This window comes from Pseudomonas sp. R151218B TE3479 (assembly GCF_053629195.1).
This window is the reverse complement of sequence record NZ_JBRJHV010000001.1, coordinates 2,341,556-2,398,208: the sequence shown is the minus strand read 5'-3', so window position 1 is coordinate 2,398,208 and position 56,653 is coordinate 2,341,556. Positions and strand designations below refer to the sequence as shown.

Sequence of the window (56,653 nt, the reverse complement as noted above, 5' to 3'; positions counted from 1 at the left end):
TCGCTGCTGATGTTCGTGCGCGTGCTGTTCAGCACGCAGATCAGCGCGGCGTGGAAGTCTTCGCCCGGCCTGCCGGTGATCCCGGCCAAGGCCAGCCACTTCCTGACCCTGCCGTCGACCCAGCGCTGGATCGTGCTGGCCCTGATCGTCGTGGCCCTGGTATGGCCGTTCTTCGGCTCTCGCGGCGCGGTGGACATCGCCACGCTGATCCTGATCTACGTGATGCTGGGCCTGGGCCTGAACATCGTCGTAGGCCTGGCCGGCCTGCTGGACCTGGGTTACGTCGGCTTCTACGCCGTCGGCGCCTACAGCTATGCGCTGCTGTCCCACTACTTCGGCCTGAGCTTCTGGATCTGCCTGCCCATCGCCGGGATGATGGCCGCCACCTTCGGTTTCCTGCTGGGTTTCCCGGTCCTGCGCTTGCGCGGCGACTACCTGGCGATCGTGACCCTGGGCTTTGGCGAGATCATCCGGCTGTTCCTGCGCAACCTGACCGACATCACCGGCGGCCCGAACGGCATCAGCAACATCGAGAAGCCGACGTTCTTCGGCCTGACCTTCGAACGTAAAGCCGCCGAAGGCCTGCAAACCTTCCACGAGTACTTCGGCCTGGAATACAACTCGATCAACAAGGTGATTTTCCTCTACCTGGTTGCCCTGTTGCTGGCCCTGGCCGCGCTGTTCGTCATCAACCGCTTGCTGCGCATGCCGATCGGTCGCGCCTGGGAGGCACTGCGTGAAGACGAAATCGCCTGCCGTGCCCTGGGTCTCAACCCAACCGTGATCAAACTGTCGGCCTTTACCCTCGGCGCTGCGTTCGCCGGTTTTGCCGGCAGCTTCTTCGCCGCTCGCCAAGGCCTGGTGACGCCGGAATCCTTCACCTTCATCGAGTCGGCAATCATCCTCGCCATCGTGGTGCTGGGCGGGATGGGCTCGCAGTTGGGCGTGATCCTGGCGGCGATCGTGATGATCCTGCTGCCGGAAATGATGCGTGAATTCAGCGAGTACCGCATGTTGATGTTCGGCGCCTTGATGGTGCTGATGATGATCTGGCGTCCTCAAGGTCTGCTGCCTATGCAACGCCCCCACATGGAGCTGCGCAAATGAGCCGCGAGATCCTGAAAGTCGAAAACTTGAGCATGCGCTTTGGCGGTTTGCTGGCGGTCAACGGCGTGGCCCTGACCGTGAAAGAGAAGCAAGTGGTTGCCCTGATCGGGCCGAACGGCGCGGGCAAGACCACCGTGTTCAACTGCCTGACCGGCTTCTACCAGCCCACCGGCGGCACCATCCTGCTGGACGGCGAGCCGATCCAGGGCCTGCCCGGCCACCACATCGCCCGCAAGGGTGTGGTGCGCACCTTCCAGAACGTGCGGCTGTTCAAGGACATGACGGCGGTCGAGAACCTGTTGATCGCCCAGCATCGTCACTTGAACACCAACTTCTTTGCCGGCCTGTTCAAGACCCCGGCGTTCCGCAAAAGCGAACGCGAGGCCATGGAGTACGCCGAGTACTGGCTGGACAAGGTCAACCTCACCGAGTTCGCCAACCGTACCGCCGGCACCCTGGCCTACGGTCAGCAACGGCGCCTGGAAATCGCACGCTGCATGATGACCCGTCCGCGGATCCTCATGCTCGACGAACCGGCCGCCGGCCTGAACCCGAAGGAAACCGAAGACCTCAAAGCGCTGATCGGCGTGCTGCGTGAAGAGCACAACGTCACCGTGCTGCTGATCGAGCACGACATGAAGCTGGTCATGAGCATTTCCGACCACATCGTCGTGATCAACCAGGGCACGCCCCTGGCCGACGGTACGCCGGAACAGATCCGCGACAATCCTGAAGTGATCAAAGCCTACCTGGGGGAAGCGTAAATGCTGCAGTTCGAAAACGTTTCCACCTTCTACGGCAAGATCCAGGCCCTGCACAGCGTCAACGTCGAAGTCCGCCAGGGCGAAATCGTCACGCTGATCGGTGCCAACGGTGCCGGCAAATCCACCCTGCTGATGACGCTCTGCGGTTCGCCCCAGGCCCACAGCGGCAGCATCCGCTACATGGGTGAGGAACTGGTGGGCCAGGAATCGGCGCAGATCATGCGCAAGAGCATCGCCGTGGTACCTGAGGGCCGTCGGGTATTTGCCCGGCTGACCGTGGAAGAAAACCTCGCCATGGGCGGATTTTTCACCGACAAGGGCGACTACCAGGAACAAATGGACAAGGTCCTGCACCTTTTCCCACGCCTGAAAGAACGCTTTACCCAGCGCGGCGGCACCATGTCCGGCGGCGAACAGCAAATGCTCGCCATCGGCCGTGCGCTGATGAGCAAACCCAAGCTGCTGCTGCTCGACGAGCCTTCCCTGGGCCTGGCACCGATCATCATCCAGCAGATCTTCGACATCATCGAGCAACTGCGCAAGGATGGCGTGACGGTGTTCCTGGTGGAGCAGAACGCCAACCAGGCACTGAAAATCGCCGACCGGGCGTACGTGCTGGAGAACGGCCGGGTGGTGATGCAAGGCACCGGTGAAGCGCTGCTGACCGACCCGAAAGTGCGCGAGGCGTATCTGGGCGGTTGAGTCCTGTAGCAGTAAAAGAAACGGCCTTCGGGCCGTTTTTTTGCCCGGGCCGCCCTCGCCACAGGGTTACGCGTATCTAAAAAATAATAAGGTCCCGCTGTAACACTTCCCCACCTCCCTTCTCTAGTTCAGCAGACCGGCGCTAACGCCGGTTCATTTCCCTGAAGACTGGAGAATCACCATGACTGCTTCGACCCGTACCCTGTCCGCCGCTGCCTTGGTCCTGGCCCTGGGTTCTGCCCTGAGCATGACTGCCGTCTCGACCGCTCACGCAGCCGACGACACCATGGAAAAATGCTTCGGCGTCGCCCTCAAAGGCAAGAACGACTGCGCCGCCGGCGCCGGCACCACCTGCGCCGGTACCGCAAAAATGGACTATCAGGCCAACGCCTGGAAATCGGTCCCGAAAGGCACTTGCACCACCATGGAAAGCAAAACCTCCCCCACCGGTTTCGGCCAGCTCGAAGCATTCAAAGCCAAGTCCTGATCGCATCCGCCTGAGGCCCGCCACCATGTTGAACACCCCGTCCCTCGCCACCGATAGCCGGCTGCCGCCAAGGGCAGGGCTGGGGCTCAAGAGTGCGCATTTTCGTGAGGTGCTCCAGACCCGACCGGATCTGGGCTTTTTCGAGGTGCACGCGGAAAACTACATGGTGGCTGGCGGGCCGCTTCATCACTTCCTGGGGCTGATACGCGAACAGTACCCGCTGTCGCTGCACGGCGTCGGCCTGTCGATCGGTGGGGAGGGGCCGCTGGATGTCGCGCATGTGCAGCGCCTGGCTGCCTTGATCGAACGCTATCAGCCCCAATCCTTTTCCGAACACCTGGCCTGGTCCAGCCACGGCCCGGTGTTCCTCAATGACTTGCTCCCCCTGGCCTATGACGCAGCAACCCTCGACCGGGTCTGCGAACACGTCGACCAGGTGCAGTCCAGCCTCAAGCGCACGCTGTTACTGGAAAACCCGGCCACCTACCTGGCCTTTGCAACCTCGACCTTCGACGAGCCACAGTTCATGAGCGAAGTGATCCGTCGCACCGGCTGCGGCCTGCTGCTGGATGTGAACAACGTCTACGTTTCGTGCGTCAACCACTGCCGCGATCCATTGGCCTACCTCGACGCCCTGCCTCTGCAAGCGACCGGCGAAATTCACCTGGCCGGCTTTGCCGAAGATTCCGACAGCCTCGGCGAGCGCCTGTTGATAGACGATCACGGCGCCCCCGTCGACCATGCGGTCTGGCAATTGTATCTCCAGGCTCTGGCGCGGACCGGGCCGGTCGCCACCTTGATCGAACGCGACAACCACGTTCCTGCATGGGAGGTGCTGCTGGCCGAAGCACGCCAGGCCGATCAACTGTTGAGCGCCGCTGGAGTCCGGCCATGAGCAACCAGCACGCATTTGCCGTCGCCCTGCTCGACCCGCGCAAGGCGTGTCCGCCCGGCCTGGTCAGCGACAATGGGGCGGCCCCGGAAAGCCGTTTCGCGGTGTACCGCAACAACGTGCTCAGCTCATTGATCAATGCCCTGGCCGACAACTATCCGGTGGTGGCGCAACTGGTGGGCGAGGCATTCTTCCGGGCCATGGCCGGAGTCTATGTCCAATCGACGCCGCCGCGCAGCCCGGTGATGAACGACTACGGGGGCGACTTTGCCGAGTTCGTCGAGCACTTTGAACCCGCCGCCAGCGTGCCTTACCTGGCGGACGTCGCTCGGCTGGAGCGACTGCATGTGCAAGCCTGGCATGCCGCCGACGCCGAGCCCATGGCGCAAGAACGAATCGTGGCGGCGCTGTCGTCGCCCACGCTGGCGGGGCACCTGAGGATCGGGCTTCACCCGTCACTGCGGCTGCTGCAATCCCCCTACGCCGTGGTGACGATCTGGGCCGCCCATCAGCACCAGGCACCCGTACCGTTCGAAACGTTTCCCGCGCAAAACGCCTTGGTGCTGCGCAACGGCCTGGACGTGGAGGTGTTTGCGATCAGTCGCGCTGCCCATGGGTTCATCGCAGCTCTGCAACAAGGGTTTTCCCTGAAGGCTGCCATCGAGGCCTCAATCGATCTTGACCTGGAACACACCCTGGCGGGGCTCATCCGCCACCAGGCCATCACCCATCTCCTAGCCGAACAGGTATCCCCATGAACGCCCTGATTGCCGGTTTCATTCAATGGCTGGAGAAAATCCCCCACAGCCTGATTGCCTTCGTCGCACGCTTCTCGATTGCCGCGGTGTTCTGGAAATCCGGCCAGACCAAAATCGAAGGACTGGCCATCGACCTGTTCGACGGCACCTTCCAGATCGGCCTGCCGCGGCTGGCGGACTCGACCATTCCACTGTTCAAAAGCGAATACGCCCTGCCGCTGCTGTCACCGGAACTGGCCGCGCACCTGGCGGCCTCTGCCGAGCATGTATTCCCGGTACTGCTTCTGTTTGGCCTGGCGACACGCTTTTCAGCGCTGGCCTTGCTGGGCATGACCGTGACCATCCAGGTGTTCGTCTACCCGGACGCCTACCCGACCCATGGCACCTGGGCGGCGGTCTTGCTCTACCTGATGGCCCGTGGACCTGGGGTGTTGTCGATCGATCACCTGATCGCCAAGCGTTACGCCCACGACTGAACACAGATCCCCTCACAGATCCTCTGTGGGAGCGAGCTTGCTCGCGATAGCGGTGGGTCAGCTTGCACAAATACCGGATGTACCACCGCCTTCGCGAGCAAGCCCGCTCCCACAAGGCGTAACAATGACCGGGTTATCGCTGTAGCCGATCCAACGCCTCGCCGCTGCGCTTGAACCAGTCGATCAAGTAGTCGGCCAGCACCTGGGTGCGCTTGGGCAGGCCGCCCTGGTACGGGTGCACCAGGTACATCGGCATGCGCCGGGTCTGGTAGTCGCGCAGCAGCCAATGCAGGCGTCCGTCAGCCAACTCTTCATGCAGCAGGTACGACGGCAGCCGGGCGATTCCGGCACCGGCCAGGGCGGCTTTTTTCAGCAGGCTGTAGTGATTGCTGGCGAACGGCCCCGACACTCGGACCCGCAACAGTTCGTGTTGTTGATGGTAAAGCCATTCTTCCCGGCCGCTGTAGTGGCTGTTGAGCAAACAGCGGTGCTCGGCCAGGGCCTGGGGCGTCTCAGGCTCGCCATAGTGTTCAAGGTAGGCCGGGCTGGCGCAGGTCATTTCGTGCCACGCCAACAACGGCCGGGCCACCAGCCGTTCATCGATGGCGGCGTCGGAACGGATCGCCAGGTCGAAACCATCGCGGCTCAAGTCACGGTAGCCGTTGTTGAGCTCCAGTTCGATCTGCACGTTGGGATACGTGCGAGCGAACTCCATCAGCAAGCCCTCGAAGAAGGTTTCACCCAACGAAACCGGAACCGTCATACGCACCGGCCCGGAAATGTCATCCTTCAACCGAGCCAATGCCTGACGCGCCCTTTCCACCTGCACCAACAGCGCCTGGGCCTGAGGCAACAACGCCGCCCCGGCCGCCGTGAGGCTCAAGCGCCGTGTAGTGCGTTGCAGCAACACCACCGAAAACCGGCTCTCCAACAGGCTGATGCGCTTGGACAACTGGCCCTTGCTGCACCCCAATTGCTGGGCCGCCAAGGTAAAACTACCGGCCTCCATCAACACGGCAAACGCCGCCAGGTCATCCATTTCGCTCATCGGACTGTTTCCAAATGAAAACCAAAGGTTGCCTATTAGCACGATTATCAGTGGAAAGAACCCCTCTAGACTGAAAACTCGTTCAACCCACTAAGGAACAGCTCATGAAAATCCTGTTGATCGGCGCCAACGGCACCATCGGTTCGGCCATTGCTAAAGAACTGTCGTCCCGCCACGAAATCGTTCGGATCGGCCGCCACAGTGGTGAATTGCAGGTGGATATCAGCGACAGCGCCTCGATTCGCGCCCTGTTCGAGAAGGCTGGCCGTTTTGACGCCCTGGTCTGCGCCGCCGGTAACGTCACCTTTGCGCCCCTGGCCGACATGACCGAAGACAGCTTTGCCCTGGGCTTGAAAGACAAGCTGATGGGCCAGGTCAACCTGCTGCTGATCGGACGCGAATTCGCCAATGACGGCGCCTCCTTCACCTTCACCACCGGCGTGCTCAGCCACGACCCGATCAAGAGCGGTGCTTCGGCGGCCCTGGTCAACGGCGCCCTGGACAGTTTCGTGCGCGCCGCGGCAATCGAGTTGCCACGGGGCATGCGGGTCAACTCGGTGAGCCCGAACGTGCTGCTGGAAGCCATGGACAAATACGCGCCCTATTTCCGCGGCTTCAAACCCGTCCCCGCAGTGGATGTAGCATTGGCCTACGCCAAGAGCGTCGAAGGTATGCAAACCGGTCAGACCTTTCACGTGGGCTAACACCCCTTGTGGTGCAGGATCAGTCTGAGTAACGTGGCGGCACTTGTCTGGAGACCCAATGATGCGTGCCGCCCGCTCCCTGCTGTTTGTCGCCCTCCTGCCGCTGTTCACCGGCTGCCAATTGCTCGACACCCCACGTCAGAGCGCCTCCCACGCCGGCCAGACACGCCTGCAGGGCGAACTCACGGCGGCCGATGGCAAACTGGTGTTCCAGCCGTGCCAGGAACAGCGCCGCTACATCGTCAACGACAGCGGTGGCACCAGTGTGCTGCAACAGGCCGCCAGCCTGGCCGACGACCAGGGCAAGCTGTTTGCCGATGTACGTGGCCGTATCGTTTCCAGCGCAGCGGCCGGCACCGACAGTCAGTTGGACGTTGAACAGCTGTATCGCCTGGAACGCTCGGGAACGGCTTGCGAAGACGTCGACTTCAAACGGGTGATCCTGCGCGCCGCGGGACACAGCCCGGAATGGACGCTCAAGGCCAGTGGCAAGGGCCTGGTGCTGGACCGTGAAGGCCAGCCGCCGCTGGCGGTGCCTTACGTCGAGGAACAATTGGGCGATGGCCGCTTCAACTTGGGCACCGAGGCCAACGGCCAGAAAGTCGAGCTGTGGGTCACACCTGCCCGTTGCGTCGACAGCGTCAGCGACAGCGTGCAACACATGAGCGCCGAGCTACGGGTCAATGGCCAGGTCCAACGCGGCTGCGCCTACTTCGGTGGCGCGCGCGACGACTGATTCACAGCTTTTGGCTTATAATCGCCGGTTCACGCCCTGGTGCAGTTGTGCATCCCGCGAACCGGACCCCGCCATGTTACGAATCACCGAACTCAAGCTGCCAATCGATCACCCCGAAGAAGACCTGCGCCCTGCCATCGTGCAGCGCCTGGGCATCGCCAGCGATGACCTGCTCGACTTCACCCTGTTCAAGCGCAGCTACGATGCGCGCAAGAAATCCTCCGAACTGTGCTTTATCTACACCATCGACCTGACGGTGCGCGATGAAGCCAGCCTGCTGCGCAAGTTCGCCGATGACCGTAACGTCAACGAAGCGCCGGATATCAGCTACAAAGTGGTGGGCCAGGCACCGGCCGACTTGAGCGAGCGGCCGATCGTGGTCGGCTTCGGCCCGTGCGGGATTTTCGCCGCCCTGTTGCTGGCACAGATGGGTTTCAAGCCGATCATTCTCGAACGTGGCCCCGAAGTGCGCCAGCGCACCAAGGACACCTGGGGCCTGTGGCGCAAAAGTGTGCTCAACCCCGAGTCCAATGTGCAGTTCGGTGAAGGCGGCGCAGGGACGTTTTCCGACGGCAAGCTCTACAGCCAGATCAAGGATCCGAAATTCCTTGGCCGCAAGGTCCTGCACGAATTCGTCAAGGCCGGGGCGCCGGAAGAAATCCTCTACGTCAGCAAGCCGCACATCGGCACGTTCCGCCTGACAGGCGTGGTGGAAACCATGCGTGAGCAGATTCGCGCCCTGGGCGGCGAAGTACGCTTCCAGCAGCGGGTCACCGATGTGCTGATCGAGGACGGCCAACTGGTCGGCGTCGAATTGGCCGGCGGTGAACGCATTCATTCGAAACACGTGATCCTGGCCCTTGGCCACAGCGCCCGGGACACGTTCCGTATGCTCCACAGCCGTGGCGTGTATATGGAAGCCAAGCCGTTCTCGGTGGGTTTCCGCATCGAACACCCGCAATCGCTGATCGACAGCGCGCGCCTGGGCAAGTACGCCGGCCATCCGAAACTTGGCGCCGCCGACTACAAACTGGTGCACCACGCCAAGAATGGTCGCTCGGTGTACAGCTTCTGCATGTGCCCGGGCGGCACCGTGGTAGCGGCGACGTCCGAGCCGAACCGCGTCGTCACCAACGGCATGAGCCAGTATTCGCGTAATGAGCGCAACGCCAACTCTGGCATCGTCGTCGGCATCACCCCGGAAGTGGATTATCCGGGTGGCCCGCTGGCCGGTATCGAGTTGCAGGAACGCCTGGAATCCCACGCGTTCGTGCTCGGCGGCAGCAACTACGAGGCCCCGGCGCAACTAGTGGGCGATTTCATCGCCGGCAAGCCGTCTACGGCACTGGGCAGCGTCGAACCTTCCTACAAGCCTGGGGTGTCCCTGGGTGATCTGGCCCTGGCCTTGCCGGACTTCGCCATCGAAGCCATCCGCGAAGCCTTGCCGGCGTTCGAGAAACAGATTCGCGGCTACTCGCTGCACGACGCCGTGCTGACCGGCATCGAAACCCGCACCTCGTCGCCCCTGCGCATCACCCGCAACGAATCGCTGCAGAGCCTGAACGTCAAGGGCCTGTTCCCGGCGGGTGAAGGCGCCGGTTATGCGGGCGGGATTCTGTCAGCGGGGGTGGACGGGATCCGGATTGCCGAGGCGGTGGCGCGGGATATCCTTGGCCTCGAGGCCTGAGGGGACACAGCTGTTCACTCAAGGCAGCCACAGGCCCAAGTAAACAGCTTTACCCTGTGGGAGCGAGCTTGCTCGCGATGGCGGCCTGGCATTCAACACAGATGTTGACTGATCCACCGCTATCGCGAGCAAGCTCGCTCCCACAGGGGATCTCAGGGTTCAAGATTCAGATATTGGCCCGCAACACACTCTCTGGCAGTGCCTCGCCCCGCTCCACACTCGCCGCCACGATGTCCATCAGCCCGCTCAGCTCATAGCCTTGGGCCTTGAGCCAGGCCGGATCGTAATAGGTCGTGGCATAGCGCTCGCCGCCGTCACACAAGATCGCCACGATCGACCCCGACTCCCCCGCATCTACCATCTGCCGGGCCGCCATGAGCGCGCCGATCAGGTTGGTGCCGCTGGACCCGCCGACCCGTCGTCCCAGGCGCTCGGCCAGATAATGCATGGCCGCCAGCGATAAAGCGTCCGGCACCTTGACCATCGCATCGATGACTTTCGGCAGGAACGACGCTTCGACTCGCGGCCGGCCGATACCCTCGATGCGTGAACCGCAATCCAGGCGCAGGCTGGCGTCGCCAGTGCGGTAGTAATCGAAGAACACCGAACGCTCGGCGTCGGCACACAGCACGCGGGTGCCGTGCTGGCGGTAACGGACATAGCGTCCCAGGGTGGCCGTGGTACCGCCGGTGCCGGGGCTGGAGATCAGCCATGAGGGCTCCGGATGCCGCTCGAAGCGCATCTGCTGGAAGATCGATTCGGCAATGTTGTTATTGGCCCGCCAGTCCGTGGCCCGCTCGGCATAGGTGAATTGGTCGATGAAATGCCCGTCATGCTCGCGGGCCAGGCGCTCGGATTCGGCGTAGATCTGCGTAGGATCAGCCACCAGGTGGCTTTGGCCGCCATAGAAAGCGATCTGTGCGATTTTTTCTCTGGAGGTGGTCGCCGGCATCACCGCAATGAACGGCAGGCCCAGCAACCTGGCGAAGTAAGCCTCGGAAATCGCCGTCGAGCCGCTGGAGGCCTCGATCACCGGCGCACCGGGCTTGAGCCAGCCATTACACAATGCATAGAGAAACAGCGAGCGGGCCAACCGATGCTTGAGGCTGCCGGTGGGATGACTGGACTCATCCTTGAAGTACAGCTCAATGCCCGGCAGGCCAGGCAGCGGCAGCGGAATCAGGTGGGTATCGGCGCTGCGCTGGAAGTCTGCTTCGATGATGCGGATCGCTTCACGGGCCCACTGGCGGTGGTCGTTCATGGTGTGTTTGCTCACTGATCGTGTTCGGCGTGGGGAGATCACGCGACCGTGCAGCCACGGCTGGAGTTCGGAAAAACCAGACGCCAGCTTAGGAAAAAACCGACATCACGCACAGGTACAGCTAAGGTCCAATATGACCCGTAACTGCCGACTACGCGGCGTAGGCCTTGTAACGACATATAACAAAAAAGAATATAACTTTTGTTTTAACAACTAACAGTACGGGTTAGGGTGTGCCATCTTTTTGATTCGATACATGGAGAGCGATCGTGGCTCTACGCAATTCTCTGACACGTTTTTTCCAACTGGAGGCTGCCAGCGGCCTGCTGCTGATCGCCGCCGCCGTACTGGCCCTGGTCATCAACAATTCACCGCTGTCCTGGTTGTATAACGGCCTGCTGGATACCCCGGTGGTCGCCCAGGTGGGCGCTCTGAAGATCGCCAAACCCCTGCTGCTGTGGATCAACGACGGCCTGATGGCGATGTTCTTCCTGCTCATCGGTCTCGAAGTCAAACGTGAAGTACTCGACGGGCAACTATCAAAGCCGTCGCAAATCGTCTTGCCGGGCGCGGCGGCGATTGGCGGCATGGTGGTGCCGGCGCTGATCTACTGGTTTCTCAACCGCGACAACCCGGCCGCCCTCGCCGGCTGGGCGATTCCGACGGCCACCGACATCGCGTTCGCCCTCGGCGTGCTGGCCTTGCTCGGCAAGCGGGTGCCGGTGTCGCTCAAACTGTTCCTGATGACCCTGGCGATCATCGATGACCTGGGCGCCATTATCATCATCGCCATCTTCTATTCCGGCGCCCTGTCGACCGTGTCGCTCATGCTGGCAGCCGCCTGCATCGCCACGCTGGTGGCGATGAACCGGATGGGCGTAGTCAAGCTCGGGCCCTACATGGTGGTGGGCCTGATCCTCTGGGTCTGCGTGCTCAAGAGCGGTGTCCATGCCACGTTGGCGGGGGTAACCCTGGCGTTCTGCATCCCGCTGCGCACGAAAAACGCCGAGACTTCGCCGCTGCTCACCTTGGAACATGCCCTGCATCCCTGGGTGGCCTATGGCATCCTGCCGCTGTTCGCCTTCGCCAACGCCGGCCTCTCCCTGAGCGGCGTCACCGTCGAGAGCTTCACCCATCACGTGCCGATGGGCATCGCCATCGGCCTGTTGCTGGGCAAGACCGTCGGCGTCTTCGGCCTGACCTGGCTGGCCGTGAAAATCGGCATCGCCAGCCTGCCCGCCGGCGCCAATTGGGGCCAGGTCCTGGGCGTGGCAATCCTGTGCGGGATTGGTTTCACCATGAGCCTGTTCGTTGGTTCCCTGGCGTTCGAGCCTGGCGTAAGTGACTACGCGGGCATGGACCGGATGGGGATCCTCACCGGCTCGATCCTGGCGGCGTTGCTCGGTTATGCGGTGACGGCGGCGGCCAGTCGCAAGCAGCCTGCATTGCCTGGCTGATCCTTGCTTCTGCGTTAGCGTCTTGAGAGCCATGGGAGGTTAAGGAATGGTGTATATATCCGTTTCTGCGGTAACGGCGGCTGGCGGTTCCGCTCTTACAGCGGCTCACTTTTGAAAAGCCTGCGCGGCCCGGCGAAAAGTAACCAAAACGCTTTATGCCCCACCACTCGGCACCTCGCCTAGGCTCGGTGTGCCTGAACGCAGGCATTGCTCCGGGGGCCGCCGCGAAGGGCCATCCATGGCCCAGCGCGGCGATCCCGGCATCCATGCCGGGATGCCCACTCCACAATGCCTGCGTTCGGCCAGCGTGGTTAACGGGGCGCCGAGATCAACGTCCACCACGAGGCGGCCTAACAGCCGACCTGGTTTTTGATGGGACCGCGTTTTTCCTGTGGGAGCGAGCTTGCTCGCGATGAGGCCAGCAGCCCAACATCCATGTAACTGACCCACCGTCATCGCGAGCAGGCTCGCTCCCACATTGGATCTTTCGCGGCGCCCTATTCATGTGCACCCGGAGTCCCTCTGTGGGAGCGGGCTTGCTCGCGAAGAGGCCGGTACATCCAACATCACCGCAAACTGACACACCGCCTTCGCGAGCAAGCCCGCTCCCACAGGAGAGACGCCCACCCAGAACCAGGTCGGCTACTAGGCCGCCTCGGTTCTGTTTTTGATCTGGGGCGCCCCGTTAACCACGATGGCTGAACGAAGGCCTTGCGCAGTGGGCCCACGGAGCAAGGCCTTCGTTCAGGCATGCCGAGCCTAGGCGAGGCACCGAGTGGTGGGGCAAGAGCGTTTTGGTTACTTTCGCCGGGCCGCGCAGGCTTTTCAAAAGTGACCCGCTGTAAGAGCGGAACCATAAGCCGCCGTTACGCAAAAAACGGATATACATCCGTCACCCGAAACGAAGCCATAAAAAACGGCGCTTTCCATTCCCGGAATAAGCGCCGTTTTCACTTACCGACTCAAGCTTAGTGCGATACGCGACTCGTACCATCCACAGTAGAAATACGAACCCGCTCACCCACACGGAACACTTCGTTTTCCTGAACCTGCTGCACATAGGCACGCATGCTGCCGTCATCTTCACGAACGGTAATTTCCACACCCTGGGTACGCGTCAGGCCTTCTTCAGTAGCGGAACCAATCAGGCCACCCGCCACGGCGCCGATCACGGCAGCGACGATGCTGCCACGGCCACCACCGATGGCGCTGCCGCCTACACCACCGACCACTGCACCGGCCGCACCGCCGATAGGGGTCTTGGTGCCTTCGATCTTGACCGGACGCAAGGCTTCGATCGTGCCCATGCGAATCGTCTGCACGCGACGCGCTTCGTCACGGGAGTAGGAGTCACCGGTCAGGCTCGACTGACAGCCAGTGAGCAACATCGCCATCGTGGAAAAGGAAGCAACCAGCAAAACAGACTTACGCATAGCATCAAACTCCAAAAGACAGGGATTCATTAAACTCCGCAGCTTGACGCCTGTCACGGCCTCGCCGGGATAAAATTGTTTTCATTCAGGTGGGATACAGGCGCGCCCGAAAAATTCACCAAACAGTAGCGCCAATTTCCGAAACCTGCGTCATCAACCCTGGAATTTTTCATGGATTATTTCATTATCGTCGCCACCACCGTGGCCGGTTTGTACTTCCACTGGTGGCTGTACGTGCGGATCAAACGCTGGATGGATCGCGATCTGGCGCTTTCACTGGCGGGGCCGGATGGGCAAAAGAAAACCTACATGTTGCAACAATTGGCCCGCGCCCAGGCACAAGGCATCAAGCGCCGTGACCTGCCGCTGTGGCTCCAGACCGCCGCGGCAGGTTATCCCGATGCTAAGGCGCCAGACGCTCGCGAGTCCACTGCGCCCCTTGCAGGCGATAGTTGAGGCGATCGTGCAGGCGGCTCGGGCGGCCCTGCCAGAATTCGATGCGCTCGGGCAGTAAACGATAACCGCCCCAATGCTCCGGGCAGTGGGGTTGGCTGTCACTGAAGCGCTGTTCGGTGGCCTTGAGCAGGTCTTCCAGTTCGCCGCGCCCGGCAATCACGCGGCTCTGGGGTGACGCCCAGGCGCCCAAGCGGCTGCCCAGCGGACGGACTTGGTAGTAGGCGTCCGATTCCTGCGCCGTGACCTTCACCACTTTGCCCTCGATGCGCACCTGGCGCTCAAGGGTCGGCCAGAAAAACGTCATGGCGGCAAACGGATTCGCGGCCAGTTGCTGGCCCTTGGCGCTGTCGTAGTTGGTGAAGAACGTGAAACCCTGGGCATCCAGGCCCTTGAGCAGCAGGATCCGGCAGTGCGGACGTCCCTGCTCATCCACCGTGGCCAGCGTCATGGCGTTGGCCTCCACCGGGGCCTGCTCGGTTTTCACCGCGTCGGCGAACCATTGGTGGAACAGTGCAAACGGCTCGGCCGGGGCTTGTGCCTCGGTCAAGCCGTCGCGGGTGTAGTCGCGGCGCATATCAGCCAGCGCTTGGGTCATGGCGCATTCCTTGTGTTAGCCCATCACTGCTTGGGGGTATCGGTGGCCGCGACTTTCTTGGTGTCGGTAGCGGCTTTGGCCGGTTGAGGCTTCTTCGCTGGGGTAGCGGGCTTGGCCGCGGCCTTCTTTGCAGGCGCCTTGGTCGCGGCCTTTTTGGCCGGTGCTTTCTTGGCCGAGGCTTTGCTGGTCGAGGCCACCGCTTTTTTAGCCGCAGGCGCAGGCGCCGGCGCAGCTGGCTTCACATCCTGGGCGGCAACCATCGTCACTGGGGCCGGGGCTGGCATGTTGTATTTGCTCAGCAGCGCGACCATGGTGTTGGCCGGCGTGACCAGCAATTCCACACGACGGTTCAAGGCGCGGCCCTCAACGCTGTCGTTGGCCGCACGTGGCGCCACTGCGCCCATGCCGCGCAGCATCAGGCGATCACGTTGCAGGCCGCTGAGGCGGAAAATCGCCGCCACGGACTGAGCACGCTCCTGGCTGAGCTTGAGGTTGGCCGGTGCGGCGCCCGAGGTGTCGGCGTGACCAAGGATCAGCACGGCAGTCTTCGGGTCGGCTTCAAGGATCTTCGCCACGCGGGTGAACGGGCCGAGAGTCACGGGCAGCAGCATGGCCGGACGGTCCGGGTTGAAAGAGCCATCCACGGGCGCGGTGACCACCAGCACGTCGTCGCGGCGCTCAAGTTCGAGCTTGCTGTCCTGGATCGCCGTGCGCAGCTTCGGCTCGTAATCGTCGAGCCAGGCCTGGGTGACTTTAGGATCGGGCATCGGCACCGCCTTGGCGGTTTCCTGATCCTTGCCACCGAACGGCCACCACCACTTGCCGTTGCTTTCAGCTTCGGCCTTGGCAACAGCTGTCGGCGCCTTGGCCTCAGGCTTGGCTTGGGCTTCTGCCTTTGCTTCGACTTTTCTGGCGGCGTCTGCGGCGGTTTCCTCGGAAGAGAACGGCCACCACCAGTGGCTGGCGCCCTCGGCCTTGGCTTGCGGTGCGACAGCGGCAGGCTTCAGGGGCGCCGCTGGCGCCGTTTCCTTGGCCGCCACCTTGTCGGAAGAGCCGAACGGCCACCAGCCGCTGCTGCCTTCGGCATCATTTTGTGGGGTTTGTGCGCAACCAGTGATAGCGAAGCACAGCGCCAGAGCGAGGGTTTTATTCGATGACATTGGATATCCACAAAATGATCTAAATGAAAAAAAAGGCCATGTTTTGGCCGCATAAACAGACGCTTTGAAACTGGAAAGGACACGAGGTTCCTGTGTCCATGGCCTTCAATGGCGCTTTATAGACAAGTGGCAAGCACCCGCGCAAGATTTTGTGCGCGCGGATCCATCAACACGTAAGGCCCGAGCGTATTGGTCACGAAACCGAACGCTACATCATGTTCGGGATCGGCAAATCCGATGGAGCCCCCGGCCCCCGGATGGCCGAACGCCCGTGGGCCGAGGCCAAAGGTCGCGTTCGGTACATCCGGCTGGTCGAGCATGCAACCCAGGCCAAAACGGGTCTGGGTCAATAAAGTCTTGTCCTCGCCAAAGCTGTGCTGGCGAGTCAGTTCGTCGAGCATTTCACCTTCCAGCAGGTTGCCGTCCAGCAGACCCGCATAGAAGCCCGCCAGGCTGCGGGCATTGCCGTGGCCGTTGGCCGCCGGTTGTTGCATGCGCCGCCATTCCGGCTTGTTGGTGCTGGTCATGATCGACGGTGGGTTGGTAAAGGCCCGGGTAGTCATGGCCGTGGGCTCACGCATCGTCACCTGCAGCAGGCGCTGGGCCGCTGCATCGCCAGCGTTGCCTTTGCCACGGGCGATGTGGGCCACGCGATGGAACTCGTCGTCGGCCAGGCCAACGTGGAAATCCAGGCTCAATGGCTTGGCGACCCGGGCGACGATGGACTCTCCCGGACCACGACCGTCGGCCCTGCGCAGCAACTCGCCCACCAGCCAACCATAGGTGATCGCGGCGTAGCCATGGCCTTCGCCAGGCGTCCACCAAGGCGTTTCGGCAGCCAGGGCATCGACCATGGCTTGCCAGTCATAAAGCGCTTCGGGCGGCAGCAGTTCATGCAGCGCCGGCAGCCCAGCCTGGTGGCAGAGCAGTTGGCGCAGGGTGATGGATTGCTTGCCGGCCGCAGCAAACTCTGGCCAGTAGCGGGCTACCGGGGCGTCCAACTGCAACTTGCCTTCGGCCACCAGTTGCAGGGCGGTAACGGCGGTGAATGTCTTGGTGCAGGAAAACAGATTGGCGATGGTGTCGCTGTGCCAGGCTTCATGGCCATCCTTGTCGGCGGTACCGGCCCACAGGTCGATCACCGTGCGGCCACCCACCTGGATGCACAACGCCGCGCCGCGCTCCTGGGGATCATCGAACAGCGCTGCGAACGCTTCACGCACCGCCTCGAACTGAAGTTCATAATGGCCTTGAATCTGCACCCGCAACTCCCTTGAAACAAAGACTTTTTAGAGTGGCTCGCATTGTTTCAGCCATTGGCGTTTTTGGGAACCGCCATGGGACGGCTGGTTAACCCGAAACCGGCCTCTGTGGCGAGGGAGCTTGCTCCCGCTGGGGTCTGTAGGAGCTGCCGAAGGCTGCGATCTTTTGATCTTTCGCTCGATACTCAAGTGTCTGGGGAAAGATCGCAGCCTCGTTGCACTCGACAGCTCCTACACAGCTCCTACAACGCAGCCCAGCGGGAGCAAGCTCCCTCGCCACGACAAGCGTTCATCGCCAGGCCGGCTCCGTCAGGAAATCTCCCGCCGAAACGGCGGCAATGCATTGAGGATTGCCTTGCCATAGCGCTGGGTTACCAGCCGTCGGTCAAGCAAGGTGATGGTGCCCCGGTCTTCTTCAGTACGTAGCAAGCGGCCACACGCCTGGACCAGCTTCAGCGAAGCGTCCGGCACGGAGATTTCCATGAACGGGTTGCCACCGCGGGCCTCGATCCACTCGGCCAGCGCCGCCTCCACGGGGTCGTCGGGAACCGAGAAAGGGATCTTGGCAATCACCACGTGCTCGCAATAGGCACCGGGCAAGTCCACGCCTTCGGCGAAGCTCGCCAGGCCGAACAGCACGCTGGAGTCCCCACCGTCGACCCGTGCCTTGTGCTTGTTCAGGGTTTCCTGCTTCGACAGGTTGCCCTGGATGAACACCTGCTTGCGCCAGTCACGATCAAGACCATCGAACACGTCCTGCATCTGTTTGCGCGAGGAAAACAGCACCAGCGTGCCCCGTGAGCCTTCCACCAGTTCCGGCAGATCGCGGATGATTGCCGCGGTGTGAGCTGCGGCATCCCGTGGGTCGGCCTTGAGGTCGGGCACCCGCAGCACGCCGGCGTCGGCGTGATGGAAGGGGCTCGGGACCACGGCGGTCACGGCTTTCTTGGGCAGGCCTGCGCGCATGCGGAAGCGGTCGAACGTGCCCAGGGCGGTCAGCGTGGCGGACGTCACCAGCGCGCCATAGGCCACGTTCCACAGGTTGCGCCGCAGCATTTCCGCCGCCAGGATCGGGCTGGCATTGACCTCGATGTCGAATAGCGAACCGCTTTCGGCCAGGGTCAGCCAGCGTGCCATCGGCGGGTTGTCCTCCGGGTCTTCGGCAGTGAATGCCGTCCACAGCTCCCAGTTGCCCTGGGATCGGGACAACAGGCTGCCGAACAGCGGGTACCACTCCTCGGCCTGGTTGCTGGCGATACCGATGTTGACCTCGCCGTCCATGCCTTCCTTGAGCAGGTCGGTCAGGCGCGTGAACAGGTCGGTCAGGCGCGCAAAACCTTTCTTGAGCTCGATGCCCATTTCGCGCATGTGTTCAGGAATCACTCCGCCGACGAAGCGATGGCGTGGCCGCTCCCGGCCCTCGACGTCTTCGCCGGGCTTGAAATCGGCCACTTGCTCGCACGCGGTGAACATGAACTGCTGGTTCGTCTTGATTTCCCGCGCCAGTTCCGGCACCTGTTCGATGAACTTGCCCAGGTCACCCGGCAACGGATGCTGGGCCAGCAGCTTGGTGAGGTTCTTGGCGGTGGTTTCCAGCCAGTCGGCGGTGGAACGCAGTCGGGTGTAATGGGCGAAATGGCCGATGGCCTTGTCCGGCAGGTGATGGCCTTCGTCGAACACGTAGATCGTGTCGCGCGGGTCCGGCAGCACCGCACCGCCGCCCAGGGCCAAGTCGGCCAGGACCATGTCGTGGTTGGTGACGATGACATCGACCTTGCCCATGCCTTCGCGAGCCTTGTAGAAGGCGCACTGGCCGAAGTTCGGGCAATGGCGGTTGGTGCACTGGCTATGGTCGGTCGTCAGGCGGGACCAGTCGGCATCTTCCAGGGCCGTGGACCAGCTGTCGCGGTCGCCGTCCCATTTATTGCCGGCCAGCTTCTCGATCATGCTGGTGAACAGCTTCTGGCTGGCTTCATCCACCTCGATCTTGAAGCCTTCTTCTTCGAACAACTGGGCCGTGGCGGTCTGCGCGTGGCCTTCCTGGAGCAACATGTCGAGCTTGGACAGGCACATGTAACGCCCGCGGCCCTTGGCCAGTGCGAACGTGAAGTTCAGCCCACTGTTGCGCATCAGGTCGGGCAGGTCCTTGTAGACGATCTGCTCCTGCAGGGCGACGGTGGCCGTGGCGATCACCAGGCGCTTGCCGGCGGCCTTGGCGGTGGGAATCGCCGCCAGGCTGTAGGCCACGGTCTTGCCAGTACCGGTGCCGGCCTCCACCGCCACGACGGCAGGCTCGCCGCTGCGCCGGCCTTCGTCGTCGGTGTCGATGTCACCCAGGACTTTTGCCACTTCGGCAATCATCAGGCGCTGGCCATATCGCGGCTTGAGGCTCTTGGCTTCGAGAAAACGCGAATAGGCGCCCTGGATCGTGGTTTTGAGTTCGGTGCTGATCATGAATGGTCGGGCGCAAAAAACGCTGGATAAATTTTCAGTGGTTCGGATCGGCGGCTATCATACCCCGCTAATGAATCCTGCGCAGAACGGAGTAACCCAATGACACCCTTTGCCCTCGTCTACACCCTGCATTTACTGGCGGCCCTGGTCTGGGTCGGCGGCATGTTCTTCGCCTGGATGATCCTGCGCCCCGCCGCAATGACGGCGCTTGAGGGCCCTGCCCGGCTCAAGTTGTGGGTAGAAGTGTTTCAGCGTTTTTTCGTCTGGGTCTGGATCGCGGTCGTACTTTTGCCGATCAGCGGCGTCGGCCTGATCCATCTGCGCTTCGCCGGTTTCGAAACCGCGCCGCGTTACGTGCAGGTGATGATGGGGTTGTATGTGGTGATGACGGCGCTGTTTATCCGCATCCAGGGCTTGCAGCTGCCCGCATTGCGCAACGCCGTGACGGCGCAGGACTGGCTGACGGGTGCGGCGGTGCTGGGGAAGATCCGGCGGTTGGTGGGGATCAATTTGTCGATCGGGTTGCTGGTGGTGGCGATTGGTGCGGCGCGGCCGATGTTCTGAAAATCACATAAAACCCTGTGGGAGCGAGCTTGCTCGCGATGGCGGCACGTCGGGCAATACTTGATCGACTGACACAACGCCATCGCGAGCAAGCTCGCTCCCACAGGTTCAGATCAGATTTTTCGTCAGAACCGCTGCACCGTCACCGTCCCCGCCGCTCCGGCAGGCCCTGGCTGGCCATCGGCGCCAGGACGGCCGCTTTTGCCGCCATCCGCGGTATAGACCAGGCACCCCTTGGCCTTGCCTCCCGCCCCGGGTTTGCCGCCGTGTCCCGCCGCGCCACCAGCACCGCCGTCCACCGTCACCTTGATCTGCTCGGCAGGGTAGGTCCGTGGCAGCTCGAGGCGTACCTGCGCGCCAGCGGCTCCCGGCTGACCATCACTGCCATTGCTGCCGTCGGCACCGCGACCGGCCGAACCCCAAGTGCAACCCGGCGCCTGGCCATTGGCACCGTCAAGACCGACGAAACCCGGTGCACCAGTGCCGCCACGGGCGTCCACCGACAACAATGGCGCATTCAACACCTTGAAATGCAGGTTGAGATCACGCCCCGGCCGCGCGGCCTTGGTGTAGGTCCCCGGTGCACCGCGCGAAGTGATCTGGCTGCCCTCGGCCAATTCAGCCTGGGCCACTTTCATTTCCAGTACCTGCTGCGCCGGCACGATGGCGATCCGTGCTTCACGCCCCAGGTGCAACTGGTCGATAGTCAATTCAGTGACATTGGAAGGCACCAGTAGCGTGCCGTAATCGGCCACGTCCAGCCGCTCCAGGGTCAGGGTGCTGGTGGTATTGGGCAGGCGCATCAACGAATGGCCTTCGACCTGGAGCACCTGGGCCGAAGCCCATGGGCATACGAGTGCGGCAAGCAGACACAATTTACGCATGGGAAGCCTCTGGCGCGGTCGGGAGGGTTTGCACGTGGAAGATGCCGAACAGCAGCACTCTGAGGCGATCACGGCCAGGCGCAGGGCGGCCACGGAAACTGGCCCGGAAAAACAGCAACTCCAGCAAATGGAGTACCAGCAAAAACGCGCCGGCGACATTGACCAGCAGATGCAGCGGATGGACGAACGGCACGACCAGATTGACCAGCACCACCAGCCAGAACAGCAGGGTCAGCAAGCGCCCCAGCCCCCAAAACACCTTCATACGCCCCCCTGATCGAGCATTATTCTTTGCCCGCACAGTAACGGCTTGCGCGCAGGATAAGCCAGAGGGTCCGGTAAATTTAATCTAACCCGGGCCCTGGCCAACCGGATCGTCCTCCCGACGACCCGGCAGCCCTGGGCCGCGCCTCAGCGTTGGATATGCAATTCAACCCGACGGTTCTGCGCCCGCCCTTCATCGGTCTCATTGTCGGCCACCGGCTCGCTTTCACCCTTACCTTCGCTGGTGATTTTGCCGGGGGCCAGCCCCTGGGTCAGCAAATACTCCACAACGCTGCTGGCCCGACGTTCGGACAGCCCTTGGTTATAAGCATCAGTGCCGACACTGTCAGTGTGGCCCACCACCCGGATGCTGGCGACATTGGCATGGCTGAGTTTGCCCATCAGCCCATCGAGCTGGCTTCGAGCGTCGGCGGTGAGATCCGATTTGTCGAAATCGAACAGCACCTTGCCCGCGTCGTTGAGGGTGATGACCTCGCTAGCCGGTGCTTGCGGTTCGACCGGTGGCGCACTGGCCGGGTATTGCGGCACCGGGCAACCGTGATGCTCGACCGGGGTATTGGCCGGGGTATCGGGACAACGGTCGCGGCGGTCGAACACACCGTCGTCGTCTTCATCGCCATCTTGGGCGTAGCAGATCAAGCCACCGCCCAGCAGCCCCAATGCGGCGCCGCCGGCGGCCCAACCACTGCTTTCAATGGCCCCCAACCCGCCGCCGACGAGGCCACCGATCAGGCTACAGATTGGCCAAGTGCGTTGATTGAGGGGTGCGCTGCCGTCGCTGTGAGTGGCGCAGCCGGACAACAGACTGCTTGCCAGCAGTACCGGTAAGGCGGCCCTGATTAGAACGTTCATGGTGAAGGCTCCTGTGTCACCGGCCCATACCGGTCACACAGGAGTAAAGACCCGCATCCGCAACTCAACAAGCCGCGGATTACAAGGGTTTCAGCGGTTTATCTTGATTTCCGTGCGGCGGTTCATCGCGCGGCCATCGGCGGTCTTGTTATCGGCCACCGGCTGGCTCTCACCGGCACCGGACACCGAGACGAAACTGGCGCGCGGTACGCCGTTCTCGACCAGGTATTGCACCACCGAGTTGGCCCGTTTCTCCGACAGTTTCTGGTTGTAGGCATCGCTGCCGACGCTGTCGGTGTGGCCGGTGACCCGCAGTTGCGCGGTGGACGTTTCCTGTTTCAGACGGGTGGCGACCGTGCTCAGTACATCTCTGTCGGCCGGGGTCAGCGTGGCTTTGTTGAATTCAAAGTGCACGTCGCGGATCACGATGGTTTCTTCCTTGACCACCACGGCTTCTTCAACAACCACCGGCGCCGGAGCAGGCGGCGGGCAGCCATCGGCATCGACCTGCACGCCCTTCGGTGTGCCCGGGCACTTGTCGCGGCTGTCCGGCACGCCATCACCGTCTTCGTCGCCATCGCCGTGCACCCAGCAATAAGCTGCCGCCATGCCGCCAACGTACAGCGCGCCGCCGCCAGCCCAGGAAGTGCTCTCTATGGCGCCCAATCCCGCACCGATCGCACCGCCGACGGCCGCACAGGTCGGCCAGTCGGTTTTCTGCAAACCTGCGCAACCAGTCAACACACTGGTTAGCAGAACCAGGGGTAACGCTGTCCGAACTATGCTCATCGGGTTTCTCCTTGAGGGATCGGCTTTGCGCCGATTCAGGGGAGTAAAGACCCGTCTTCGAGTCTGCGCCAGCTTGAGCAATCGCGGGTTTTCGCCCCGTGTTTGCGAAGATTCCGCACGTTCAGGGACAAACCGCTCTAGGCCATGCTGTCCGGGCAGGCTATCGTGGTGGTTCTGACTGAGGAACTTCGATGACCGTTGCCATTTCTTCGCGTACGCCCCAGCAAGCCCTGGCGGCCGTGCTTGACCGTTATGCCCCGCAAAAACTGCTGTTGATCGGTGCCAGCGGCTTTCCCGCACTCGAAGCATTCCAGCAGGCCCACCCCGACACCGAAGTGGTCCACGCCGGCCCCGGCGCGCTGCCGGCGGACGTGGCGGCGCGACGTTTTGACCTGGCCCTGGCGCTCGATTGCCTGGAGCATTTGCCCAAGCGCGAGGGTCTGAACCTGTTGGGCGGCATTCGCAATCTCAACGCCAGCCGCATCGCCGTACTCGCCGACCTCAACGCCTGCGGCTGGCAAGAGACGGACTTTTTTTCCCTGGCCTTGCAAGCCAGCGAGCGATTCCAGCGTGAAGATCAGGTGCTGACCCTGTTCACCTACGATCTGCTTGAATACAAACAGGTCCCCGACTGGCTCAACTCACGTTTCTGGGCCAACCCGGAAAACTTTGGAAAATATTGGTGGTAATTGTGAACACAAGCTCCCATTCGCCCATTTGTCCCTGCGGCAGTGGCAACTCGCTGGAGGCCTGCTGCGGCCACTACCACGACGGTCACCCGGCGCCCTGCGCCGAAGCCTTGATGCGCTCGCGCTATAGCGCCTATGTGCTGGGCCTGGTGGATTACCTGGTCGCCACTACCCTGCCCGCCCAGCAGCAAGGCCTCGATCGCCAGTCCATCAGCGAGTGGAGCGCCAACAGCACCTGGTTGGGGCTGGAGGTGGAAAGCAGCGAAGTGTTCGGCGGTCAACCGGAACATGCCTTCGTCACGTTCACGGCACGCTGGCATGACGGCCAGGGCGAGCATAGCCACCGTGAGCAATCCTCGTTCGTGCAGAACGACGGGCGCTGGTATTTCATCGATCCGACCGTGCCGGTCAAGACAGGGCGCAACGACAGCTGTCCGTGCGGCAGCGGGCACAAATTCAAGAAGTGCTGCGCCGGCTACTTCAATCGCTGAATTTAGGAAACGTCCGACGCTCGTCCATAGGCCCATAGGGCTAGACTGGGGATAAACCAGAGGCACGGACATGACCCCTCCATCATTCTTGCTGCGCATCACCTGCCTGCTGCTGTTCATTGGATTCAGCGGCTGTGCATCCTGGCGAGGTGAAGAAGCTCCGGAACCACAGGTACATCTGGTCAAAGTCGAGGTGGTGCGGGCCCGGCTGCTGGAACAGAAGTTCATGCTGCACTTTCGCGTCGACAACCCCGGCGACAGCGACCTCACCGTTCGCGGCCTGACCTACCGCATCCACCTGGGCGACCTGTTGCTGACCGAAGGCGAGCATGAGCACTGGTTCACGGTGCGTCCCAAGCACAGCGCCTACTTCAAGGTGCCGGTGCGCACCAACCTGTGGCCACAGGTGCGGGAAGTGGTGAAGCTGCTGGAGAAACCCCGGGAACAGATCCCCTATCGTCTGGAAGGTGAGCTGGAAACCGGATTATTCATCGCCCACTACGTGCACCTTGAGCGCAATGGCGTGATAATCGCCGCCGATTTAATTGCGGAGTAACCCCGATGACCCAGCAACCCCACGTCCACGGCCCTGATTGCAACCACGATCACGACCATCATCACGACCATGACCACGGCCACGTCCACGGCCCGAACTGCGGCCACGCCCACCAGGAACCGGTGCGCAATGCCCTGAAGGATGTCGGTCGCAACGACCCTTGCCCGTGCGGCAATGGCAAGAAATTCAAGAAGTGCCACGGGGCTTGAGGGGCTGGGCGGACAAGCTTTTCGCCTGTTAGACCGTCATCGCGAGCAAGCTCGCTCCCACAGGGAAATTGCGCAGAACCCGTGTGGGAGCCAGCTTGCTCGCGAATGCGGTGGGTCAGCGGGCATTGATTAACCTGACACGCCCTCTTCGCGAGCAAGCCCGCTCCCACAGGGAAATTGCGCAGAACCCGTGCGGGAGCGAGCTTGCTCGCGATGAGGCCAGCGCTTCAGTACCGATCTATCAGCCCGCCTGCAGAATCCGCTTCACATCGACCACCGTTGCGTACTCACCGTGCAAGTTCCCCAGGGACATGGCATGCACTTCGGCTGCCGAACGGCCGTTGCCGAAGTAATCGTTCTTGTCGAAGGTGAAGCAGGCATCCTCGGCCACCCAGGTGTCGAATCCCAGATTGCCGGCCGTACGCGCCGTGGACTCCACCGAGTTGTGCGTCGCCACACCGACGATCACCAATTGCCTGATTCCGGCTTTGCGCAGGTCTTGCTCCAGGTGGGTGCCACTGAACGCATCCGGCACCTGCTTTTGCACCAACCATTCCCCTGCCTTCGGCTCGAACCGTGGCTGGACCTGCACCCCCGACTGCCCCGGCCAGAACACCGAGTCCGGCGAGCGGGACAGGTGGTGGACGTGAATCACCGGTCGCGCCGTGTGCCGCCAGAAAGCCAGCAGTTCCAGCATGCGCAGCTCTGCCTCGGGGTTGTTGCGAGGGCCGAGCCGGGGGTGAAGGATGCCTTTTTGTTGATCGATGAGGATCAGCGCCGCGTCGTTCTGTAGCTCCATGCCGGTTTTCTCTTGCTCGGTCTTTGAATGTTCCACACTTGAGCATCACCTCTTCCAACAGGCAAGCCTTCGGGCAAAAGCGATGACCCGGTCCCGGGCTTTCATCGCCAAATCAACAAATAACCCTCGCCCCCGCTTGCGCGGCCCCCGCCTGCTCACTAACGTAGCGCCTTTATTGGTGCCACCCCCTCCCGCAGGAGCTTTGCCATGGCCTCGCCAGCCTTTATTTCCTTCATCCCCCGGCTCGGCGTTGCCGCCGCAGTGGCCAGTGTGCTCGGTTTGAGCGGATGCCAGACCTGGAATGCCCAGGACACGGTCCCGCCCACGTCCGGTGTGCAACCGCTCAAGGGGCTGGCGCAGAACGTCTCGGTCCGCCGCAACGCCACGGGCATGCCGCTGATCGAAAGCAACAGCTTCCATGACGCCTTGTTCACCCTCGGCTACGTCCATGCCAGCGACCGCATCACCCAGATGGTGACCCTGCGCCTGCTGGCCCAGGGGCGGTTGGCAGAGATGTCCGGCGCCGAACGGCTGGAGGTCGACCGCTACATGCGCGCCGTCAACCTGAAGAAAAACGCCGACGAGCTGTACAAAGCGTCTTCGCCGCGGCTCAAGCGTTTCTTCGAAGTCTATGCCCGTGGCGTAAATGCCTACCTGTTCCGCTACCGCGACAAGTTGCCGTCGGACCTGGCCGCCACCGGTTACAAACCGGAATACTGGAAACCGGAAGATTCGGCGCTGATGTTCTGCCTGCTGAACTTCAGCCAGTCAGCCAACCTGCCGGAAGAAATCGCCAACCTGGTGCTGGTCCAGACCGTCACCAACGACAAACTCGCCTGGCTGAGCCCGTCCTATCCGGACGAGCAACTGCCCGTGGCCGAGGCCGACAAGCTCCAGGGCCTGCGCCTCAATGGCCAGATCCCGGGCCTGAACGAAATCAGCAAGGCCACCCACCAGTTGGCCGGGCTGAACCTGTTGAGTGCTGCGTCTTCAAGCAACTGGGCCATCGCGCCACAACGCAGCCGCAGCGGCAAGAGCCTGCTGGCCAGCGACAGCCACGGGCCGCTGGGCATGCCAGGGCTGTGGAGCCCGGTACAGATCCGCGCGCCCAAGTACCAGGCGGCCGGGATTTCCGTGGCGGGCATCCCGATGATCCTGGCCGGGTTCAACGGCAAAGTGGCCTGGAGCATGACCAGCGTGCTGGGGGACAACCAGGACCTGTTCCTGGAAAAAATCCGCCGCCAGGGCAATGGCCTGTCCTACGAGGTCAACGGCAAATGGCAACCGGCGATCGTGCGCAACGAAACCTACTTCGTCAAAGGCCAGCGGCCGATTCGTGAAGCGGTGTTCGAAACCCGCCACGGCCCGTTGCTCAACAGCGCCCAAGGCCCGACCATGGCCAACGGCTTTGGCCTGGCCTTGCAGATGCCGAGCTTCCGCGACGACAAGACCCTGGACGCCTTCTTCGACCTGTCCCGGGCGCAGAACGTCGAGAAAGCTTCCGACGCCAGCCGGGAAATCCGCGCCATGGCCGTAAACCTGGTCTTTGCCGACGCCAGCCATATCGGTTGGCAAGTCACCGGTCGCTACCCGAACCGTCGTGAAGGCGAGGGTCTGTTGCCGTCGCCGGGCTGGGACGGTCGCTACGATTGGGACGGTTACGCCGACCCGATGCTGCACCCCTACGATCAAGACCCGGCCCAAGGCTGGCTCGGCACGGCCAACCAACGGGTCATTCCCCATGGCTACGGCATGCAACTGTCCAATTCCTGGGCTTCGCCGGAGCGTGGCGAACGCATGGCCGAGCTGGCCGGCGCAGGCAAGCACGACACCCGCAGCCTGACCGCCATGCAATACGACCAGAGCACGACGTTCGCGGCCAAGCTCAAGCGAGTCTTCGAAGCCCCAGGCATGGCCCAGCCGCTCAAACAGGCCATCGAAGCCCTGCCAGTGGCTGACCGGGCCAAGGCTCGCGAGGCCTATACCCGCTTGATGGCATTCGATGGCCGGCTCAGCCCGACCTCCGCCGACGCGGCGATCTATGAGCTGTTCCTGCAGGAAAGCATGAAGCAGATTTTCCTCGACGAGCTGGGCCCGGACAGCAGCCCAGCGTGGCAGGCGCTGGTCGCCAACGGCCAATTGTCCTACTCGGCCCAGGCCGATCATCTGCTGGGGCGTGAAGACAGCCCGTTCTGGGACGATGTGCGCACCCCTCAAAAAGAAGACAAGGCCGTTATCCTCGCCCGCAGCCTGGCCGCCACCATCAACGCCGGTGACAGCCAGTTGGGCGGTGACCACAAGGCCTGGCAATGGGGCCAATTGCATCGCTACGCCTGGAAGAACAGCACCGGCCAGATCGTACGCGGCCCACTGCCGGCCGGTGGCGACGCCACCACGCTCAACACGGCGGCGTTCGCCTGGGGTCAGGATTTCACCACCACCCTGGCGCCGGCCATGCGCTTTATCGTTGACTTCGGCCAGCCCGAACCGTTAATGATCCAGGACGGCGCCGGCCAGTCCGGCAACCCGGTCAGCCCGCACTATTCCAATGGCATCGATCCGTGGATCAAGGGGCAGTACCAGAGCCTGCCGTTGCAATCGCAGAACTTCGATCGGGCGTATGGCAAGACGCGGTTGACGTTGGTGCCTGGCAAGTAACTGCAGCCCTTTTTTGCGGGCGCTGCGCACCCGATCGCGAGCAAGCTCGCTCCCACAGGGGCCGGTGTTGAATCCGTATTGCGATTCGACACAAAGCCAATGTGGGAGCGAGCTTGCTCGCGATGGCGTCAGTCCATCCCCCACTAAATCCGATAGAACTTCCCCCCTCGCCTGCGCCTCTACCTGACAAGCCCATCGCTCCGGTGATTGCATGGATCTTGTCATTGCCCGCCCCGAAGGCCTGTACTGCCCGCCCGGGGATTTCTACATCGACCCGTGGCGGGCAGTGGAACGCTCGGTCATCACCCACGCCCACGGCGACCATGCCCGCAGCGGCAACCAACACTACCTGGCAGCGGCACCCGGCGAAGGCATCCTGCGGTCACGCCTGGGCCAGGATATCAACCTGCAAACCCTGCCCTACGGCGAACGCCTGTCGCACCATGGCGTGACCTTGAGCTTTCATCCCGCCGGCCATGTGCTGGGCTCGGCCCAGGTGCGGCTGGAATATCAAGGCGAGGTCTGGGTGGCGTCGGGGGATTACAAAGTCGAGCCTGACGGCACCTGCACCCCGTTCGAGCCGGTGAAATGCCATACCTTTATCACCGAATCGACCTTCGGCCTGCCGATCTACCGCTGGCAACCCCAGGTGCAGATTTTCGACGAGATCAATCAGTGGTGGCGCGGGAACATCGCCGTCGGCCGGGCCAGCGTGTTGTTCTGCTATTCCTTCGGCAAGGCCCAGCGGATTCTCCACGGCATCGATGAGAGCCTCGGCCCGATCCTGGCCCATGGGGCGGTGGAACCGCTAAATCGGGTCTACCGCGAGGCCGGGGTTCATCTCCCGCCAACGATCTATGCCGGCGATATCAAGAAGAACGACCCGATCATGGGCCAGGCCCTGGTCATCGCCCCACCCTCTGCCGGAGGCAGCAGCTGGATGCGCCGCTTCGGCGACTACAGCGACGCCTTCGCCAGCGGCTGGATGCGCCTGCGCGGTACGCGTCGGCGGCGCGGCGTGGACCGGGGTTTCGTGCTGTCCGACCACGCCGACTGGCCTGGCCTGCTCTGGGCCATTGAGCAGACCGGCGCCGAACGGGTGATGGTCACCCATGGGTCCGTCGCCGTACTGGTGCGCCACTTGTGCGAGCAAGGCCTCGATGCCCAGGGGTTCACTACCGAATACGGCGACGACGAAGAAGACCTCGCTACGGCCACCGACAGCGGTGAGGAAGCGCCATGAAAGCCTTCGCCGAGTTGTACGCCGAACTGGACGCCACCACCTCCAGCAATGCCAAGCTCACCGCCATGCAGGACTATTTCAGCAAAGCCCCGCCCCAGGACGCGGCCTGGGCCGTGTATTTCCTTTCCGGCGGGCGTCCACGGCAACTGGTGCCGGTAAAAATCCTGCGGGAGTTGGCGGTCCAGGTATCCGGGTTGTCGATCTGGCTGTTCGAAGAAAGTTATCAGGCCGTGGGCGACCTGGCCGAAACCATTTCGCTGGTATTACCCGAATCGCCCCACAGCTCCGATGAAGGCCTGGCGCTGTGGATCGAAGAGAAACTGCTGCCGTTGCGCGGTGAGTCGCCCGACGTCCTGGCTGAACGGCTTCCGGCGCTGTGGGCGCAGCTCGACCGGCCGAGCCTGATGCTTTGCATCAAACTCATCACCGGCAGTTTCCGGGTGGGCGTATCCAAACTGCTGGTGACCCGGGCCCTGGCGGCCATGGCCGGGCTGGACAGCAAACGGGTGGCCCAACGCCTGGTGGGCTACACCGACCTGTCCCATCGTCCCACGGCCGCCAGCTACCTCAAACTGATCGCGGCCGAGTCCGACGATGAACATGCCCAGCGCGGCGGCCAGCCTTATCCGTTTTTCCTGGCCCATGCGTTGTCTGCGCCAGTGGAGCAATTCGACGCGCTGCTGGGGCCGGCCAGCGACTGGCAGGTGGAATGGAAGTGGGACGGCATCCGGTCCCAGGTGATCAAGCGCGACGGCCATTTGTGGGTCTGGTCGCGAGGCGAGGAATTGGTCACTGAGCGATTTCCGGAATTGCATTCACTGGCCCAGGCGTTGCCTGACGGCACGGTGATCGACGGAGAAATTGTGGTCTGGAAAGCCCCTCAGTCGGTCACCGAAGACGCCTTCGACCCAGAGGCACCGTTGCAGCCGGCGGTACAACCCTTCGCCCTGTTGCAACAGCGCATCGGTCGCAAGACCCTGGGCAAGAAAATCCTCGACGACGCCCCCGTGGCGGTGATGGCCTACGACCTGTTGGAGTGGCAAGGCGAGGATTGGCGCAGCCGCCCCCAGGCCGAGCGCCGCGAACAATTGGAAGCACTGATCGCCCGTATCCACAGCCCGGTGCTGTTGCCCTCGCCGATCGTCACCGGGCAGGACTGGCTCGACCTCGCCCGGCAGCGCGAAGCCTCTCGCAGCCTCGGTGTCGAGGGCATGATGCTCAAGGCCCGCAACGCGCTGTACGGCGTCGGACGCCACCAAGGACATGGGCGTGTGGTGGAAATGGAAGATAGACCCGTTCAGCGTCGACGCGGTGCTGATCTACGCCCAGCGCGGCCACGGCCGACGCGCCAGCCTCTACAGCGACTACACCTTCGCCGTGTGGGACAACCCGCCAGACAGTCGCGAGCGCACCCTGGTGCCATTCGCCAAGGCCTATTCAGGGCTGACCGATGCAGAAATGCGTCAGGTCGACAGCATCGTGCGCAAGACCACCGTTGAGAAGTTCGGCCCGGTGAGCAGCGTCACCCCCACCCTGGTGTTTGAACTGGGCTTCGAAGGCATCGCCCTGTCCAAGCGCCACAAGAGCGGGATCGCCGTGCGGTTTCCACGGATGTTGCGCTGGCGCCAGGACAAGCGCGTCGATGAAGCCGACACGTTGGCGACGCTGCAGGATCTGTTGAAGTAGCACCCTCTGCATGTACGGGATCGTCAAGTTTGCCCAAACACATGTGGCGAGGGAGCTTGCTCCCGCTGGGCTGCGAAGCGGCCCCCCTGGTTCTGACTGACACACCGCAGGGGGCCGCTTCGCGCCCCGGCGGGAGCAAGCTCCCTCGCCACCGAAGAGCGCTCCATCCCGGTGCGCTTTTTGATGTACGCTCATCCTCGCGCACCATTGCGTTCCGTCTCCTGCCGCCCGTGCTTTTAAAACACTTGTTCGGCACTATGGTTCGGAAATTGCTACCTTTATGCCGTCATACCGTTCAGACCTTCACCGGTAACAATCTTACGCGCCACAAGCGCTCAAATTGGTTTTAGGGACTCAATAATGAAAAAAGCACTGCTGACCCTTTCTGCACTGGCGTTGTGCATGGCCGCTGGCGTCGCCACAGCCAAGGAATACAAGGAACTGCGTTTTGGTGTCGACCCTTCCTACGCCCCGTTCGAGTCCAAGGCCGCCGATGGCAGCCTGGTTGGTTTCGACATCGACCTGGGCAATGCGATCTGCGCAGAGCTGAAGGTCAAATGCAAATGGGTCGAAAGCGATTTCGACGGCATGATCCCGGGCCTCAAGGCCAATAAATTCGACGGTGTGATCTCCTCCATGACCGTGACCCCGGCGCGGGAAAAAGTCATCGACTTCTCCAGCGAGCTGTTCTCCGGCCCAACGGCCTATGTCTTCAAGAAGGGCTCGGGCCTGAGCGAAGACGTTGCCTCGCTCAAAGGCAAGACCGTCGGCTACGAACAAGGCACCATCCAGGAAGCCTACGCCAAGGCCGTGCTGGACAAGGCCGGCGTCAAGACCCAGGCCTACCAGAACCAGGACCAGGTTTATGCCGACCTGACCTCCGGCCGCCTCGACGCCGCGATCCAGGACATGCTCCAGGCGGAGCTGGGCTTCCTGAAGTCGCCAAAAGGCGAAGGCTATGAAATCAGCAAGCCGGTGGACAGCGAACTGCTGCCCTCTAAGACCGCCATCGGTATCAAGAAAGGTAACAGTGAGCTGAAGGCCCTTTTGGATAAAGGTATCAAAGCGTTACACGACGACGGCAAGTACGCCGAGATCCAGAAAAAACACTTTGGCGATCTGAATCTGTACAGCGGCAAATAATGCGCGGCGCCCATCCGGTCTCGGGTGGGCGCTTTTTTTCTGCCAAAGGCCTCTTTCATGTTCGAACAACTCCTACAAAATCTGGGGCTCTCCGCCTTCAGCCTGCAGGGCTTCGGCCCGCTGCTGATGCAAGGCACCTGGATGACCATCAAGCTGTCAGCCCTGTCCTTGTTGTTGAGCGTCTTGCTCGGCCTGCTGGGCGCCAGTGCCAAACTGTCCCGCGTCAAACTGCTGCGAATCCCTGCCCAGCTCTACACCACGCTGATCCGCGGTGTGCCAGACCTGGTGCTGATGCTGCTGATTTTCTACAGCCTGCAAACCTGGCTGACCTCGTTCACCGACTTCATGGAATGGGAATACATCGAGATCGACCCATTCGGCGCCGGGGTGATCACCCTGGGCTTCATCTATGGCGCGTACTTCACCGAAACCTTTCGCGGCGCGATCCTCGCGGTCCCCCGGGGCCAGGTCGAAGCCGCCACGGCCTATGGCCTCAAGCGTGGCCAACGCTTTCGCTTCGTGGTGTTCCCGCAAATGATGCGTTTCGCCCTGCCGGGTATCGGCAACAACTGGATGGTGATGCTCAAGGCCACCGCGCTGGTGTCGATCATCGGCCTGGCCGACCTGGTCAAGGCGGCCCAGGATGCGGGCAAGAGCACCTACCAGCTGTTCTACTTCCTGGTGCTGGCGGCGCTGATTTATCTGCTGATCACCAGCGCGTCCAATTTCATCCTGCGCTGGCTTGAACGCCGCTACGCCGCCGGAGCCCGGGAGGCGGTGCGATGATCGAACTCCTGCAAGAATACTGGCGGCCATTCCTCTACAGCGACGGTGTCAACATCACTGGCCTGGCCATGACCCTGTGGCTGCTCAGTGCCTCGTTGCTGATCGGCTTCGTGGTGTCGATCCCGCTGTCCATCGCCCGGGTTTCGCCCAAGTTCTACGTACGCTGGCCCGTGCAGTTCTACACCTACCTGTTCCGTGGCACGCCGCTCTATATCCAGTTGCTGATCTGCTACACCGGCATCTACAGCATCGAGGCGGTGCGCGCCCAGCCCATGCTCGACAGTTTCTTTCGCGACGCGATGAACTGCACGATCCTGGCCTTTGCCTTGAACACCTGCGCCTACACCACGGAAATTTTCGCCGGGGCGATTCGCAGCATGAACCATGGCGAAGTGGAAGCGGCCAAGGCCTACGGCCTGACCGGTTGGAAACTGTACGCCTACGTGATCATGCCGTCGGCACTGCGCCGCTCGCTACCGTACTACAGCAACGAAGTCATCTTGATGCTGCACTCGACGACCGTGGCGTTCACCGCTACCGTTCCAGACGTGCTGAAAGTCGCCCGGGATGCCAACTCGGCGACGTTCCTGACGTTCCAGTCGTTCGGGATCGCCGCGTTGATCTACTTGACCGTCACCTTTGCGCTGGTAGGCCTCTTCCGCCTCGCCGAACGCCGATGGCTGGCCTTCCTCGGGCCGACCCACTAGGGCTTTTGTTCCAGGACACACACGCACATGCGCCACCAGATCCATGACCTGCTGGCCCCGGTACCGGGGACTGCACGCAAGATCCACAGCTTCCACTTCGGCCCGGAAAAGGCCGTCGGAAAAATCTATATCCAGTCGTCCCTGCACGCCGATGAACTGCCGGGCATGCTGGTCGCCTGGCACCTCAAGCAACGCCTGGCCGAACTCGAGGCGTCGGGTCACCTGCGCCACGAGATCGTGCTGGTGCCCGTCGCCAACCCCATCGGCCTCGAACAAGTGCTGATGGACGTGCCCCTGGGTCGCTACGAAACCGAAAGCGGGCAGAACTTCAACCGCCGCTTCGTCGACCTGAGCGAAGAGATCGGCAACGAAATCCAGGACCTGCTCACCGACGATCCGCAGCACAACCTGATGCTGATCCGCACCAGCCTGCGCGATGCCCTCGCCCGGCAGACCCCAGGCACGCAATTGCAATCCCTGCGCCTGGCCCTGCAACGGCTGGCCTGCGACGCCGACATGGTGCTGGACCTGCATTGCGACTTCGAAGCCGTGGCTCACCTCTACACTACGCCCGAAGCCTGGCCGCAAGTCGAGCCGCTGGCCCGCTACATCGGTGCCGAAGCCAGCCTGCTGGCGACCGATTCGGGCGGCCAGTCGTTCGACGAATGCTTCACCCTGCTCTGGTGGCAACTCAAGGAACGCTTCGGCGAACGCTTCGAGATTCCCCTGGGCAGTTTTTCGGTGACCGTGGAGTTGCGTGGCCAGGGTGACGTCAACCATGGTCTGGCGAGCCTCGACTGCCAGGCCTTGATTGAATACCTGATCCGCTTCGGCGCCATCGACGGCGAACCGATGCCCATGCCCGAACTGCCCTACCCGGCCACGCCGCTGGCCGCGGTCGAGCCGGTGGCCACGCCCGTGGGCGGGTTGCTGGTCTACAGCGCCCTGCCCGGCGAATACCTGGAGGCGGGGCAACTGATCGCGGAAGTCATCGACCCGGTCAACGACACCGTCACCCCCGTTCATTGCCGTAACGCCGGGCTGCTGTACGCCCGTTCGCTGCGCCGCATGGCCACGGCCGGCATGGTGATCGCCCATGTCGCCGGCACCGAGGCCTACCGCAGCGGCTACCTACTTTCGCCTTGAGGATGCATGCTCCATGTACAAACTGACCATCGAAGGCCTGCATAAAAGCTATGGCGAACATGAAGTACTCAAGGGCGTTTCGCTCAAGGCCAAGACCGGCGACGTCATCAGCCTGATCGGCGCCAGCGGCTCGGGCAAAAGTACCTTTCTGCGCTGTATCAACTTCCTGGAACAACCCAATGACGGCGCCATGACCCTGGACGGCCAGCCGATCCAGATGATCAAGGACCGCCACGGCATGCACGTTGCCGACGCCGACGAACTGCAACGCATCCGCACGCGCCTGGCCATGGTGTTCCAGCATTTCAACCTGTGGAGCCACATGACCGTGCTGGAAAACATCACCATGGCGCCGCGCCGGGTGTTGGGTGTGAGCAAGCAGGAAGCCGACGACCGTGCGCGTCGTTATCTCGACAAGGTCGGCCTGCCGGCACGGGTTGCCGAGCAGTACCCCGCTTTCCTCTCCGGCGGCCAGCAACAGCGCGTGGCCATTGCCCGTGCGCTGGCGATGGAGCCAGAGGTGATGCTCTTCGACGAACCCACTTCGGCCCTGGACCCGGAGCTGGTGGGCGAAGTGCTGAAGGTGATCCAGGGCCTGGCCGAAGAGGGCCGGACCATGATCATGGTGACCCACGAAATGAGCTTCGCCCGTAAAGTCTCGAACCAGGTGCTGTTCCTGCACCAGGGCCTGGTGGAAGAAGAAGGCGCGCCGGAAGACGTACTGGGCAACCCCAAGAGCGAACGGCTCAAGCAGTTTCTCAGTGGCAACCTGAAGTAGACCTCGGCACACCTGAATTGAGGAGCCAGGTACTGCTCTTGTGGCGAGGGGATTTATCCCCTCGCCACAGGGTTTTTAAAACCTTTCACATCCCGCCGTGGTCACTGAAGAAGGACTTTCAGGGCGCACGCGGCAGGCATGGCGACATCCAACAATTTCGCAAATCAGTGGTTCGGCGCCCGCGGCTGGAAGCCGTTTGCCTTTCAGAAGCAGGTATGGGCCGCGGTCAAGCGGGGGGAGTCCGGGCTGTTGCACGCCAGCACCGGTGCCGGCAAGACCTACGCCGTGTGGTTTGCCGCCCTCAACCGTTTCGCCCGCCCGGTACCGCCGCCGGATAAACCACGCAAACGCAAGCCGCCGGCCGAACCGCTGACCGTCCTGTGGATCACGCCGATGCGCGCATTGGCGGCCGACACCGGCAAGGCCCTCGAAGCGCCCCTGGCAGACCTGCAAGTGCCCTGGAGTGTCGGTCTGCGCACGGGCGACACCAGCGCCAGCGAACGCGCCCGCCAGGGCCGGCGCCTGCCCACCGCGCTGATCACCACGCCGGAAAGCCTGACCCTGATGCTCGCCCGGGCCGATGCGCAAGCCGCTGTCTCAACCCTGCGCATGGTCGTGGTGGATGAATGGCACGAATTGCTCGGCAACAAGCGTGGCGTGCAGTTGCAACTGGCCTTGGCGCGCTTGCGGCACTGGCATCCCGAACTCATCGTCTGGGGCGTGTCCGCAACCCTCGGTAACCAAGCCCACGCCGAGCAAGTGCTAATCCCGCAAGGCAACGGAATCAGCGTCCAAGGGGCCAACAGCAAGGCGCTGCAGGTCGACACGCTGCTGCCCCCGGCCCTCGAACGTTTCCCGTGGGCTGGGCACATTGGCCTGAAAATGCTGCCCCAGGTCGTTACTGAAATCGACACCAGCCGCAGCTGCCTGGTCTTCACCAACACCCGGGCACAGTCGGAAATCTGGTATCAGGCGCTTCTTGAGGCGAGACCCGATTGGGCCGGGCTGATCGCCCTGCACCATAGCTCGCTGTCGCGTGACACCCGGGATTGGGTGGAGCAAGCCTTGAAGGATGGTCAGCTCAAAGCGGTGGTCTGCACCTCCAGCCTGGACCTGGGGGTGGACTTTCTGCCGGTGGAACGGGTGCTGCAGATCGGCTCGGCCAAGGGGGTGGCGCGGCTGATGCAACGGGCCGGGCGCTCTGGTCACGCACCGGGGCGGGCCTCACGGGTGACACTGGTGCCGACCCACAGCCTGGAGTTGATCGAGGCCGCCGCCGCCCAGGACGCCGTGGCCCAGCGGCGCATCGAACCTCGCGAATCGCCGCACAAGCCGCTGGATGTCCTGGTGCAGCACCTGGTGAGCATGGCCTTGGGCGGCGGCTTCGTTCCCGACGAACTGTTCGAGGAGGTGCGGGGAGCCTGGGCCTACCGCGACCTCAACCCGGCCGAATGGGCCTGGGCCCTGGCCTTTGTACGCCACGGCGGCCTGTCATTGACCGCCTACCCCGATTACCGACGGGTCGAACCGGACGAAGACGGGGTCTGGCGCGTGCCCGACGTCCGCCTGGCCCGGCGTCACCGCATGAGCATCGGTACCATCGTCAGCGATGCCAGTCTGCAATTGAAGTTCTGGAGCAAGGGCGGCGGCGGCAAGACCCTGGGCAGCGTCGAGGAGGGCTTCATCGCTCGCCTGCGACCCGGCGACGGTTTCCTGTTCGCCGGGCGGCTGCTGGAATTGGTCCGGGTCGAAGACATGACCGCCTATGTGCGACGCAGCCAGGCCAAGAAGGCCGCTGTGCCACGCTGGAACGGCGGGCGCATGCCGCTTTCCAGCGAACTGGCGGCCGCTGTCGTGGCCCGGTTGAGCGAAGCCGCCGCGGGCCGCTTCGAGGGCCCGGAGATGCAAGCCGTGCAGCCTCTGCTGTTGACCCAGCAACGTTGGTCCGGTTTGCCTACGCAACATACCTTGCTGGCCGAAGCCCTCAAGTCCCGGGAAGGCTGGCATCTGTTCCTGTACCCATTTGCCGGGCGCCAGGTGCATCTGGGTCTGGCCAGCCTGCTGGCCTGGCGCGTCAGTCGGCAACAGCCGCTGACGTTTTCCATTGCGGTCAACGACTACGGCCTGGAACTGCTCAGCGCCACGGCAGTGGATTGGTCGCACTACCTGACCCCGAGCCTGCTGAGCGTCGATCACCTGCTGAACGACGTGCTCGCGAGCTTGAATGCCGGGGAACTGGCCCTGAGGCGCTTTCGCGAAATCGCCCGGATCGCCGGGCTGGTCTTCGCCGGCTACCCCGGTGCGCCGAAAAGCACCCGGCAAGTCCAGGCCTCCAGCGGGTTGTTCTTTCAGGTGTTCAAACAATACGACGCCGACAATCTGTTGCTGGCCCAGGCCGGGGAGGAAGTCTTGCGTGAAGAATTGGATATCCGTCGACTGGAGCAGACCTTGCAACGCCTCAATACCTTGAAGCTGGACCTGCACATGATCAAACGCCCCACCCCACTCGGGTTCCCGCTGCTGGTGGAGCGGTTCCGGGAAAGCATGAGCTCGGAAAAACTCGCCGACCGCATCCGGCGGATGGTCAGCGAGCTGGAAAAGACTGCCGATCGCGGTGACGTCTGATGCCAGCGCCGTATCCTGTCAGCCTGGCCGGCGAAGCGCTCTGGTTGCTCCCGGCAAAAGCCTTGTATTGGCCCGCCCAGGAAACCTTGATGGTGGCCGACGTTCATTTCGGCAAGGCCGCCGCCTATCGTCGCCTTGGGCAACCGGTGCCCCACGGCACCACCGCTAGCAATATCGCGGTGCTGGATGCATTACTGGCCAGCCTGGCGTGTCGGCAGTTGATCTTTCTCGGGGATTTTCTCCACGGTCCTGGCTCCCACGCACCCGGCACCTTGAAGGCACTTTCCGATTGGCGTGAACGACATCCGCACCTGGCCATGACGCTGATTCGTGGCAACCACGACAAACGCGCCGGCGACCCACCGCCAACGCTGAACATTCGCGTCGTATCGGAGCCGTTGCTACTGGGCCCTTTCGCCGTGCAACACGAGCCTACCCCCCACCCCAGCCGCCATGTACTGGCCGGCCACGTGCACCCGGTCTACCACCTGAGTGGCAAGGGCCGGCAACGCCTGCGCCTGGCTTGCTTTCGGCTGGGCAGCGAAATCAGCCTGCTACCGGCCTTCGGCGCGTTCACAGGCGGTTATCGAGTCGATCAAGACAGCGATTGCAGGATTTTTGTCATCGGCGATAACGAAATATGGCCCGTCAACTGAAGCACTCTGCCTGCGCTACCCCTGGCGGGCCAGCGTCTCATCAGGCAACAGGCGCAGGAGGCGGCTCGTCCGGCAGGGTAGGTTCGCCGGGTTCGGTAGGCTGTTCATTGGGCGTATCGGGATCGGGCTGGCCGGGGATGCCGCCTGCCGCTTCGGCAGGGTGTGCCAGCAGTGACCAGGCCATGACGCCGATCTGGTTGGGCTCAAGCCTTGCCAGCTCGGCACTGATTCGCGGATCGATCTTCATAGAGCAACTCCTGAGCGAAGGCCCGCTGCGCTGACGCACAAAAACGGGCAGTACACGCAATAGAGTGTCTGCCCGCTCAGGAATTCCAAACAGCTCGTCAGATTCAGGTACGCGGCAGCGTCACGCCGCGCTGGCCTTGGTATTTGCCGCCACGATCCTTGTAGGAGACTTCGCATTCTTCATCGGATTCAAGGAACAGCATCTGCGCCACACCCTCGTTGGCGTAGATTTTCGCCGGCAGGGTGGTGGTGTTGGAGAATTCCAGGGTCACGTGGCCTTCCCACTCGGGTTCCAGGGGCGTGACGTTGACGATGATGCCGCAACGGGCGTAGGTGCTCTTGCCCAGGCAGATGGTCAGCACGTTGCGCGGAATGCGGAAGTATTCGACGGTGCGGGCCAGGGCGAAGGAGTTCGGCGGGATGATGCAAACGTCGCTCTTGACGTCGACGAAGCTCTTCTCGTCGAAGTTCTTCGGGTCGACGGTGGCCGAATTGATGTTGGTGAACACCTTGAATTCGTCGGCGCAACGCACGTCGTAGCCGTAGCTGGAGACACCGAAGGAGATCAGCCGGTCGGCGCCTTCGCCACGCATCTGGCGCTCGACGAAGGGCTCGATCATGCCGTGCTCTTGCGCCATGCGGCGAATCCACTTGTCCGATTTGATGCTCATGGCGGTTTCCTGAAATAGCGAGGTGGAAAAAATACGTCCGGCATCTTACCGGGGCACGGGGCCGGGTTCAAAGCGCAGCACGCAAATCTCGCCGATCCACCTTGATTTCCGGGTCCTGCCGGCCATCGCCCGCGCCGTCAGTCACCAAATAAGAGAAACCTTCGCAAAGACCATTGGCACATTCTGGAAAAAGGGTTAAGGTGGCGCCACTGTGTTGCTTGTGTCACTGAGAATCTCTACACGATATGTTGAATTTCGATCCAACCATCTACAAGAATTTTTCCTGCTCTTTGCACTCAGTCTCGGCCAGGGTTCTTCCTGAGTCGCAGTTATCTTTGTTCAAGGAGTTACACCATGTCTAATCGCCAAACCGGTACCGTTAAGTGGTTCAACGATGAAAAAGGCTTCGGCTTCATCACCCCACAATCCGGTGACGACCTGTTCGTTCACTTCAAAGCTATCCAATCCGACGGCTTCAAAAGCCTGAAAGAAGGCCAACAGGTTTCTTTCATCGCTACCCGCGGTCAGAAAGGCATGCAAGCTGAAGAAGTTCAAGTTATCTAACTTGCACTTGCTTTAGTAAAAGGCCCCGCCCTCAAAAGCGGGGCTTTTTTGTGCCTGTCAGTTTTTCCCCAGCGCACAAAAAAACTGTGGGAGCGAGCTTGCTCGCGATAGCGGTGGATCAGCAACTACAACGTTGGCTGACAGACCGCTATCGCGAGCAAGCTCGCTCCCACAGGTGTGAGGGTGAGCTCGAATTACCAGGTCACGCCAAACCCGGCCGTGTACCGCGTCCTGCTCAAGTCACTGTCTTCAGTTCCTTCAATGACATCCTTCTCGGCCTTGAGGTTGAGTGACGCCCAGTCAGTGACCTTGTAGCGCAGCCCCATCTCAGCGTCATAGGCGTACTCCGCCACACCGGACAGCGGCTTGCCCACTTCGCCGTTGGTGAAGAACTCGACGCGCTTGCCAATCAGGTAGCGGTTGTAGTCCCACTTCATGGCCACAGAATAGAAGTTGTCCTTGCCGCCATCGCGGTATTCGTAGTCGGTGCGGTTCAACAGCGAGCCCAGGGAGAACGCACCCAGCTCGTCATCCCAGAACTGGTAGCCCGGACCGGTACCCACGACGCGCTGGCGCGCCAGGTCTTCGACCTTGTCGCGCTTGTAATTCAAGCGGCCTTGCCAAAACCATTTATCAGTGAAAAACCGGTCGAGGGAATACTCCAGGCGCCAGTTGTCGGTCGACACCACGTCGTCCTGGAATTCACGGTTGTATTCGCCTTCAGCGTTATGCCGCCATCTGCCGTGGCGCGCCGAGGTCTTGAAGTCGACATCGTAATCGTCGGTATCGTTTTCCGCGCGCTTGTAATCCAGTGCGGCATCGATATTGCCCTTCCATACCAAATCCTCGACCACCGGCTTGGGCTTGAGAATCTGCTGGATGCTGGCCAGCTCGACGGTCTTGGGCGCGTCACCGTTGGCCAGGGTGACCTTGCCATCCTCGGCGGCCTGCAGCGCCTTGGCCTTCTCGCCGGTGTAGGCATCCTGCTTGACCAGCAATTGCTGGTCACTTTCGAGGGTCTTGACCTGCTTCCAATCAATAGGAACCGCGCCGGCGTAATCAGTCTGGATCAGCAACTTGCCGCCATCGAAAACGGTGATTTTACCGGTCAGCTTGTCACCGTTCTTCAACCAGACGGTATCGGCAAGCAAGGGCATGGAGGCGCTGGTAACAGCTAGGCACAACAGGGTTCTAGACAACATAAGCGATAATGGGCTCAAGTTTTCAGTGAAAAGGCGGCATTATCCCCCAGGATGACACCTCAGCAAGGACTGACCCGTGTAGGGCGGATGAGTTCATTTCTCAACCCGTCCTGTAGGAATTAATCTACAGACGGACACCTCATTCAGGAACCTTTACGTGACTGACAGATCCGCGGACACCGAGAACGCCGCCCAGATCCGCCGCACGACCCTTTACCTGACCCTGGCCCAAGTGCCAGCGGGCAAAGTCGTCACCTATGGCCAACTCGCCGAAATGGCCGGCCTGGGGCGCGCGGCGCGCTGGGTCGGGCGAACCCTCAGCCAACTGCCAAACGACACCAAGCTGCCCTGGCATCGGGTATTGGGTGCCGGTGGTCGGATCAGCCTGCCGGTGGGCAGCGCCTCAGGGGATGAACAGCGCGCACGCCTGCGCCTGGAAGGGATCAGTGTCCTGAACAATCGTGTTGATATTCAGCGCCATGGCTGGCGCCCGGTAGAGCACAGCGGTTAGAGTGCGCGCTTTGTTTTCGCAATTTTTGAGGCAGACTCCAGCCCATGCCCCGTAAAACCTGGCGCGCCGCCCTCGCCGCCTATGCCAGTCCCTCAACGCTCGTGCTGTTGCTGCTTGGCTTCGCCGCCGGCTTGCCATACATGCTGGTGTTTTCCACGCTTTCAGTCTGGTTGCGCGAAGCCGGCGTGGCCCGCGAAACCATCGGCTACGCGAGCCTGATCGGTCTGGCATACGCCTTTAAATGGGTCTGGTCACCACTGCTCGACCAATGGCGCCTGCCGCTGCTGGGCAAACTGGGGCGCCGTCGCTCATGGCTGGTGCTCTCCCAGGCTTTGGTGATCCTCGGCCTGATCGGCATGGGTTTCTGTGACCCACAAAAACACCTGTCATGGTTGATCGCCATCGCCGTGATCGTAGCCTTCGCCTCCGCGACACAGGACATCGCCGTCGACGCCTATCGCCTGGAAATCGCCGACGACACCCGCCAGGCCGCCCTCGCCGCCAGCTACATGTCCGGTTACCGCATCGCCGCGCTACTGGCCACCGCCGGCGCCCTGTTCTTCGCCGAAGGCTTTGGCTCCACCGGTTTCAACTACAAACACTCGGCATGGGCCGGTACTTACCTGTTGTTCGGCGTGCTGATGGTCCCGGCGCTTCTCACCTCGCTGTTCATGCGCGAGCCGCCGGTGCCGCTGCGTACCCAATTGCAGGCCGGACGCTACACGTTCGTTCATCAGTTGGCGTCGGTATTCGTGCTGATCGTGCTGCTGGTCTCCGTCCCGGCGATGTTTACCCAGCTGTTCAACACCGACTTCGCCAGCGTGCTGTTCGAGGGCGTCAGCCTGCTCGACCTGCTGCTCGAAGACCGCGCCTTCCTGCGGGCCATCCTCTATACCATCCTGACCGCCCTGTGCCTGTCGGCCATGGGTCGGCGCGGACTGGCGCCGGTTCTGACGCCGATCAACGACTTTATCCTGCGTTATCGCTGGCAGGCCCTGCTGCTGCTCGGGCTGATCGCAACCTATCGGATGTCCGACACGGTCATGGGCGTCATGGCCAACGTGTTCTACATCGACCAAGGGTTCACCAAGGACCAGATCGCCAGCGTCAGCAAGATTTTCGGGCTGATCATGACCCTCGTCGGTGCCGGCATGGGCGGCCTGCTGATCGTACGTTTCGGCATCCTGCCCATCCTGTTCATCGGCGGTGTCGCCTCGGCCGCCACCAACATCCTCTTCCTGATGCTGACCGACATGGGCGCCAACCTGAAGATGTTGATTGTCACCATCTCCCTGGACAACTTCAGTTCCGGCCTGGCCACTTCGGCGTTCGTCGCCTACCTGTCGAGCCTCACCAACCTGAAATTCTCCGCCACCCAATACGCCCTGCTCAGCTCGATCATGCTGTTGCTGCCGCGCTTGATCGGTGGTTACTCAGGGGTGATGGTGGAGAAGTTCGGTTACCACAATTTCTTCCTGATCACCGCCCTGCTGGGCGTGCCAACCCTGCTGCTGATCGCCTTGCACTGGTTCCAGGAGAACCGTCGCCAGGATTCGACACCCACCGAGGAACCGGCGCCCACCCGGCCCGCGGAAGAGTCGTAGGAAACTTCAGCAAACGCCGGGGAAACCGGCGTTCGCACCTGGCGACCGGCCACGCGCCTGTACGCCAGGGCATCTCGCCCGTACAATGCTCCGTCACTTCTCGTCATCAGCAACCGACAACGGCCAACCATGCGCACCAGTCAATATTTGCTCGCCACACAGAAAGAAACGCCTTCCGACGCCGTCGTGATCAGCCATCAGTTGATGCTGCGTGCCGGCATGATCCGCAAACTCGCTTCCGGCCTGTACACCTGGCTGCCGATGGGTTTGCGCGTCATGCGCAAGGTGGAAGCCATCGTTCGGGAAGAGATGGACGCCGCTGGCGCCCTGGAAGTATTGATGCCGGGCACCCAACCGGCCGAGCTGTGGCAGGAATCGGGACGCTGGGAAGAATACGGCCCTGAGCTGCTGCGCATCAAAGACCGTCACGGTCGCGACTTCTGTGCAGGCCCGACCCACGAAGAAGTGATCACCGACCTGATGCGCAACGAGTTGAGCAGCTACAAGCAGTTGCCCATCAACCTGTACCAGATCCAGACCAAGTTCCGTGACGAGATCCGTCCACGCTTCGGCCTGATGCGCGGTCGCGAATTCATCATGAAGGACGCCTACTCGTTCCATGCCGACCTGGCTTCGCTGCAGGTCACCTACGACCGCATGCACCAGGCGTATTGCAACGTGTTCACCCGCCTGGGCCTGAAATTCCGTCCGGTTGAAGCCGACAACGGTTCCATCGGTGGCGCCGGTTCCCACGAGTTCCACGTACTGGCCGAGTCCGGCGAAGACGACATCGTCTTCAGCAACGGCTCCGACTACGCCGCGAACATCGAGAAGGCCGAAGCCGTGCCTCGGGAAACTACCCGCGCCGCGCCGACCGAAGAGCTGCGCCTGGTGGACACGCCGAACGCCAAGACCATTGCCCAGTTGGTGGAAGGCTACAACCTGCCGATAGAGCGCACCATCAAGACCCTGATCGTGCGGGCGGAAGAAGCCGGCAAGCTGATTGCCCTGATCGTCCGTGGCGACCACGAACTGAATGAAATCAAGGCCGCCAACCAGCCAGGCGTCGCCAGCCCGCTGGTCATGGCCACCGAAGCCGATCTGCGCGACGCCATTGGCGCCGGCGCCGGCTCCCTCGGCCCGTTGAACCTGCCACTGCCGATCATCATCGACCGTTCGGTGGCATTGATGAGCGACTTCGCCATCGGTGCCAACATCGACGACAAGCACTACTTCGGCGTGAACTGGGAACGCGACCTGCCGGTTCCAACCGTCGCGGACCTGCGCAATGTCGTGGCCGGCGACCCGAGCCCCGATGGCAAGGGCACCCTGGAAATCAAGCGGGGCATCGAGGTCGGGCACATCTTCCAGCTGGGCAACAAGTACAGCAAGGCGATGAAGTGCGAAGTGCTGGGCGAGAACGGCAAGCCGGTCACCCTGGAAATGGGTTGCTACGGCATCGGCGTTTCCCGCGTGGTGGCAGCCGCCATCGAGCAGAACAACGACGAGAAAGGCATCATCTGGAGCGACACACTGGCGCCGTTCCAGGTGGCCCTGGTGCCGCTGCGCTATGAAACCGACCTGGTGCGTGAAGCCACCGATAAGCTCTACGCCGAACTGACGGCCGCCGGCTTCGAAGTGCTGCTGGACGACCGCGACAAGAAAACCAGCCCCGGCATCAAGTTCGCGGACATGGAACTGATCGGCATCCCCCACCGGATCGTCGTCAGTGACCGTGGCCTGGCCGAAGGCAACCTGGAATACAAGAGCCGCACCGAGGCCGAGCCGCAAGCGCTGCCGGTCGCCGACGTGCTGTCGTTCCTCCAGGCCCGTATCCGCCGCTGACACCAGATAGAGACGTCATGTTCAAGCGAAACACCTTAGGCCTCGGTGGCGCCGCCCTGTGCGGCGCCCTGCTGGTCAGCGGCTGTGCCAACCAAATGTCACAACGCAGCGAGCACGAAGAGCGGGTCGAGCGCAAACTGCTCGACCACAGCCTGCAAATCGACGTGGGCGAACCGAAGGTGCTCGACCTGCCGCAGCGCCGGGTGCGCATCAATGAGCAGAAGACCTTCGAAGTCACTGAGTTCGAGGTCACCCGCCATTACGATCGCTACACGCCGTACCAACCCTGGCGCGAGATCTACGAGATCCCCCTGGGCGCGGTGGCCGTGGTGGCCGGTGTCGGTGCGAACGTGGTCAATGTGTTCGCCCTCGGCAACCTGCCAGACACGGCGACCCGCGACTGGATCAGCTACGGTTTCGCTGGGCTCAACCCGTTCATGAACGTCCCCTCCCATGGCCGTGCCCAGCAGAATCTGGCGGGCATCGACGAAGTCCAGCGCGACAAGCGCACGGAACACTCGAGCCTGCCCTGGAGCGAACGCCCGGTGGAGGTCAAGGCCGCCCGGCAGACCTTCGAGCTGAGCACTGACCGTAACGGCGTGCTGCGCTTGAACCTGCTGGAAAGCCCGTTCGCCGAACAGGACCTGAGCCAGTTCGGCAAATTGCAGATCAGCGTGACGGATGCCCAGGACGAAGTGCACACCGACTCATCCCTGAGCATCAGCAGCACCTTGCGCAGCAAACTGCTGGAAGCTCACGCACTGATCTACGACGATCTGGAAGACGACGAGGTGAGCCAGTGGGTTCATCGGGTCAAGCGCCTGTCGGAGCTGGGACTTGAAGAAGAGGCTAGCGAACTGGAACAGAGCCTGATCGAACTGACGCGCAACGATCCGGAGTTGCAGACCGAATTCATGAAAGCCCTGACCAAGGATGGCGGGCGGTTGGTGGCGGATCCGGGGGCTCACTGAAATCCCCTTTGCTCCCACTGAACCTGTAGGAGCTGTCGAGCGAAGTGAGGCTGCGATCTTTCCCCAGACACTTGAGTCTCAAGCGAAAGATCAAAAGATCGTAGCCTTCGGCAGCTCCTACAGCCCCAGCGGGAGCAAGCTCCCTCGCCACAAGAGCAAGACAAGGCATTCAGCCAAGCAGTCTCATCGCTCGAACAACTCCAACTGCTCGAACCCACCCCGCAAATCTTCCAGCCGCACCCCGATCCCCAATAACCGCACCGGCTTGCCGCCCCGGTTGAACGCCTGGGTCAACAGCAACTGATAACTGCCCAGGTCCCGCCCTGCCCCGGCCTGTTCCAACGTGGTCTGGGTAAAGTCGTGAAACTTCACTTTGACGAACGGCTTGCCCGGTCGATAACTGCTGTCGATCCGCGCCATGCGCCCTCTGAGGGTTTCCATCAGTTCCGGCAGTTTGTCGAGACAACTCACCAGGTCGGGCAGGTCGACATCGTAGGTGTTTTCCACACTGATGGACTGCCGTCGGCTATCGTTGTGCACCAGACGTTCATCGATTCCACGGGCCAGGCTCCAGAGCCGCTCACCGAAACTGCCGAATTCGCGCACTAGCGCCAGCTTGTCCCACTGACGCAACTGCAGGCAATCGACGATACCGAGCCGGTTCAGCTTCTCGGCGGTGACCTTGCCTACACCGTGGAGCTTGCTGACCGGCAGGGCCGAGACAAAATCCTCGACCTGGTCCGGGGTGATGACAAACAATCCGTTGGGCTTTTTCCAGTCACTGGCGATCTTGGCCAGGAACTTGTTCGGCGCGACGCCGGCGGACACAGTGATGTGCAGCTGGTTGGAGACACGTCGGCGAATGTCCTGGGCGATGCGGGTGGCACTGCCGCCGAAATGGGCACTGGCAGATACATCCAGGTAGGCCTCGTCCAGGGACAGCGGCTCGATCAGGTCGGTGTAATCGCTGAAAATCGTATGAATTTCCTTCGATGCTTCCCGATAGGCCTCCATCCGTGGCTTGACGATGGTGAGGTCCGGGCAGAGCTTCAAGGCGTGGCCGGAAGACATGGCCGAGCGCACGCCGTAGGCCCGCGCTTCGTAGTTACAAGTGGCGATCACACCCCGCCGATCCGCCGAGCCCCCCACCGCCATGGGCTTGCCGGCCAGCCGCGGATCATCGCGCATCTCGATAGCGGCATAGAAACAGTCACAGTCGACATGGATGATTTTACGTTGCGTCATAGAAGAACAGGGTGTGGGACGAATCGGGCCACCAGTATCGCACCGGCACCTGTATATAGCACCAGTAGTTTGAAAGATCCTTCGTCGGGCTCTGAAAACACCTACACAAATTTACTTCTTCAATCGCAACGTCCCCTCCAATAGAGCTTGAGCCCTTGCCAGGCCTGCGTCACAGCGCTGTCACAATGCCCACGCGCAAGGCTAAGCGCTTGAAGCGGAACAGTTTTTTGTGACGCAAGGGTTGACAGCGGCTCGATCCTCTGTAGAATGCCGCCACACAGACGCGGGATGGAGCAGTCTGGTAGCTCGTCGGGCTCATAACCCGAAGGTCGTCGGTTCAAATCCGGCTCCCGCAACCAAACATCAAAGAAGGCTACTCGAAAGAGTGGCCTTTTTTGTGCGTGCTTGTTTTTTGACCACACGATCAGAGACACGCTGCCTGCGACACCCCGCGCCCTGCAAGTTGTAGGACAATTTCCCTTTAATTCCGCGCATTTAGGAAGGCAAGGGATGGATCGGCCGTTTATTTGACCCTGGCGTCTTTTAACGGTTGACACTCCGGCGTTCGCCTGTAGAATGCCGCCACACAGACGCGGGATGGAGCAGTCTGGTAGCTCGTCGGGCTCATAACCCGAAGGTCGTCGGTTCAAATCCGGCTCCCGCAACCAAATATCAAGAAAGGCTACTCGCAAGAGTGGCCTTTTTTGTGTCTGGCGAAAAAAGCTCTACATTACAAAGATTTTGTAATTATTTTCCTTCGCGGGGATTGGTAACTTGGCTGGATACCCCCATCCTGTCGCGCATAGCTCAAGAGGTGATTGATGCGCGCCCACTCGTCTGACCCGCAAGACTCCGTTACTGCGACACAACCGATCAAAGCCGAGCGACTGCGCTGGCTGGATCGGATCAGCCAGTACCGCCAGCCCATTGGCCTCGCGGTCACGCTGCTGCTGTTTGCGATTGCATTGATTGCCTGCCGCCATCTGCTGAGCGAGCTCGATCTATACGCTTTGCACGACTCGATTCTTGAAGTGCCCCGCCCCGCCCTGCTTGGTGCGATCGCCGCAACGGTCGCCGGCTTCATCATTCTTTTGGGCTATGAATGGTCCGCCAGCCGTTACGCCGGTGTGACGCTGCCGCCACAAACCATGGTCCTGGGCGGGTTCACCGCGTTCGCCATCGGTAATGCCATTGGCCTGTCGCTGCTGTCGGGCGGTTCGGTTCGCTACCGCCTGTATGCGCGCCATGGCCTGGGGGCATCGGATGTCGCCCATATGACGCTGTTCGCCAGCCTTTCCCTGGGCTGCGCGTTGCCGCCGTTGGCAGCCCTGGCGACACTCAGCAACCTGCCCGCCGCGTCTGCCGCGCTGCACTTGCCTGCCGCTTTGCTGGGGGCTATTTCCGTGGCGGTGCTGCTGCTCACCAGCGTATTGGCCATCGGCATTTACCGCCGGCGCCTGCCGGAACAGCCGCATCGGGACAGCCTTCTGGTAAAGGCCGGGCGTCGCACGCTGCGCATGCCGGGCCGACGCCTGACCTTCCTGCAACTGGTGATCACCGCGTTGGATGTCGCCGCGGCCGCCACCGTGTTGTATCTGTTGCTGCCCGAGGCACCGCCGTTCGGCGCTTTCCTGCTGGTGTACCTGCTGGCCCTGGCCGCTGGCGTGCTCAGCCATGTACCGGGTGGAGTCGGGGTATTCGAGGCGATCCTGCTGGCCGCGTTTGCCGACAAACTCGGCGCCGCACCACTGGCCGCCGCGCTGTTGCTGTATCGCTTGATCTACGTGCTGCTGCCGATGCTGGTGGCCTGCGTGTTGCTGCTGATCAACGAGGCGCAACGGCTGTTCCAGACGCGTCAGAGCCTGCGGGCGGCATCGGGTTTCGCCGCGCCGATCCTGGCGGTGCTGGTGTTTCTCTCCGGCGTGGTGCTGCTGTTTTCCGGCGTGACACCGGAAATCGACACCCGCCTGGAGCACATCGGCTTCCTGATCCCCCATCGGCTGGTGGACGCTTCGCATTTCGGCGCCAGCCTGGTGGGCGTGTTGTGCCTGTTGCTCGCCCAAGGCTTGCGCCGTCGCCTGTCGGCCGCCTGGATGCTGACCACGGTTCTGCTGCTGGTGGGCGCCCTGCTCTCGCTGCTCAAGGGCTTCGACTGGGAAGAAGCCACGCTACTGACCCTGACGGCCGCCCTGCTGGCGGTATTCCGGCGCTCCTTTTATCGTCCGAGCCGCCTGACTGAACTGCCGTTTTCCCCGCTGTTCCTGATCGCCAGCCTTTGCGTGCTCGGCGCGTCGATCTGGCTGCTGCTGTTTGCCTATCAGGACGTGCCCTACAGCCATCAACTGTGGTGGCAGTTCACCCTCGATGCCGACGCCCCTCGCGGCCTGCGCTCGCTTCTGGGCGCCGCGGTGCTGCTGGTGGTGGTATCCCTGACCTGGCTGCTGCGCACCGCGCGTCCGGTGATCCATCTGCCGACGGCCGAAGAGCTGGAGCGGGCCAAGAAGATTCTCATGACCTCCTCGCAACCCGATGGCGGCCTGGCCCTGACCGGTGACAAGGCGTTGCTGTTCCACCCCAACGACGAAGCCTTCCTGATGTATGCCCGCCGTGGTCGCAGCCTGGTGGCGTTGTATGACCCGATCGGTCCGACCCAGCAACGGGCCGAAATGATCTGGCAGTTCCGCGACCTGTGCGACATCCACCATGCCCGTCCGGTGTTCTATCAGGTGCGCGCCGAAAACCTGCCGTACTACATGGACATCGGCCTGACGGCCATCAAGCTGGGCGAGGAAGCACGGGTCAACCTCAAGCGTTTCGATCTCGAAGCCAAGGGCAAAGAGATGAAGGACCTGCGCTACACCTGGAACCGCGGCACCCGTGACGGCCTGTCGCTGGAAATCCACGAACCGGGCCAGGCACCGATGGATGAGCTCAAGGTCATTTCCGATGCCTGGCTGACTGGCAAGAACGTGCGGGAAAAAGGTTTCTCCCTGGGGCGTTTCAGCGATGACTACCTCAAGCATTTCCGCATCGCGGTGATTCGTTTCGAGGGTCGGCCGGTGGCGTTCGCCAACCTGTTGGAAACCCACAGCCATGAACTGGCCAGCCTCGACCTGATGCGCGCCCACCCCGAGGCGCCGAAACTGACCATGGAATTCATGATGGTCGGCCTCATCCAGCATTATAAAAACCATGACTACGCCCGCTTCAGCCTCGGCATGGTCCCGCTGTCGGGCCTGCAGCCGCGGCGCGGTGCGCCGCTGACCCAGCGCCTGGGCTCGATGGTGTTCCGCCGTGGCGAACAGCTCTATAACTTCCAGGGGCTGCGCCGCTTTAAAGACAAATTCCAGCCTGACTGGGAACCTCGTTACATGGCCGTGCCCGCCGGACTCGATCCGCTGGTGGCGCTGGCCGATACTGCCGCCCTGATTGCGGGCGGCCTGACCGGACTGGTGAAACGCTGATGATGCAACGCTCCTGGCGATACGTAGTGGCCGCCCTGCTGGTGCTGGCGGTGATTCTCGGTGGTGGTTACTGGTACTGGAACCGCCCGGCCCCGCAACCGACCCTGGAACAACTGGCGCCCGCCGATGGCGCAGCGCTGACCCGGGTCACTCCCGGTACCAAGGCACGTGCCCGGGTGCTGGTGGCAGTCAATGAAGACCAGAAACTCAACGACACGCAATTGACGACCCTCAGCCGCAGCGGCTCGGCGCAGATCGTCCAGGTGATCCTGCCCAAGGACTGCATGTTGCAAGGCCGTGCCCTGCAGGCCGGCCTGAGAGAGCTCCAAGGCCCGGCCACGCTGGTCAGCGGTATCGGCCCTGGCGCCGTGCTGGCCTGGCGTTGGCTGACTGAACAGAAGGACGACAAGGCCAAGGCCGTTTCAGTGGACCTGGCCCTGGAAAAACCCGGCTGCACCCATCTGCTGCCTAAAAAGGCAACCCACGGCCATTGGCTGGTGGCTTGGAACGATAACCCTGACGACACCAGCGCCGGTTTCGTACGCGACCAATCGAATGCCGAGACCAGCATCAGCGACTACGACATCAACCTGCCGCAAGTGCTGAACAACGAACTGCGCAAGATCCTGGTGGGCACTGACAAGGCCAAGGGCGGCCTGAGCATCCCGGTAGTGGAAGTCCCGGCCAGCCAGACACGGGACACCGTCACCCTGTTTCTCTCCGGAGATGGCGGCTGGCGCGACCTGGACCGCGACGTGGCCGATGAAATGGCCAAGATCGGCTACCCGGTGGTCGGCATCGACACCCTGCGCTACTACTGGCAACACAAGAGCCCGGAGCAGAGCGCGGCGGACCTGACCGAGCTGATGCAGCACTACCGGCAGATCTGGGGTACCAAGCGCTTCATCCTGACCGGCTACTCCTTCGGCGCCGACGTGTTGCCGGCCATCTATAACCGCCTGCCGGCCACCGAACAACAACGAGTCGATGCGATCATCCTGCTGGCCTTCGCCCGCACCGGCAGCTTCGAGATCGAAGTCGAAGGCTGGCTCGGCAACGCCGGCACCGAAGCCGCCACCGGCCCGGAGATGGCCAAGCTGCCAGCCGAGAAAGTGGTGTGCATCTACGGCGGTGAAGAAGCCGACGAAAGCGGCTGCACCGACAAGACAGCCGTTGGCGAAGCCATCAAGCTGCCCGGCGGCCATCACTTCGACGAGAACTACCCGGCCCTGGCCAAGCGCCTGATCGATGAGATCAACAAGCGCCAGAACAAGACCGCCGAACAGTAAGTCGATACACGCCTGACAAAAAGCCCCGGCTGCCTCAAGGTTGCCGGGGCTTTTTGTGCTCGACTGCCCCCCACTGTGGGAGCTAATACTGTTCATTCAAGAAAAATGATGGACCTGTGGCGAGGGAGCTTGCTCCCGCTCGGCTGCGAAGCAGTCGTAAACCGACGGGGCGGTGTGTCTGATTCTCCGCATTTGGCAGGTTTTGGGGCCGCTTCGCAGCCCAGCGGGAGCAAGCTCCCTCGCCACGGGCTTGTCGATTGCTTTAAGTGAACAGCATTACCCTGTGGGAACGAGCTTGCTCGCGATGGCGGTGGCAGATTCAACATCTTTGCAAACTGACACTCCACTATCGCGAGCAAGCTCGCTCCCACAGGGGCTGACTCTGGCATCAGCCTTTGTGTTGCCCACAAAAAAGCCCCCGCCGCCGCAAGGCAACGAGGGCTTTTGCTTTCCTGGTGCTACATCTCGACCTGCGTCCCCAGTTCAATCACCCGGTTCAACGGCAGATTGAAGAAGCGAAGGTTGCCGTTGGCATTTTTCAGCATGAAGGCGAACAGTATCTCGCGCCAGCGGGCCATGCCCTCAAGCTTGGAGGCGATGACGGTCTCGCGACTGAGGAAGTAGGTGGTGCGCATCGGGCTGAAGTCCAGGTCATCGAGATGACAGAGCTTGAGCGCCTGCGGAACGTCCGGCTCGTCGGTGAAACCGAAGTGCAGGATCACCCGGAAGAACCCTTCGCCATAGGCGTCGACCTCGAAGCGCCGCTGCGGCGGCACCCGGGGAATGTCTTCGTACACCACTGTCAACAGCACCACCTGCTCATGCAGCACCTGGTTGTGCAACAGATTGTGCAACAGCGCGTGAGGCACCGCGTCCGAACGCGCGGTCAGGAACACGGCGGTGCCCTGGACACGGTGCGGCGGCTGCACACGGATGCTGCTGATGAAGATCGGCAGCGGCAACGCCCCTTCATCCAGGCGCTCCACCAGCAATTGCTTGCCGCGCTTCCAGGTGGTCATCAGCACGAACAAGGCAATACCGGCGATGACCGGGAACGCACCGCCCTGGATGATTTTCGGCACGTTGGCGGCGAAGTACAGGCCGTCCACCAAAAGGAAACCGAGTAACAAAGGAACAGCCAACAGCGGCGGCCACTTCCACAACAGCAGTATCACGGCGGACACCAGGATCGTGGTCATCAGCATCGTACCGGTCACGGCCACGCCGTAGGCCGAAGCCAGCGCGCCGGAAGATTCGAAACCCAGCACCAGCAACACCACGCCGACCATCAGCGACCAGTTCACCGCACCGATATAGATCTGGCCCTGCTCGGCGCTGGAGGTGTGCTGGATGTACATGCGCGGGATGTAACCGAGCTGGATCGCCTGGCGCGTCAGGGAGAACGCGCCGGAAATCACCGCTTGCGAGGCGATCACCGTGGCCAGGGTCGACAGGCCCACCAATGGAAGCAGCGCCCAGCTCGGCGCCAGCAGATAAAACGGGTTGCGCGCCGCTTCCGGGTCGCCCAGCAACAACGCGCCCTGACCGAAGTAATTAAGCACCAGTGCCGGCAACACCAGGATGAACCAGGCACGGGCAATCGGTTTGCGGCCGAAGTGCCCCATGTCGGCGTATAGCGCTTCGGCGCCAGTCAGCGCCAGCACCACGGCACCGAGGATCGCCACGCCCATGCCCGGGTGGACGATAAAAAAACGCACGGCCCAGGCCGGGTTCACCGCCTGCAACACTTCCGGATGTTGAACGATACCGTACACGCCCAGGGCGCCAAGCACCAGGAACCAGGTCACCATGATCGGGCCAAACAGGGTGCCGATCCGTGCAGTGCCGTGGCGCTGGATCAGGAACAGCCCCACCAGCACAACCAGCGACAAGGGCACTACCCAGTGATCGATGCCTTCGAACGCCAGACCAAGGCCTTCAATGGCCGAGAGCACGGAGATCGCTGGCGTGATCATGCTGTCGCCGTAGAACAGCGCCGCGCCGATCAAGCCGCAGATCACCAGGAAGGTCCGCAGTCGCGCCCTTCCCGCCGCGGCTCGCCGCGCCAGGGCGGTGAGCGCCATGATCCCGCCCTCGCCCTGGTTGTCGGCGCGCAGCACGAACATCATGTACTTGATCGACACGACCCAGATCAGCGACCAGAAAATCAGCGACAGAATCCCCAGCACCCCATCGTGATTGACAGGCACGCCATAGGCACCGGAAAACACTTCCTTGAGGGTGTACAACGGGCTCGTACCGATGTCGCCATAAACCACCCCGACCGCCGCGACCAGCATGCTCAGCGGCTTCGCTGCCGAATGCTCGGCACCTGCCACCTGACTACTTGCATGACCCATCCAACACTCCCGTTTCCCAGACCTGTCTTCTTGAACGAAGCACTATGCTTTGTTGAGGCAGCATGCGCTGTTTTACGTATTGTTACAGACGTTTTATTGACTGTAGCAATCGCCAGAACGCAAAGGCGCGAAGCATAGCGCAGCACTCGTCGCATTTCCCGGTATAAAGCTGGTCAAGTGCGTCGACCCTGGATAGAATTGCGCACTTTTTGATCAGAGGCGCGCCAAGCGCCCTGTCTCGGCAAGAGACGATCCCCCCTACACCGAGGTTAGACATGTCCACCACTACCGCGCCCGCCAATCCGAAGGTTGGCTTCGTATCCCTGGGTTGCCCTAAGGCTCTGGTCGACTCCGAGCGCATCCTGACCCAGCTGCGCATGGAAGGCTATGACGTCGTGTCCACGTACCAGGACGCCGACGTGGTCGTGGTCAACACCTGCGGCTTCATCGATTCGGCCAAGGCCGAGTCCCTGGAAGTGATCGGCGAAGCCATCAAGGAAAACGGCAAGGTCATCGTCACCGGCTGCATGGGTGTGGAAGAAGGCAACATCCGCAACGTGCACCCAAGCGTGCTGTCCGTTACCGGGCCACAGCAGTACGAGCAGGTGGTCAACGCCGTGCATGACGTGGTGCCACCGCGCCAGGACCACAACCCGCTGATCGACCTGGTGCCGCCACAAGGCATCAAGCTGACCCCGCGCCACTACGCCTACCTGAAGATTTCCGAAGGCTGCAACCACAGCTGCAGTTTCTGCATCATCCCGTCGATGCGCGGCAAGCTGGTGAGCCGTCCGGTGGGCGATGTGCTCGACGAAGCCCAGCGCCTGGTCAAGGCCGGCGTCAAGGAGCTGCTGGTGATCTCCCAGGACACCAGCGCCTACGGCGTCGACGTGAAATACCGCACCGGCTTCTGGAATGGCGCGCCGGTGAAAACCCGCATGACCGAACTGTGCGAAGCCCTCAGTACCCTGGGCGTCTGGGTCCGCCTGCATTACGTTTACCCGTATCCGCATGTCGACGAACTGATCCCGCTGATGGCGGCCGGCAAGATCCTGCCGTACCTGGACATCCCGTTCCAGCACGCCAGCCCCAAAGTCCTCAAGGCCATGAAGCGCCCGGCTTTCGAAGACAAGACCCTGGCCCGCATCAAGAACTGGCGCGAAATCTGCCCGGACCTGATCATCCGCTCCACCTTCATCGTCGGCTTCCCTGGCGAAACCGAAGAAGACTTCCAATACCTCTTGGACTGGCTGACCGAAGCCCAGCTCGACCGCGTTGGCTGCTTCCAGTATTCCCCTGTGGAAGGCGCACCGGCCAACGACCTGGACCTGGACGTGGTGCCGGACGACGTCAAGCAGGACCGCTGGGAGCGCTTCATGGCGCACCAGCAGGCCATCAGCTCGGCGCGCCTGCAAATGCGCATCGGCCGTGAAATCGAAGTGCTGGTGGATGAAGTGGACGAGCAAGGCGCCGTGGGCCGCTGCTTCTTCGACGCGCCGGAAATCGACGGCAACGTCTTCATCGACAACGGCAGCAACCTCAAGCCAGGGGACAAGGTCTGGTGCAAGGTGACCGACGCCGATGAGTATGACTTGTGGGCTGAGCAGATCGGTTGATCTGCCGCGCTTTACAGGCTGCTGCAATACCTGTGGTTCTTTGATCGCCGAAAATTTGAAAAGCCTCGCCATCCTCACAG

General features: G+C 62.1%; 51 protein-coding genes, 2 tRNA genes and 2 pseudogenes (1 of these 55 only partly in view). 37 read left to right on the top strand and 18 right to left on the bottom strand.

The annotated features are described in order from the left end of the window. The 7 genes from AB7M32_RS10740 to AB7M32_RS10710 form a co-directional block, all read left to right on the top strand. Window positions 1-1,107 carry the 3' portion of a high-affinity branched-chain amino acid ABC transporter permease LivM gene (locus AB7M32_RS10740; protein ID WP_454249877.1) on the top strand. Its footprint begins 150 nt before the window's first position, so the window shows 1,107 of its 1,257 coding nt (coding positions 151-1,257); its start codon lies beyond the left edge, outside the window; its stop codon occupies window positions 1,105-1,107. Further along, complete coding sequence (gene livG / locus AB7M32_RS10735) at window positions 1,104-1,871, top strand: high-affinity branched-chain amino acid ABC transporter ATP-binding protein LivG (RefSeq protein WP_060738896.1); 768 nt, start codon at window positions 1,104-1,106, stop codon at window positions 1,869-1,871. The genes AB7M32_RS10740 and livG overlap by 4 nt, the downstream gene beginning before the upstream one ends. Further along, window positions 1,872-2,573 (top strand): ABC transporter ATP-binding protein, encoded by a 702-nt coding sequence (locus AB7M32_RS10730; RefSeq protein ID WP_072409624.1) that lies wholly within the window; start codon window positions 1,872-1,874, stop codon window positions 2,571-2,573. Between the two features lie 181 nt (window positions 2,574-2,754). Further along, on the top strand, window positions 2,755-3,060 hold the full coding sequence (locus AB7M32_RS10725) for a BufA1 family periplasmic bufferin-type metallophore (RefSeq protein ID WP_454249876.1): 306 nt from the start codon (window positions 2,755-2,757) through the stop codon (window positions 3,058-3,060). A 25-nt stretch (window positions 3,061-3,085) separates the two neighbouring features. After that, window positions 3,086-3,955, top strand: a complete 870-nt coding sequence (gene bufB / locus AB7M32_RS10720; RefSeq protein ID WP_454249875.1) for an MNIO family bufferin maturase — start codon at window positions 3,086-3,088, stop codon at window positions 3,953-3,955. After that, window positions 3,952-4,710, top strand: coding sequence for an HvfC/BufC N-terminal domain-containing protein (locus tag AB7M32_RS10715; protein ID WP_454249874.1), 759 nt, complete (start codon window positions 3,952-3,954; stop codon window positions 4,708-4,710). Before bufB ends, AB7M32_RS10715 begins: the two co-directional genes overlap by 4 nt. Further along, entirely contained in the window at window positions 4,707-5,186 is a 480-nt protein-coding gene (locus AB7M32_RS10710) for a DoxX family protein (protein WP_454249873.1), read from the top strand. Before AB7M32_RS10715 ends, AB7M32_RS10710 begins: the two co-directional genes overlap by 4 nt. A gap of 133 nt (window positions 5,187-5,319) precedes the next feature. On the opposite strand, the gene AB7M32_RS10705 is transcribed toward AB7M32_RS10710, so the two are convergent. Further along, window positions 5,320-6,234, bottom strand: coding sequence for a LysR family transcriptional regulator (locus AB7M32_RS10705; protein ID WP_072409622.1), 915 nt, complete (start codon window positions 6,232-6,234; stop codon window positions 5,320-5,322). A gap of 104 nt (window positions 6,235-6,338) precedes the next feature. Here AB7M32_RS10705 and AB7M32_RS10700 point away from each other — a divergent pair, with 104 nt between their 5' ends. From AB7M32_RS10700 to AB7M32_RS10690, 3 genes are all read left to right on the top strand, one after another. Further along, window positions 6,339-6,938, top strand: a complete 600-nt coding sequence (locus tag AB7M32_RS10700) for a short chain dehydrogenase (RefSeq protein WP_454249872.1) — start codon at window positions 6,339-6,341, stop codon at window positions 6,936-6,938. 61 nt (window positions 6,939-6,999) lie between these two features. Next, window positions 7,000-7,674, top strand: coding sequence for a COG3650 family protein (locus AB7M32_RS10695; protein WP_092165973.1), 675 nt, complete (start codon window positions 7,000-7,002; stop codon window positions 7,672-7,674). Between the two features lie 73 nt (window positions 7,675-7,747). After that, the gene (locus AB7M32_RS10690) at window positions 7,748-9,361 is read left to right on the top strand and encodes an NAD(P)/FAD-dependent oxidoreductase (protein WP_072409618.1); all 1,614 of its coding nucleotides are present in this window, start codon (window positions 7,748-7,750) and stop codon (window positions 9,359-9,361) included. A gap of 166 nt (window positions 9,362-9,527) precedes the next feature. Here AB7M32_RS10690 and AB7M32_RS10685 read toward each other — a convergent pair whose 3' ends face one another. After that, window positions 9,528-10,622: a PLP-dependent cysteine synthase family protein gene (locus AB7M32_RS10685; RefSeq protein ID WP_454249871.1), complete on the bottom strand. Its 1,095-nt coding sequence runs from the start codon at window positions 10,620-10,622 to the stop codon at window positions 9,528-9,530. A 269-nt stretch (window positions 10,623-10,891) separates the two neighbouring features. On the opposite strand from AB7M32_RS10685, the gene nhaA reads away from it, so the two are divergent. Beyond that, window positions 10,892-12,079 carry a Na+/H+ antiporter NhaA gene (gene nhaA, locus AB7M32_RS10680; RefSeq protein WP_454249870.1) on the top strand — a complete coding sequence of 396 codons (1,188 nt, stop codon included), beginning with the start codon at window positions 10,892-10,894 and terminating at the stop codon, window positions 12,077-12,079. A gap of 645 nt (window positions 12,080-12,724) precedes the next feature. Here nhaA and AB7M32_RS10675 read toward each other — a convergent pair. Continuing rightward, window positions 12,725-12,802, bottom strand: a pseudogene (locus AB7M32_RS10675) (nucleoid-structuring protein H-NS); the annotation flags it as partial. Between the two features lie 245 nt (window positions 12,803-13,047). Continuing rightward, a complete protein-coding gene (locus AB7M32_RS10670) occupies window positions 13,048-13,512 on the bottom strand; it encodes an outer membrane lipoprotein (protein ID WP_047228399.1) in 465 nt (154 codons plus the stop codon). A gap of 171 nt (window positions 13,513-13,683) precedes the next feature. Between AB7M32_RS10670 and AB7M32_RS10665 the strand changes: the two genes are divergently transcribed. Further along, a complete protein-coding gene (locus tag AB7M32_RS10665; protein WP_454249869.1) occupies window positions 13,684-13,968 on the top strand; it encodes a hypothetical protein in 285 nt (94 codons plus the stop codon). Here the strand turns inward: AB7M32_RS10665 and pdxH are convergent. From pdxH to dinG, 4 genes are all read right to left on the bottom strand, one after another. Beyond that, window positions 13,916-14,563, bottom strand: a complete 648-nt coding sequence (gene pdxH, locus AB7M32_RS10660; RefSeq protein ID WP_192262272.1) for a pyridoxamine 5'-phosphate oxidase — start codon at window positions 14,561-14,563, stop codon at window positions 13,916-13,918. The two genes, AB7M32_RS10665 and pdxH, sit on opposite strands and share 53 nt — an antisense overlap. Before the next feature lie 23 nt (window positions 14,564-14,586). Continuing rightward, window positions 14,587-15,723, bottom strand: coding sequence for an OmpA family protein (locus AB7M32_RS10655; RefSeq protein WP_454249868.1), 1,137 nt, complete (start codon window positions 15,721-15,723; stop codon window positions 14,587-14,589). A 116-nt stretch (window positions 15,724-15,839) separates the two neighbouring features. Further along, window positions 15,840-16,985 carry a serine hydrolase domain-containing protein gene (locus AB7M32_RS10650; RefSeq protein ID WP_454249867.1) on the bottom strand — a complete coding sequence of 382 codons (1,146 nt, stop codon included), beginning with the start codon at window positions 16,983-16,985 and terminating at the stop codon, window positions 15,840-15,842. 309 nt (window positions 16,986-17,294) lie between these two features. Beyond that, the gene (gene dinG, locus AB7M32_RS10645) at window positions 17,295-19,439 is read right to left on the bottom strand and encodes an ATP-dependent DNA helicase DinG (protein ID WP_063322679.1); all 2,145 of its coding nucleotides are present in this window, start codon (window positions 19,437-19,439) and stop codon (window positions 17,295-17,297) included. A gap of 99 nt (window positions 19,440-19,538) precedes the next feature. Here dinG and AB7M32_RS10640 point away from each other — a divergent pair, with 99 nt between their 5' ends. Further along, complete coding sequence (locus AB7M32_RS10640) at window positions 19,539-20,003, top strand: CopD family protein (RefSeq protein WP_454249866.1); 465 nt, start codon at window positions 19,539-19,541, stop codon at window positions 20,001-20,003. Between the two features lie 125 nt (window positions 20,004-20,128). Here AB7M32_RS10640 and AB7M32_RS10635 read toward each other — a convergent pair whose 3' ends face one another. From AB7M32_RS10635 to AB7M32_RS10620, 4 genes are all read right to left on the bottom strand, one after another. After that, window positions 20,129-20,887 carry a collagen-like protein gene (locus AB7M32_RS10635; protein ID WP_454249865.1) on the bottom strand — a complete coding sequence of 253 codons (759 nt, stop codon included), beginning with the start codon at window positions 20,885-20,887 and terminating at the stop codon, window positions 20,129-20,131. Further along, entirely contained in the window at window positions 20,880-21,152 is a 273-nt protein-coding gene (locus AB7M32_RS10630; protein ID WP_072409599.1) for a DUF1145 domain-containing protein, read from the bottom strand. The genes AB7M32_RS10635 and AB7M32_RS10630 overlap by 8 nt, the downstream gene beginning before the upstream one ends. A gap of 146 nt (window positions 21,153-21,298) precedes the next feature. After that, window positions 21,299-22,024 (bottom strand): OmpA family protein, encoded by a 726-nt coding sequence (locus AB7M32_RS10625; RefSeq protein WP_454249864.1) that lies wholly within the window; start codon window positions 22,022-22,024, stop codon window positions 21,299-21,301. 90 nt (window positions 22,025-22,114) lie between these two features. Then, complete coding sequence (locus AB7M32_RS10620) at window positions 22,115-22,813, bottom strand: OmpA family protein (RefSeq protein ID WP_454249863.1); 699 nt, start codon at window positions 22,811-22,813, stop codon at window positions 22,115-22,117. Window positions 22,814-23,004: 191 nt separating this feature from the next. Here AB7M32_RS10620 and AB7M32_RS10615 point away from each other — a divergent pair, with 191 nt between their 5' ends. From AB7M32_RS10615 to AB7M32_RS10600, 4 genes are all read left to right on the top strand, one after another. Beyond that, a complete protein-coding gene (locus tag AB7M32_RS10615) occupies window positions 23,005-23,502 on the top strand; it encodes a DUF6231 family protein (RefSeq protein ID WP_060738918.1) in 498 nt (165 codons plus the stop codon). A gap of 2 nt (window positions 23,503-23,504) precedes the next feature. Then, window positions 23,505-23,993 (top strand): YchJ family protein, encoded by a 489-nt coding sequence (locus tag AB7M32_RS10610; RefSeq protein WP_454249862.1) that lies wholly within the window; start codon window positions 23,505-23,507, stop codon window positions 23,991-23,993. A gap of 70 nt (window positions 23,994-24,063) precedes the next feature. Continuing rightward, complete coding sequence (locus tag AB7M32_RS10605; RefSeq protein WP_454249861.1) at window positions 24,064-24,549, top strand: LEA type 2 family protein; 486 nt, start codon at window positions 24,064-24,066, stop codon at window positions 24,547-24,549. A gap of 5 nt (window positions 24,550-24,554) precedes the next feature. After that, on the top strand, window positions 24,555-24,758 hold the full coding sequence (locus AB7M32_RS10600) for an SEC-C metal-binding domain-containing protein (protein WP_003198420.1): 204 nt from the start codon (window positions 24,555-24,557) through the stop codon (window positions 24,756-24,758). 241 nt (window positions 24,759-24,999) lie between these two features. Here AB7M32_RS10600 and AB7M32_RS10595 read toward each other — a convergent pair whose 3' ends face one another. Continuing rightward, the gene (locus tag AB7M32_RS10595) at window positions 25,000-25,557 is read right to left on the bottom strand and encodes a cysteine hydrolase family protein (RefSeq protein ID WP_454252121.1); all 558 of its coding nucleotides are present in this window, start codon (window positions 25,555-25,557) and stop codon (window positions 25,000-25,002) included. Between the two features lie 207 nt (window positions 25,558-25,764). On the opposite strand from AB7M32_RS10595, the gene AB7M32_RS10590 reads away from it, so the two are divergent. From AB7M32_RS10590 to pdeM, 10 genes and pseudogenes are all read left to right on the top strand, one after another. After that, window positions 25,765-28,215 (top strand): penicillin acylase family protein, encoded by a 2,451-nt coding sequence (locus AB7M32_RS10590; protein WP_454249860.1) that lies wholly within the window; start codon window positions 25,765-25,767, stop codon window positions 28,213-28,215. A gap of 211 nt (window positions 28,216-28,426) precedes the next feature. Then, a complete protein-coding gene (locus tag AB7M32_RS10585; protein ID WP_192262280.1) occupies window positions 28,427-29,458 on the top strand; it encodes a ligase-associated DNA damage response exonuclease in 1,032 nt (343 codons plus the stop codon). Then, window positions 29,455-31,144 (top strand): annotated as a pseudogene (locus tag AB7M32_RS10580) (ATP-dependent DNA ligase). Before AB7M32_RS10585 ends, AB7M32_RS10580 begins: the two are co-directional and overlap by 4 nt. Window positions 31,145-31,504: 360 nt before the next feature. After that, window positions 31,505-32,287, top strand: coding sequence for a transporter substrate-binding domain-containing protein (locus tag AB7M32_RS10575; RefSeq protein ID WP_454249859.1), 783 nt, complete (start codon window positions 31,505-31,507; stop codon window positions 32,285-32,287). A gap of 57 nt (window positions 32,288-32,344) precedes the next feature. Next, window positions 32,345-33,073 carry an ABC transporter permease gene (locus AB7M32_RS10570; RefSeq protein ID WP_060743074.1) on the top strand — a complete coding sequence of 243 codons (729 nt, stop codon included), beginning with the start codon at window positions 32,345-32,347 and terminating at the stop codon, window positions 33,071-33,073. Continuing rightward, the gene (locus AB7M32_RS10565) at window positions 33,070-33,780 is read left to right on the top strand and encodes an ABC transporter permease (RefSeq protein WP_053118991.1); all 711 of its coding nucleotides are present in this window, start codon (window positions 33,070-33,072) and stop codon (window positions 33,778-33,780) included. The genes AB7M32_RS10570 and AB7M32_RS10565 overlap by 4 nt, the downstream gene beginning before the upstream one ends. Before the next feature lie 27 nt (window positions 33,781-33,807). Further along, window positions 33,808-34,926, top strand: coding sequence for a succinylglutamate desuccinylase/aspartoacylase family protein (locus AB7M32_RS10560; RefSeq protein ID WP_072409576.1), 1,119 nt, complete (start codon window positions 33,808-33,810; stop codon window positions 34,924-34,926). 13 nt (window positions 34,927-34,939) lie between these two features. Continuing rightward, the gene (locus AB7M32_RS10555; RefSeq protein WP_072409574.1) at window positions 34,940-35,704 is read left to right on the top strand and encodes an ABC transporter ATP-binding protein; all 765 of its coding nucleotides are present in this window, start codon (window positions 34,940-34,942) and stop codon (window positions 35,702-35,704) included. A gap of 138 nt (window positions 35,705-35,842) precedes the next feature. Beyond that, window positions 35,843-38,329, top strand: a complete 2,487-nt coding sequence (locus AB7M32_RS10550; RefSeq protein ID WP_454249858.1) for a ligase-associated DNA damage response DEXH box helicase — start codon at window positions 35,843-35,845, stop codon at window positions 38,327-38,329. After that, window positions 38,329-38,985, top strand: a complete 657-nt coding sequence (pdeM, locus tag AB7M32_RS10545; protein WP_454249857.1) for a ligase-associated DNA damage response endonuclease PdeM — start codon at window positions 38,329-38,331, stop codon at window positions 38,983-38,985. Before AB7M32_RS10550 ends, pdeM begins: the two co-directional genes overlap by 1 nt. A gap of 40 nt (window positions 38,986-39,025) precedes the next feature. On the opposite strand, the gene AB7M32_RS10540 is transcribed toward pdeM, so the two are convergent. Both AB7M32_RS10540 and dcd read right to left on the bottom strand, forming a co-directional pair. Then, the gene (locus AB7M32_RS10540) at window positions 39,026-39,232 is read right to left on the bottom strand and encodes a hypothetical protein (RefSeq protein WP_041022879.1); all 207 of its coding nucleotides are present in this window, start codon (window positions 39,230-39,232) and stop codon (window positions 39,026-39,028) included. 103 nt (window positions 39,233-39,335) lie between these two features. Further along, window positions 39,336-39,902 (bottom strand): dCTP deaminase, encoded by a 567-nt coding sequence (dcd, locus tag AB7M32_RS10535; RefSeq protein ID WP_003184751.1) that lies wholly within the window; start codon window positions 39,900-39,902, stop codon window positions 39,336-39,338. 354 nt (window positions 39,903-40,256) lie between these two features. Here dcd and AB7M32_RS10530 point away from each other — a divergent pair, with 354 nt between their 5' ends. Beyond that, entirely contained in the window at window positions 40,257-40,466 is a 210-nt protein-coding gene (locus AB7M32_RS10530) for a cold-shock protein (RefSeq protein WP_002554837.1), read from the top strand. A 194-nt stretch (window positions 40,467-40,660) separates the two neighbouring features. Here the strand turns inward: AB7M32_RS10530 and AB7M32_RS10525 are convergent, their stop codons facing one another. Then, window positions 40,661-41,668 (bottom strand): DUF481 domain-containing protein, encoded by a 1,008-nt coding sequence (locus tag AB7M32_RS10525; protein ID WP_072409568.1) that lies wholly within the window; start codon window positions 41,666-41,668, stop codon window positions 40,661-40,663. Window positions 41,669-41,825: 157 nt separating this feature from the next. Here AB7M32_RS10525 and AB7M32_RS10520 point away from each other — a divergent pair, with 157 nt between their 5' ends. The 4 genes from AB7M32_RS10520 (at window position 41,826) to AB7M32_RS10505 (ending at window position 46,599) form a co-directional block, all read left to right on the top strand. Continuing rightward, the gene (locus AB7M32_RS10520; protein ID WP_454249856.1) at window positions 41,826-42,179 is read left to right on the top strand and encodes an MGMT family protein; all 354 of its coding nucleotides are present in this window, start codon (window positions 41,826-41,828) and stop codon (window positions 42,177-42,179) included. 44 nt (window positions 42,180-42,223) lie between these two features. Beyond that, window positions 42,224-43,783: an AmpG family muropeptide MFS transporter gene (locus AB7M32_RS10515; protein WP_072409564.1), complete on the top strand. Its 1,560-nt coding sequence runs from the start codon at window positions 42,224-42,226 to the stop codon at window positions 43,781-43,783. Window positions 43,784-43,912: 129 nt separating this feature from the next. Continuing rightward, complete coding sequence (locus AB7M32_RS10510) at window positions 43,913-45,628, top strand: proline--tRNA ligase (protein WP_072409562.1); 1,716 nt, start codon at window positions 43,913-43,915, stop codon at window positions 45,626-45,628. 17 nt (window positions 45,629-45,645) lie between these two features. Continuing rightward, the gene (locus tag AB7M32_RS10505; protein WP_072409560.1) at window positions 45,646-46,599 is read left to right on the top strand and encodes a hypothetical protein; all 954 of its coding nucleotides are present in this window, start codon (window positions 45,646-45,648) and stop codon (window positions 46,597-46,599) included. A gap of 183 nt (window positions 46,600-46,782) precedes the next feature. Here the strand turns inward: AB7M32_RS10505 and dinB are convergent, their stop codons facing one another. Next, window positions 46,783-47,844, bottom strand: coding sequence for a DNA polymerase IV (dinB, locus tag AB7M32_RS10500; protein WP_454249855.1), 1,062 nt, complete (start codon window positions 47,842-47,844; stop codon window positions 46,783-46,785). A gap of 282 nt (window positions 47,845-48,126) precedes the next feature. Here dinB and AB7M32_RS10495 point away from each other — a divergent pair. The 4 genes from AB7M32_RS10495 (at window position 48,127) to AB7M32_RS10480 (ending at window position 52,597) form a co-directional block, all read left to right on the top strand. Next, window positions 48,127-48,203 (top strand) — tRNA-Met (locus tag AB7M32_RS10495). A 232-nt stretch (window positions 48,204-48,435) separates the two neighbouring features. After that, window positions 48,436-48,512, top strand: a tRNA-Met gene (locus AB7M32_RS10490). A 153-nt stretch (window positions 48,513-48,665) separates the two neighbouring features. Further along, on the top strand, window positions 48,666-51,308 hold the full coding sequence (gene mprF, locus AB7M32_RS10485) for a bifunctional lysylphosphatidylglycerol flippase/synthetase MprF (protein WP_072410528.1): 2,643 nt from the start codon (window positions 48,666-48,668) through the stop codon (window positions 51,306-51,308). Continuing rightward, a complete protein-coding gene (locus AB7M32_RS10480) occupies window positions 51,308-52,597 on the top strand; it encodes a virulence factor family protein (RefSeq protein WP_454249854.1) in 1,290 nt (429 codons plus the stop codon). Before mprF ends, AB7M32_RS10480 begins: the two co-directional genes overlap by 1 nt. 458 nt (window positions 52,598-53,055) lie before the next feature. Here AB7M32_RS10480 and AB7M32_RS10475 read toward each other — a convergent pair whose 3' ends face one another. Further along, complete coding sequence (locus AB7M32_RS10475; protein ID WP_454252120.1) at window positions 53,056-54,897, bottom strand: potassium transporter Kup; 1,842 nt, start codon at window positions 54,895-54,897, stop codon at window positions 53,056-53,058. Window positions 54,898-55,232: 335 nt separating this feature from the next. Here AB7M32_RS10475 and rimO point away from each other — a divergent pair, with 335 nt between their 5' ends. Further along, window positions 55,233-56,573 (top strand): 30S ribosomal protein S12 methylthiotransferase RimO, encoded by a 1,341-nt coding sequence (rimO, locus tag AB7M32_RS10470; RefSeq protein ID WP_003198379.1) that lies wholly within the window; start codon window positions 55,233-55,235, stop codon window positions 56,571-56,573. Window positions 56,574-56,653: the final 80 nt, after the last annotated feature.

Coding starts and splice junctions, on each gene's coding strand:
- livG (WP_060738896.1), top strand. CDS start 1,104: ATGAGCCGCGAGATCCTGAAAGTCGAAAACTTGAGCATGCGCTTTGGC.
- AB7M32_RS10730 (WP_072409624.1), top strand. CDS start 1,872: ATGCTGCAGTTCGAAAACGTTTCCACCTTCTACGGCAAGATCCAGGCC.
- AB7M32_RS10725 (WP_454249876.1), top strand. CDS start 2,755: ATGACTGCTTCGACCCGTACCCTGTCCGCCGCTGCCTTGGTCCTGGCC.
- bufB (WP_454249875.1), top strand. CDS start 3,086: ATGTTGAACACCCCGTCCCTCGCCACCGATAGCCGGCTGCCGCCAAGG.
- AB7M32_RS10715 (WP_454249874.1), top strand. CDS start 3,952: ATGAGCAACCAGCACGCATTTGCCGTCGCCCTGCTCGACCCGCGCAAG.
- AB7M32_RS10710 (WP_454249873.1), top strand. CDS start 4,707: ATGAACGCCCTGATTGCCGGTTTCATTCAATGGCTGGAGAAAATCCCC.
- AB7M32_RS10705 (WP_072409622.1), bottom strand. CDS start 6,234: ATGAGCGAAATGGATGACCTGGCGGCGTTTGCCGTGTTGATGGAGGCC.
- AB7M32_RS10700 (WP_454249872.1), top strand. CDS start 6,339: ATGAAAATCCTGTTGATCGGCGCCAACGGCACCATCGGTTCGGCCATT.
- AB7M32_RS10695 (WP_092165973.1), top strand. CDS start 7,000: ATGCGTGCCGCCCGCTCCCTGCTGTTTGTCGCCCTCCTGCCGCTGTTC.
- AB7M32_RS10690 (WP_072409618.1), top strand. CDS start 7,748: ATGTTACGAATCACCGAACTCAAGCTGCCAATCGATCACCCCGAAGAA.
- AB7M32_RS10685 (WP_454249871.1), bottom strand. CDS start 10,622: ATGAACGACCACCGCCAGTGGGCCCGTGAAGCGATCCGCATCATCGAA.
- AB7M32_RS10670 (WP_047228399.1), bottom strand. CDS start 13,512: ATGCGTAAGTCTGTTTTGCTGGTTGCTTCCTTTTCCACGATGGCGATG.
- AB7M32_RS10665 (WP_454249869.1), top strand. CDS start 13,684: ATGGATTATTTCATTATCGTCGCCACCACCGTGGCCGGTTTGTACTTC.
- pdxH (WP_192262272.1), bottom strand. CDS start 14,563: ATGACCCAAGCGCTGGCTGATATGCGCCGCGACTACACCCGCGACGGC.
- AB7M32_RS10655 (WP_454249868.1), bottom strand. CDS start 15,723: ATGTCATCGAATAAAACCCTCGCTCTGGCGCTGTGCTTCGCTATCACT.
- dinG (WP_063322679.1), bottom strand. CDS start 19,439: ATGATCAGCACCGAACTCAAAACCACGATCCAGGGCGCCTATTCGCGT.
- AB7M32_RS10640 (WP_454249866.1), top strand. CDS start 19,539: ATGACACCCTTTGCCCTCGTCTACACCCTGCATTTACTGGCGGCCCTG.
- AB7M32_RS10635 (WP_454249865.1), bottom strand. CDS start 20,887: ATGCGTAAATTGTGTCTGCTTGCCGCACTCGTATGCCCATGGGCTTCG.
- AB7M32_RS10630 (WP_072409599.1), bottom strand. CDS start 21,152: ATGAAGGTGTTTTGGGGGCTGGGGCGCTTGCTGACCCTGCTGTTCTGG.
- AB7M32_RS10625 (WP_454249864.1), bottom strand. CDS start 22,024: ATGAACGTTCTAATCAGGGCCGCCTTACCGGTACTGCTGGCAAGCAGT.
- AB7M32_RS10620 (WP_454249863.1), bottom strand. CDS start 22,813: ATGAGCATAGTTCGGACAGCGTTACCCCTGGTTCTGCTAACCAGTGTG.
- AB7M32_RS10615 (WP_060738918.1), top strand. CDS start 23,005: ATGACCGTTGCCATTTCTTCGCGTACGCCCCAGCAAGCCCTGGCGGCC.
- AB7M32_RS10605 (WP_454249861.1), top strand. CDS start 24,064: ATGACCCCTCCATCATTCTTGCTGCGCATCACCTGCCTGCTGCTGTTC.
- AB7M32_RS10600 (WP_003198420.1), top strand. CDS start 24,555: ATGACCCAGCAACCCCACGTCCACGGCCCTGATTGCAACCACGATCAC.
- AB7M32_RS10595 (WP_454252121.1), bottom strand. CDS start 25,557: ATGGAGCTACAGAACGACGCGGCGCTGATCCTCATCGATCAACAAAAA.
- AB7M32_RS10590 (WP_454249860.1), top strand. CDS start 25,765: ATGGCCTCGCCAGCCTTTATTTCCTTCATCCCCCGGCTCGGCGTTGCC.
- AB7M32_RS10585 (WP_192262280.1), top strand. CDS start 28,427: ATGGATCTTGTCATTGCCCGCCCCGAAGGCCTGTACTGCCCGCCCGGG.
- AB7M32_RS10575 (WP_454249859.1), top strand. CDS start 31,505: ATGAAAAAAGCACTGCTGACCCTTTCTGCACTGGCGTTGTGCATGGCC.
- AB7M32_RS10570 (WP_060743074.1), top strand. CDS start 32,345: ATGTTCGAACAACTCCTACAAAATCTGGGGCTCTCCGCCTTCAGCCTG.
- AB7M32_RS10565 (WP_053118991.1), top strand. CDS start 33,070: ATGATCGAACTCCTGCAAGAATACTGGCGGCCATTCCTCTACAGCGAC.
- AB7M32_RS10560 (WP_072409576.1), top strand. CDS start 33,808: ATGCGCCACCAGATCCATGACCTGCTGGCCCCGGTACCGGGGACTGCA.
- AB7M32_RS10555 (WP_072409574.1), top strand. CDS start 34,940: ATGTACAAACTGACCATCGAAGGCCTGCATAAAAGCTATGGCGAACAT.
- AB7M32_RS10550 (WP_454249858.1), top strand. CDS start 35,843: ATGGCGACATCCAACAATTTCGCAAATCAGTGGTTCGGCGCCCGCGGC.
- pdeM (WP_454249857.1), top strand. CDS start 38,329: ATGCCAGCGCCGTATCCTGTCAGCCTGGCCGGCGAAGCGCTCTGGTTG.
- AB7M32_RS10540 (WP_041022879.1), bottom strand. CDS start 39,232: ATGAAGATCGATCCGCGAATCAGTGCCGAGCTGGCAAGGCTTGAGCCC.
- dcd (WP_003184751.1), bottom strand. CDS start 39,902: ATGAGCATCAAATCGGACAAGTGGATTCGCCGCATGGCGCAAGAGCAC.
- AB7M32_RS10530 (WP_002554837.1), top strand. CDS start 40,257: ATGTCTAATCGCCAAACCGGTACCGTTAAGTGGTTCAACGATGAAAAA.
- AB7M32_RS10525 (WP_072409568.1), bottom strand. CDS start 41,668: ATGTTGTCTAGAACCCTGTTGTGCCTAGCTGTTACCAGCGCCTCCATG.
- AB7M32_RS10515 (WP_072409564.1), top strand. CDS start 42,224: ATGCCCCGTAAAACCTGGCGCGCCGCCCTCGCCGCCTATGCCAGTCCC.
- AB7M32_RS10510 (WP_072409562.1), top strand. CDS start 43,913: ATGCGCACCAGTCAATATTTGCTCGCCACACAGAAAGAAACGCCTTCC.
- AB7M32_RS10505 (WP_072409560.1), top strand. CDS start 45,646: ATGTTCAAGCGAAACACCTTAGGCCTCGGTGGCGCCGCCCTGTGCGGC.
- dinB (WP_454249855.1), bottom strand. CDS start 47,844: ATGACGCAACGTAAAATCATCCATGTCGACTGTGACTGTTTCTATGCC.
- mprF (WP_072410528.1), top strand. CDS start 48,666: ATGCGCGCCCACTCGTCTGACCCGCAAGACTCCGTTACTGCGACACAA.
- AB7M32_RS10480 (WP_454249854.1), top strand. CDS start 51,308: ATGATGCAACGCTCCTGGCGATACGTAGTGGCCGCCCTGCTGGTGCTG.
- AB7M32_RS10475 (WP_454252120.1), bottom strand. CDS start 54,897: ATGCTGGTCGCGGCGGTCGGGGTGGTTTATGGCGACATCGGTACGAGC.
- rimO (WP_003198379.1), top strand. CDS start 55,233: ATGTCCACCACTACCGCGCCCGCCAATCCGAAGGTTGGCTTCGTATCC.